Below are 57671 nucleotides of genomic sequence, written 5' to 3'. Positions count from 1 at the left end.
CATTTTGCGGATCCTTGAGCTGATCCAATTCATCCGCGAGCACCTGCACGGCCTGGTCCCCGTGACCGGCGGCCAACAGGCTGTTGAAGGCCAGTTGTGCGTATTCACGACGCTCGGAGCCTTTACTGTCCTTTTTCAGTTGCAGATAAATCTCGGCAGCGCGATCCGGTTTCTCACCGGCCAGATACCACTGCGCGGCGGACTTGAGCGACTCGATGCGCTGCGCCGGATCGCGCCCGGCAATTTCTTCGTAGACGCTGGCGGCGAACGCCGGTGCCTGAAGGGTCAGCGCCAGCTTGGCCAGGTTCTGCAATTGCGGCAGCGGCAGCATGCTGTGATCGAAGCCTTGCAGGCGTTCGATCAACGCCTTCTGCGCGACCGGATCGTCAGCCTTCGCCGCTTCCAGCGCGTCCAGTTCCAGCCGGTAATACGCCTGCAACCCAAGCTCCGGCTTCGGCCAACTCTCAAGGTGCTGACGCGCCTTGGTGTAGTCGCCGAGACGAATCAACAGGTCGACCAATTGCAGTCGCAAGTGATCGTCGTCCGGGTGCGCCGACAACAGCAGTTCGGCGTAATTGGCCGACACCGCATCCGGTTCACGACCATCGGGCTGGAACACTTCTTCGCGCTGGAACGTCAGCCAAAGGATGCCGCCGACCGCCACGGCCACCACCGCCAATGTCCACGGATTGAGCAGGCGGCTGCTTTTAGTGGCTGAAGACTTAGTTGCAGAAGAGCTGACCATGACTCACCTGCTTCATTGGTAATTGAAAAGTCCACAGGCCGGCGGATGCCTTGCCTGCAAAACGTTGTCCGTCCACTTCAACCCGGCATGTGCCCGAGGCGCGCACGGAGAAGGTCAGGTCGACCTGCCCGGCAAACGAAAAGTCCACCTGGCGCTCATCCACGTAACGCCAGTCCACCAGCGGCAGATTGGCGTCCTCCAGTGCCGGTCTTTCATCCCGATCGGGACGCAATACGAGCAATGCATGGTCGCTGCTCAAGGCCACGTAACGGCCTTGCGGCAAGTCGCGAACACCGGCAACGCCTTGCGAGCGCATCAGGTCCGGCCAGCCCATTTGCGGGTCGAGCCGCACAGTACGCAGTGCGTCGAGCCCACGAATTTGCCAGGCGCCGTCAGCGGTGCGCGCCATGCTCACTTGATACAAACCGTGCAAACGATCGAGGTAATCGCTCATCCACAGCGACATCGGCTGCTGCGTTTTCATGTAGCCGTAGATCTCGCCCATGGCCTTGATCGAGGCCTGCTTGGTGCTCGAGTAGAAGTGGTAATACAGGTGCAAGCCGCGCATACGTCGCGGGCTGTCGGTGAGTTCGAAGGTGTCGATCACATCGCGGAAGCCGTAGTACGGGCCTTTCCACAGGTTGGTGTAGAGGTTCTCGTTGATGATCGGCGCGTAGTACTGCAAACCGCCTTCGGTGGGACGCAGCAACGGGTTCAAACCGGTCAGCGACGGGTTGGCCTTGGTCATCATGGTCTCGGCGCCATTGACGTTTTTCAGGCCGGCGTCGTAAGCCAGTTTGATCGTGGCGGCCGACGGCAACGCATCGCCCGGCCAGAACACCATCTTCACCGGTTTTTCCGGGGTGGTGAGGTGCTGGTTGATGTAGTCGCGCGAGCCAAAAATTTCGCGACGGAAATCAATTTTGTCGTAGCCCGGAATGGCCATTTTCAAGCCGTATTCCGGATGGAAATTTTCACGCTGCTTGGCCAGTTCAGGCTGCAGAAAAAACGGATGGCTGAAGGTGTGCGTGGCGACTTCGACTTTCGGGTCGGCGAACAACTCACGGGCAATCGGCTCCAGCTCGCGGGCGAGAAACGGGAACATCCCGCGTGGCGAAATTTCACCTTCGATCACCGACACCGAGGTCAGAAACGGATTGGGACGAATGAAATCGTCGAGCACCTGCTTGCCGGCGTACGGCGTGCCACGTACTTCGGCGCGCGACGGGAAACCATCGCCGTCGATGTGCACGGTGGCGATACGTCGACCGTTTTCAGTGGTGGTGTCCGGGCGCGGTTGCACCGGCAGGCGCAGGCTGGCTTGAAGGAACGCGAACGGGTCGAGAATCCAGCGGCTGCGCTCGTTGTTCGCTTCGAGAATGTACGGCGCAAGCGCCAGTCCGCCCCAGTCGGCGACGGCGACCGGCGCAAAGGTCTGGCCGTCGGCGGCGGTCAGCAGCAACGCGGCTTTCGGGCCTTTGGGCAGCAGGGAAATCGCGGTCAGGTCACGGGATCGGGGCTGCACCGGTGCTTCGAACGCTCCGATCAGCGCCTTGTCCTGATAGGTGATGCTCAACGCTTGGGTGGCGATGGGCGCTTCGCGTGTCAGGCCCAGACGCTTGAGCAGCAACGGGTCCAGAATCGGCAGCCCGGAAAAGAACACCACCGGGACTTGCTCGTCCAGGCGCTTGCCGATCCAGGTGTTGAACGCCGGGGCGTCCTGCGGCGGGCCGCTGGTCATCCAAGTGATGACGCCGGCGTACAAACCGCTGAAGCGGTACTGCGGCAGGGTGTTGTCCACCGGCAGGTAATCCACCCGGTAGCCGAGGTATTCGAGCAAGCCGCCGAGCAGGGTGTGGCCGGCGTTGCGGATCAGGTCGCCTTCGCGCGGATCGAACAGCAGCGCGACCCGGCGCGGCTGGACTTCGATGTTGCTGATGCCCATCGAGTCCAGTTCAGGTGTACCAATGTACGGAATGAACCCTTCTTCGCGCAGACGTTTGGCCAGCTTGCGCGCTTCATCGCGACGTTCCGGCGGCAAATAGTCGATGGCCACCAGCGGGATGCCTTTGGCGCGCAACGGCTGGATCTGGGTTTCCAGCCACGCACGGTCGGCCTCAGGCACCGGGCGATAGCGCTTGGCGGTCGCATCCCAACCGGCATGGATCGACTCGACCGCCACCGCGGCGGCCACACCGTCAAGTTCGGGCAGGACTTCAAAGCCACGGTTGAAAAACAGCTTCAGCGTCGGCTGACGCTGGTGCAATTCGCGCAGAAAACTGGCGAGTGCAAGGCGCTGTGTTTCTCGGTCCGCTTCGGGCTGCAACTGGAAACTGTCGAGGGTGTCGAGGAACAACCCGGCATAGCCTTCGGCCTGCAACATCTTGGCGCGGCCGAACAAATGTTCACGCCACGCCGGCGCTGCCAGGTTCATCACCTGACTGTCCCAGGCGCCGTTGCGCACCGGGCTGACTGCGCCGCCAAGGTGGGCTTTGTCGATGTCAGCCTTGTTGCCGGCGAACTCGCCAATCGACAGGTAAGCGAATGGTTGGCTGCCCAAATCACGCAGGGTTTTCACGTCGCCCTGCCTCATGTGCCCGGGCTCGACCACCGACCAGTCGAACTGTGCGAGCTCCGGGATCGGCGGCTGATCGGCGTACCAGAACGTCACACTAGAGGGCTGTGGCAACGCGGCGGCCTGGGCAGCCGGGCCACTCACGATAAGCGCGATGGCAGCCAACAGCCGTTTGGCGGCCGAGCGGACACGCGTCCTGCGAAAAACGATTTCCATAACGCACTCTTGAGTGTGACTGAGTCGATGCTGATTGAACGTCGTGCCGGGGGACCGGCCGCGTTACAGACTGCGGATTAGCTGCGCCAAACCCTTGCCGATGGTGGTCGGCTCAGGGAGTTTGAAACGCTCGAGCAGGCGAGCGTTGTTGGCACGCGAGTGGCGAATGTCGCCTTGTCGTGGTGCGTGATGAATCACCTTCAACGGGGTGCCGACGACAGTCCCCAATTCGGCGATCAGGTCGTTGAGGCTGGTGGAACGGCTGAGCCCAACGTTGACCGCACCGGGGCTCGGTTCGTTCACTTCCAGGGCCTGGACGAGAATGCTCACCAGGTCTTGGACGTAAACGAAATCGCGGGTCTGCCCACCGTCGCCAAAGATCGCCACCGACTGCTCGGCCATGGCCAGCTTGGTGAAAATGCTGATCACGCCGGAGTACGGCGAAGACGGATCCTGGCGCGGCCCGAAGATATTGAAGAAGCGGAAGATCATCGGTTCCAGGCCGTGTTCGCGGCGATAGAAATCCAGGTAGTACTCACCGGCCAGTTTGTCGGCCGCGTACGGCGTGAGCGGGGATTTCGGCGTGTCTTCGTGAATCGCCGTGCCTTCACCGTTATTGCCGTAAATGGCCGCGCTGGACGCATACACCACGCGCTTGATCCCGGCCTTCGACATGCTCTCGCAGACGTTCAGGGTGCTGACAAAGTTGCTTTGATGAGTGCTGACCGGATCATCCACCGAGGCTTGCACCGAGGCGACCGCCGCCAGGTGAACGACAGCGCTGCAATCGCGCATGGCCTGCTCAACGACAACACCATCCGCCGCATCACCGATGACCAGGTTCAGATTGGCATTGTCCATCGGCAGATTAGCCACTTTGCCGGTCGACAAATTATCCAGCACGCGAACCTTGTAGCCCTTGCCAAGCAACGCTTCAACAAGGTGCGACCCAATAAAACCCGCCCCGCCGGTAACCAGTATTCGCTCGACAAACATGACTTTCTCCCTGAACAGTTGAGCGGATACGAGTGGTTGAATTCCGCCGCTTTTATGGCGCAAGGCCACCAAAACGCGGCCGATAATGGGAGTTCAGAGGGGGACTGTCAATAGTTTGTCTAAACTAACGCCGAACTGGAAAACAGTCATTTATTTGACGGCATTTATTAGATTCAAAGTGTCATGTTATTGCCACGATTGCCCGACAGACTCGTCTAAACCGGGCTTCTACGTCCGGTTACAAACCCTTCTCCCGTCGACGCTGAACTTGCGTCAGTACTTCAATACTTATCGACACAAGCCACTGGACGATGACCGCAGAATCGAGGCGGATCGCGGCGATATCCAGACCGGGCTTTCTGGGCAGATCCAATCGGTTTTCGGCCGAATTGATTCACTGATCTATCCTTTCGCTTCAGCACTTCGCGGAAACTAATCATGAATCGCTGGATTACCGTCGGTCTGTTTTCAATCATCGCTACTTTTGCGCAGGCTGCCTCCGAGGTCGAACCACGTGTCGAGCAGGTTCCTTTTGATAAAGGCAGCGACAGCGCCAGGTTCGACCAATCCATCAAAGGCCCACTCACCGCGCAATACCGCGTCAGCGCAAAAGCAGGCCAGATACTGACCGTCGACCTCAAACCCTCCAACGCATCGGCGTACTTCAACATCGCCACCAAAGGCCAGGACACCGCGCTGTTCAACGGTTCGATCATGGGTAACCACTTCATGGGCCCGTTGCCTGTTGATGGGGTGTACACGGTCCAGGTGTACCTGATGCGCAATGCGGCGCGGCGCAACGAAGTGGCTAATTACAACCTCTCATTGAACCTCAGCCCGGTGACGGACAGCGCCCAGCCGTTTGATCAGACACTCGAGCTGCAAGGCATACGCTTTCAGGTGAAGGGCGAATGGGTCGACGGGAATCCCGTGGTGCGTATCTCGCCGCAAGGGCTGGAAATCGACAACTCGGCGATCACTCGACCACTGACAGGCAACATTGCCCGCGCAGAAGTCGCCGACCTGGATCGCGATGGTTCGCCGGAGATTTACGTGTTCGCCAGAGCACCGGGGCGCGGGATGCCGGGGGAGTTGGTGGCGTATGCGGCTAACCATAAGAAGTCGCTGAGCGAGATTTACCTTCCGCCGGTTAGTGAGAACGCAAAAGTGGCCGAGGGGTATCAGGGGGAAGATGAGTTTGCAGTGGTGGAGAATGCGCTGGTGCGGCGGTTTCCGGTTTATGACAGTGCGGAGGCTGGGGCGGGGAGGACGGGGAAGATGCGGCAGGTTGAGTATCGGTTGGTGGCTGGGGAGGCTGGGTGGGTTTTGAAGGGGGGTGAGGGGACTGAGTTTTGAGAATCCACGCACGCATAGCATTCAAAATGTTTGCACGCATCTTTTCACATGGATAGTTGAGTAATCCCCTCAGTCCGGTTGAAGCTCTATTTCCGAAGCCCGAGTGCCTAGCCAGAGGGTTATGTAATCAATCACTTGTTGGGCACCCTCTTCCGTTTCAACAAGGTCAATTGGACACCTGTTATCAAGATAAGGATTAGGTTGTCCCATCCACTTGAACGCTCGCCCCTTATCTCCTTTTACTGGAATCGCCAACGCCAGGATTTTGTGCAGCAAATCTGGTCGGGCATACCAGGACTCTGGCTTTACCGTCGGTTTCGCCCAAGGATCACGCGGGGTAATTGGCTAGATGCAAGCTCGTCCTTGGTGATGTGTGTCCGGACCCAGTGAGCCAAATTGGCAAGCTCGGTGTTCGGTACACGCTCATGATCCGTTGTTGGAATAACCAGTCCAACTTTCACACGAGAATGTTCGCGAATCATTTTTAAAGCTGGAGCTATGTCCGTGTCATTAGTCACGAAAACCACTTGATCGATAGAGCCTGAAAGGGAGTCGTGATAGGCCTCCAGCGAAATATTTACGTCGCTTTGCTTCTCCTCTATTTTCCAGACAAGCATTTCATGACATTCGCGCGGAGCTCGATTCGGATAATTATCGTCCACCGTTTTTACGATGGTTTTACTCACAGAAAAGTAGCCCTCGATAATTTGAACATCATCGGTATACAGCTTCCTTAATGCAGTGTGATAGCGCGCCTGAGATGAAACAGAGTCGCTACCACGTGCCACGCGCTCCACGATTTTTGCTGTGAAATATTTTATTGATGGAGCAGATGAAAGACTCGATATAAGTGTATCCCCCAGTTCGCACCTCAAAAGAATCGATGGAAGTATGCAGCGCTCAAAAAGAGCCACAATGTCGAGCCACTTATAAGGAGTATTTCGCAGACAACCGTAATACAAGTTATAGCCGTCAATATAGATACGCGTTCGCAGAGGTCCGATCTGCAGATTTTGTTGCATTTCCATGCTCCAGATACGAAAAAACCGACTTTCGTCGGCTTTTTCCCCCATTCTCCAGATGGTCACGCCACGCCGGAGATATGGGTTAGTTGTTGACGCAGACTTTAAGCAGTTAAACCACAATCGTCAATGCCCATTTGATGATCATTGAGAGTTGTCGATCTGCCGAGGCAATGAACAAACATTGAGGTATCCGCTTCCTAGCAGTCAACCGACACACCCTGTAGGAATATAGGTTGGTGAATGTAGTTTGATTCCTCTGACACTTCCAAACCGTATTCCAAGAAACATTCGCTCCCCTGAAAAAATATGTAGTCCAAGTCCTAGGAAACTTCCCGCAACTCGTATCGACCTCCATGAACTGACGGAAGCGGTTCTGCGTCGATAGCCTTCAGATGTCGCTACAAAACAGCGATCGGCTTTGACAGGCTGAAAACCAGTAACTTTCACTCTTCCTGATAAAACGGCATGCTTACGCGTGTGCATTTTTTTCATGGCGGTTGTGCGTGGGGCATCTTCGGATGCACCGGTTTTTGGTTTGCCGGTCTGTCAACCCGCGTACGGCTGCCACCCATCCCTGTTTGACAGCAGGGGCGTGGCGGCTCCTTGAGTAAACCAGAGATAGACCATGAAAAAACACAGCCCCAATCCGCCGGACCCGGCAACAGAAACTGCCGACTTGTCGGCGCTCTCAGACGCCACCGAACGCACCGTCAGTTCTCGCCTGCGCAACCCACAACGCCCCGACCCCATCAGCCACATCTTCACCCTCCTCCCCGACATCGACACTCCCACCCTGCTCGCTCACGCCTGCGAAACCCTCGCCTCGCTCAACGTCATGGCCACCGACCTCGCCTGTGAACTCGAAGGTTCGCGTCGCAACGTGGCACTGGCCATTCAGCAGTTAAGCGTACTGGCGGAGCTGTTGGTCAACCGCGCGCTGGACAACCTGGATCCGCCTGAGGGACTGCCTGAGGTTACGTCTACAAACACTGCTGCTTAGTTGCGTTCTTTTACAAAATGGAGGGTTTTTCATGGATAGATACATGCCTATCACCGGCATCGACTGCACCATCGCGTCGTTGCTGATCGACACCGAAGCACCGCTGGACGTACTGCACGAAACCGCGGCTTACCGCATTCACACCGCGACTCAATGACTGGAGAGCATCGCGTTTGGCGAGGGTATTCACAGTGAGCTGGCGCGGGTACTGGTGACGTCGCTACGCGATGGCTGTGATTTGCTCGATGTCGTAGGCCGGCGATTGCGGGCGCAGGTTTCGACGATGTAACGAAGTGGCCATAGCCCATCAATCAAAAAAGCACCTGACGAGAACATCGCAGGTGCTTTTTTGATTTCAACTCCGTCCGGTCAGGGAGCTATCCCCCGATTCCCAGAACATTTGCGAAACGTTGTAGATGAATACGCTCGGGGTCCACAGCGGTTCGAAGGTGTAGAGGGCGCTGGTCAGGGCGCCCAGCAGCATGCTGGACAGGACCAGGTGTTTGTCACCGTGAACGCGGATCAGCAATAGCAGCACCAGCAGGACGATACCCAGGATCAACCAGTAGTGGCGGCTGGTGATGGTCGGCATTTGCAGGGCTTTGTGTTCGACGAGCATGTTCAGGTGATACCACAGGACGATCCCCAGCACCCAGCCAAAAATGGTGAAGGCTTTGTTCAGGTTGCCGCTTGCGAGTTTGGTGAGCGTACCGACGCTGCAACCGTCATTGAGGACCGAGGCGAGACCAAACAACAGCCCGCCGCCTACCAGTGACAGATAGCCGACTTCAGGAATGAATAGCGGCTGACTGACACCAAACACTGCATAGAGCGGCGCCAGTAACAGGCCGAACAAACCGCATGTGATCAAAGACACAAACAACGTCGGTCGACGCCTGAGCAACAACCCCGTGGCATTGACCAGGCACATGCCCATGCGCTGGGACACCCAGCCGATCAGGAAGGCCAGCAGCAGCGATATAAGCAGTGAGAGCACAAGCCTCCTTGTTGCCGGGTTGCGAGTGGGAACAAAGGCATGAAGGACAGATTAGTCGCTGCTCAATCACTTTGGATGAGCCTGCGAACCCCTTCTACACTCAGCTCGATCCCACCTCATGACACCGACCCAAAAAGAGCCCCCATGACCACCCTCGAAAACCGTTTGAAGCAAGGCAAGGATGCTCGCAAAAACTGCTCGCGCAGTGCTCAAGCGTCCATGGGAAAAGTGACCCGTGACCCCATCCCGCTGATCAAGCGGTCCAGCGAAGGCCGGGTGAAGTCGCTGGTCGAGTTGCGGTATGGGCGCATGCTCGTGTCGCCGTTCACCTTCTATCGTGGCAACGCTTTGCTGCAAGCTCACGACCTGGCGACCACGTCCAACATGGGGCTGGTGTCGACGATCTGCGGCGATTGCCACCTGATGAACTTCGGCGGTTTCGCCACACCTGAGCGCAATTTGTTGTTCAGCGTCAATGATTTCGACGAGGTCCACCCCGGCCCTTGGGAGTGGGACGTGAAGCGCCTGGTGGCGAGTTTCATGGTGGCGGCCCGTGATTTGCGCCATGGTGAGACGGTGGAAGAAAACGTCTGTCTCCAGGTTGTGCGCGCCTATCAGGACACCATGCTCGAGTGTGCCCAACAAAGCTCTCTGGAAAACTGGTACGAGTCCATCAATTACGATGATTTGCTCAAGCAGGCGAGCAAAAGCACGCTGGAGCATGTGGAGCGCGCCATCGCAAAAGCCGAGCGGCGGACGCATGCCGAGCTGCTGCCAAAGATCAGCGAGCGTGACGCGAAAGGTCATTTGGTGATTCGCGATGACCTGCCGGAAATTTTCCACCTGCATAAAGACACCACGCTGCTGGATGCCGACGATGACTGGCTGCGCCTCTCGGACTGGCGCCCGTTGTACAAAACGTTCATGAGCGATTACCGAGCCACACTTCAAGCTGACCGGCGTGAGTTGCTGTCACGGTTTCACGTTCACGACATGGCCTTCAAAGTGGTGGGCGTGGGCAGTGTCGGCACCCGTTGCCTGGTGGCGTTGCTGACGGATGAACAGGAGTTCCCGTTGTTCCTGCAATTCAAGGAAGCGCGGCGTTCGGTGCTCGCTGATTACGTGAAGGTCAAATCACGTGTCCGCCATGAGGGGCAGCGCGTGGTCAATGGTCAGCGCTTGATGCAGTCGGCCAGTGACCTGTTCCTCGGCTGGGCCACCGGCCCCAGCGGTCGACACTTTTATGTGCGCCAGTTGCGCGACATGAAGATTTCAGCCGAACTGGAAAACTTCGATGCCGAAGCCTTTGCGGCCTACGGACGTTTGTGTGGTCGCGCCCTCGCCCGCGCGCATGCCAAATCATCCGGGCACGCCTCGCAGATCAGCGGCTACATCGGCAAGAGCGATGCGCTGGCGGAAGCCCTGGTCAAGTATGCAAAAAAATACACCGACCAGAATGACCGCGACTATGAACGATTCCAGCAAGCCTGCCGCAAAGGCCAGTTGCGCGCGCGTTCAGAGGCGGACTTTGCGGCGGATCACTTGCCGTAGACACACTGGCGCGCGGGCGTTCATCTACATGAACTTTTCTTCACCCCATCGCGCCTCAACAATCGGTACATTGCCCTCGCTCATTCAAGAAACTACGGTTTGCCCGCCCTCCCGCGGGCTTTTTTTTGCCTGAAAGAAAGGGTCGCCATTAGGCTAATGCCGATCAGTTAAGCAATTTCTGCCGCAACGTCATTTTTGTAGGATTGCGATCAGGCTTAACTGATCGGCACTGCCAATGGGTTGGGTTTTCTATTACTCGATTACTACGCGCCGTTCACATTTCGTTCAGCTCTCATTTCCTATGATCGGCCTCTCAGCTCTCTGTCCGGTCATCGACGTCCATGTCCCGCCCCGCCGCTTCACTGTTTCTGCTTGCCGCTTTGTTGTTCTTCTTCGCGCTGGGCAATTACCAACTGCAAGGTTCCACCGAGGCTCGGGTCGCCGGGATCGCGATGGAAATGCACCTGGATAACGACTGGGTGACACCCCGCTTGTTTGGCGAGCCGTTTCTTGAAAAACCGCCATTAAGTTTGTGGCTCGATGCCGCAGCAATTCGCGTGTTCGGCGGCACACCGTGGGCCGTACGACTGGCGTCGGCTTTTGCCGGGTTGTTCTGCGTGATGATGCTTTACGCGATGCTGCGCCGGTTTGGCCGCCCGAAAGAAATCGCGTGGACGGCGGGTATCCTGCTCGCCACCATGGCCAGTTACTGGAGCAACGTGCGTGGCGTCGGCGAAGACGCCTTGCTGGCATTGGGTGTGACCATGGCATTGCTCGCGTTCTTTCAAGGGCATCGACAGTCGACGCTCGGCAACGCGATGCTGTTTTGCGCAGGGATTGCCATCGCGACCTTGAGCAAAGGCGTGTTGGGCCTGGCGATGCCGGGTGTGGTGATCTTCGCGTACCTGTTGGCCGACACGTTGATCGACAAGCGCCTGAACCTGTCGGCTTGGCTGCGCCCCGCACTGTTGACGCTGTTGGGACTGGCGCCGTTGCTGATCTGGCTCGCCCTGCTTTACCGGCAAAGTGGTGCGCAGGCCGTGACGGATGTGCTGTTGACCAACAGTGTCGGACGCTTCAGCGGCTCGTTCGTCGAGGCCGGCCATTACGAACCGTTCTACTACTACCTGGCCAAGCTGCCGCAAGCGTTTTTGCCATGGAACATTCTGGTGTACCTGGGGCTGTGGCATTTCCGTAAAAGCCTGATGGCCAATCGTTACTTGTTGTTTTTCACGCTGTGGCTGCTGGCACAGTTCGCCATGCTGACGCTGGCCTCAAGCAAACGCACCGTGTACCTGATGTCGATGACACCGGCGGCAGCGGTGATTGCGGCGGAATACGCGAGCGTGCTCTACGCAAAACTGAAGACGCGTGAAACCGCCGCCTCCCTGTTGGGCTGCATCGCACGGTATCGACGGGGTGGGGTGATCGGCGTGTTCGCCGTGGTGATTGGCGGCTACCTTGGCGCCGCACAATGGGCGATGCCGCTGGCGGATCGCACGTTGTCCTTTGTGCCGCTGATCGCACAGATTCAGACGATGCAGGCCAATGGACAACTCGTCGCCTTGTTCCAGGCCAATGAGCGGGTGGGCGGCGCCAGTGTGTTCTACAGCCAGCGCCTGCTCAAAGGCCTGGACACTGACGCGCAACTGCATGAGTTTCTGGCGGCATCAGCGTCCAACGTCGCGGTCATGTCCGGTGATACCGAACCGGCCGCGCCGTTGAAAGTGCTCAAGACAATGACGGTGGGGCGACAGGCTTACTACTTTGTGAGCCTGTAGCCACATAAACATTGGAGCGCTCGGCCTTTTGCAGCACCGGCACATCCAGCCTGGCCCGACCGTAAAACGCCAGGGCTGTCAGCAAGCACGCCAGCCAGACAAAGATCCCGGCCCAGAAGGTGTGGGACATGTAGTGCCAGCCTTGCAGAACCCGCGTAGTGCCGTAAACGAAACCCAGCACCAACGAAAACCACAACACCGCTTTGGAAAAACGCCATTGGTAGCGGCGCGCAACGAAATACAGCGCAAGCATGGTGAAACCGCCCGACGCATGCCCACCCGGCCAGCAGCGACCGTCACCGGCTTCCCGGAACAGCTGGAAGTTGTTGTACCACTCCATGTGGGCAATCTTGCCGCCGTAGAGGGTCGTTTCAATCGGGCAGTACACGCTGGTGTGTGCCTTGAGGAAATGGATCACGCCGGTGCACACGGCAAATGCCACCACCACAAAGATAAAGTCACGGCGATGGTCGGCGGTAAACCGCAGCACCGGGGCGGCTTTGATCCGCTCCAGGAATTGACCGATACGCGGACGTTTTTGCGGGTTGACCAGTGGCCAGACAAACGAAAGCAACATGCCGATCAAGGCGATTTCACCGGTCCAGTTCGGAATGATCCGCGCCCACTTGTGCGTGAGCTTCTCGAAGAAGTGAACCTTGTCGAGCGGGAAGGTCTGGGTGGCCGGGTCAAAAAGAAGGTTGCTGAACCAGATGTCGATTTTTGTCATGTCGAACATCAGGAAAACCACGGCCGCGCAGGCGAGCGCAATACCAAAGTTCACCCAGTAAAAGCGGTGGCGGGAAAAATTCAGCATTGTGTGTCCTGATCCAGAGAAAAAGTCATTCGGTGGTTACCGTGTGCCAATCGGAGGCTTCAATGAAACCCAACATGTGTGTCGTTTGCGGTGTTGAAGCGGAGATAAACAATGAGGCGCCGTAACCCAGGGTCGACGTCGGCAACTTGAGGTCTTTTTCAAGTTGCGCCATGCATTCACTGTGGGTCACCAGCACAAAATTGCGGCCCGCCACTTTGTGCGCCAGGGCATCACGCAACATAGTGCCCTTGCAACTGATTAGCCAGTCTTCACCGACGCCTGCCTTGCTGAACATGAAATTGGCGGTCTGCGCAGTGCGCAGGATCGGACTGTTGTAAACGTCCGCCTTGCTCATTCCGAGGCGCTGGAACTGCTCGCCGACACTGACCGCAACGCTACGGGAACGCTCGGTGATGCCATCATCGCCTGCCAGGCAAGGGGCCGGGGAGTGATCACAGCGTTCGACATGGCGCACCAGCACGATCATGTCACCCTTGGCCCAACCGTCCATCAGTGCCTTGGCACCCGCAACATTGTCATGGGCCAGGTCCGGCACGGCGGCAGGCTGCAACAGCCAGATCGTCAACGGAATCACCAACAGCGCCGACGCCAGCACCACCGCCGCATTGCGATAGCGGGCATAGCGGCTCAAATCGATCGAGCGTTTTATCCCGAGTAGATTCAGTCTCAATTCCACACCAAGCCGCCTCGCCGGCACGTACCGCGCTCATTAAATCCGCTGAGACTAGAGAGGCAAGCGTCGGCAGCGGGTGAAACGTATGTGAAAAAAAGCTTAAAAGCTGCGCAAAGTCTTGTTACAGGTTGCGCCCTGAAAAATCCTTTCAGCTCTCGCGGATGCGGCCGATACAGACCTGCTACCTACCTTGCTGGCTCCCAAAAACAACAATCTTCCAGCCAACCGACGATCAAGAAGCACAACGTTCCTGGAGGAATTGATGAATAGCTGGTTCGGCAATATCAGCGTGAACATGAAACTGGGCCTGGGATTCGGCCTGGTCCTGGCATTGACCTGCGTCCTGGCCCTGACCGGCTGGACAAGCCTGGGCAGCCTGATTGACCGCAGTAACTGGATGAGCGACATCACCCAGCTCAATGCCGGCCTGACCAAGCTGCGCGTCGTTCGCCTGCAATACATGCTGACCAACGGCGACGAAACCGCCGCGCAGAACGTCCAGACCACCCTCGACGCCTTCTCGGCTCAGCAACAAGCGTTGCTGTCGAAATTCAAGAGCCCGGAAAACCTCAAGTTGCTCAAAGAGCAAGGCACCGTCATTGCGGCGTACCAGACCTCGCTGAACAAAATGCGCAGCGCCTACCGCACCGGCAACAGTGCCCGCGACACCATGGGCGCCAATGCTGAAACCGCCAGCACACTGATCGAAGCCATCAGCAGTCGCGTGCAGCAAATGCCGCTGAGCGATCAACGCTTCGAGCAATTCCAGGCCATCACCGCCGCCAAGGAAGCGTTCATCCTGGCCCGCTACGAAGTGCGCGGTTACACCGCCACCACCAATGCCGAGACCGAGCAAAAAGCCGTCGGCCAACTGGACGCCGCGATCGCCAGCCTCAAACCACTGAATGCGCAGTTTGCCGAGACTCAGCAAGACGCCTTGCGTCAGCTGGAAACCGCGCTGGTTGCCTACCGCAGCGCCTTGCAGTCGTATAAAGCGGCCAACGCCGATGCGGTGCAGGCGCGCAAGGAAATGACCGACCAGGGGGCCGCCATCGTGACCCTGAGCGATCAGCTGTATCAGATCCAGCTCGACCGCCGCGACGCCGAAAGCACCCAGGCACGTACCCTGCAATTGATCAGCACCTTGCTCGCGTTGCTGGTCGGCGTGATTGCCGCCGTGATCATCACCCGTCAAATCACCGGCCCGATCCGCGACACCCTGGCCGTGGTTGAACGCATCGCCAGCGGCGACCTGTCTCAGGACGTCAAAGTCACGCGCCGTGATGAACTTGGCGTGTTGCAGCAAGGCATCGCGCGCATGGGCGTGACCCTGCGCGACCTGATCAGCGGCATTCGCGACGGCGTCACACAAATTGCCAGCGCTGCCGAAGAACTGTCGGCCGTGACCGAACAAACCAGCGCCGGGGTGAACAGCCAGAAGATCGAGACCGATCAGGTCGCCACCGCCATGCACGAGATGACCGCCACGGTGCAGGAAGTCGCGCGCAATGCCGAAGAAGCGTCGCAAGCCGCCGCCGCGGCAGACGGTGAAGCCCGCGAAGGCGACAAAGTGGTCAACGAAGCCATCGCCCAGATCGAGCGTCTGGCCAGCGAAGTGGTGCGTTCCACCGAAGCCATGAGTGTGTTGCAACAGGAAAGCGACAAGATTGGCAGCGTGATGGACGTGATCAAGGCCGTCGCCGAACAGACCAACCTGCTGGCGCTCAACGCCGCGATTGAAGCCGCGCGCGCCGGTGAAGCCGGTCGTGGTTTTGCGGTAGTGGCCGATGAAGTGCGGGGCCTGGCCCAGCGCACGCAGAAGTCCACCGAAGAAATCGAAGGCCTGGTGGCCGCCCTGCAAAATGGCACGCAACAAGTGTCGGCGGTCATGAACAACAGCCGCGCCCTCACCGACAGCAGCGTCGCGCTGACCCGCAAGGCCGGTGTATCGCTGGAAAACATCACCCGCACGGTGTCCAACATCCAGTCGATGAACCAACAAATCGCCGCCGCTGCCGAACAGCAAAGCGCCGTGGCCGAAGAGATCAGCCGCAGCATCATCAACGTGCGCGACGTGTCCGAACAGACCGCCGCCGCCAGCGATGAAACCGCTGCGTCGAGCGTTGAACTGGCGCGGTTGGGTGGTCAATTGCAGCAGATGGTCAGCCACTTCCGCGTTTAAGTCGCCGTCTTGATCATTCCCATGCTCCGCGTGGGAATGCCGCAACGGACGCTCCGCGTCTGCTTCTAAATGTGACGCAGAGCGTCACGGGCTGCATGCCCACGCAGAGCGTGGGCATGATCAAATGTCGCCACTCACCGAGTCCCGCGCTGACGCAATGCCGACGGCATGAAATACGCGTCTTCCGGCACTGGTTGGGCGAAGTCCACGGTGGCCGGTTCTTCGTTGTCCAGGTTCTGCACGTAGTAACGGCGCGCCTGCAAGTCATGGAAAACGTCCAGCGCACTCCAGGTGGTGGGCAGGTCGTAGAAATTTTTCAGGTAGGCCATCGACACCCGCCACAACTCCCCTCGCCCGTCATATTGATCCACCAGAGCGGCGCCCCAACTGTCCTCGTCGAGAAACAGCACACGCTTGGAATAGATATGCCGCGAGCCCGGCTTGAGCGTGCCTTCGACCACCCAGACCCGATGCAGCTCATAACGGGTGAATTGCGGGTTGAGGTGGCCCGGTGTGAGCAACTGCGCGTACTTCACATCAGGGCTGCCGACTTTGTAGTTGTTGTACGGAATGTAGACCTCTTGCTTGCCCTTGAGCTTCCAGTCGTAGCGGTCCGGCGAGCCGTTGAACAGGTCAGTATCGTCCGCCGTGCGCAGGCCGTCGGATGAGGCGATCGGCGTGTCATACGCCAGATTAGGCGCACGGCGCACACGACGTTGGCCCGCGTCGTAGACCCAGGCCTGACGCGGGTCCTTGAGTTGGTCCAGGGTCTCGTGGATCAACGCCGCACCACCGGCCAGCCGGGCCGGGCTCTTCACGAACGCCAGGTAGTAAAACAGGATGTTTTTCAAGTCGGCAAACTGTCCGCCCGGCCGGTAATAGTTGAAGAGCCCTTCCTGCTGCGAGGTCACCAGCGCGAAGCTGCCGTTGCGCTGCACCGGCGCTTCGGAAGCACGCCGCACCACATAGATACCGCGATAACGGGTGATGTGGTTCCACAGCACTTCGATCCCGTCCTTGGGCACCGGGAACGGCACACCGCCATAGGCATCGGCAAACCCGCTGCCGCCTTCGAGCAGCTTGGCCGAGGTCGCATTCTTGAAGGTATTGTCGTATAGCCACTGCGGCGCCGAACCCGACCGGCGAGAGGGATAAACCGGCATCTGGAAGGTGTCGGGGTAGCTGTTGAACAGGGCGACCTGACCCGGGCTGAGGTGGGCCTTGTACTGATCAAGGTTGGCTTTGGTGATGGTGAACAGCGGCTTGTCCGCCGCGTACGGGTCCGGGTGGTGTTGACCGGGTTTGTAGCCGGCCGGCGCCTGAGTGATACCGCCGGCCCACGCCGGAATGGTCCCGGCGGCGTTGCCGGCACGCTCGGCGCCCAGCGGGGTCAGGGTGGTTTTCAGTTGTTCGGCTTGCTGGGGCGAGATGGCGGCCAGCGTGCTGCCGGCGGCCAGGCTCAGGATTAGCGCCAGTGTGGTTTGGGTCAGTCGTGAAGTGTGAAACATCATCGTTCTCCGAAAAAATCCAGCAGGTCTGCAAAACACAGCAGATCCCTGTGGAGCGAGCTTGCTCGCGATAGCGGCCTGCCAGACGACATCTGTATTGGCTGTGCCGCCCTCATCGCGAGCAAGCTCGCTCCCACAGGGGTTTTGTGTATGGCGCTTACAAGAAGTACTTGAGGTTGAAGCCGACGTTGTCGCGGTCACGCAGGCCGTTGTCCTGCCCGCCGCCGTAGAACTCGGTGTATTGCAGCTCGGCCTCCAGCTTGTTCTGGTAGTTGGCCTTGATCCCCAGGGTGTAGGCCTTGCGGCCCTCGATGGTGTTGCCCGCCTGATAACTGTTGCCCTGGAAGTCGTCCTTGTAGACGACGTAAGGCGAGACGTTGACCCCGGCATACACGTCGTTCCAGGTGCCGTTGATCATCGCGGTGTAGCTGTAGGAGTCGCGGTTGACCTGGTCGGCACGATCACCGCCGGACACATAGGAAAAGTTGCCGGTGCCCGCGTAGTAACGCGTGCTGCCGTCATAGGCGGTGTAATGCAGGCTGCTGCCGCGCAGGTGCTCGGACGCCAGTTCGAACACCCCGAACATCGAGTCGAACGACAAGCTCGGGCCAAAGTTGTAAATGGTGCCCAGGGAGGTGTTGAACGCTTCCACTCGCTCGGCGTTATTGATCTGGCTGGCGAGCGTGACCTGCTGACCGCCAATGTTGATGGTCTGACCGGCTGCTGCGGCGGCAGCGCCGTTGGCCAGGTCGCCGATCAGGTCGTTGGTGGCCGCAACGCCGATGGGCAGGTTCGGCCGATAGGCCACTTCACCGAACACCGATGCCTGGCCCAGGGTGGTGTTGAAACTGAAGCCGTACATGCGGATGTCTTCGGCGTAACGGCGATGCGCCTGGATATTGCCCAGCACATCCACGGTCGCCAGGCCGTTGGCCAGTTGCCCCGCCTGACTGCCGGCGACACCGGTCAACAGGTTGGTCAGGGCATTCATGTCGATGCCTTTGTACCCACCCAGATCGGCGGAAATGGTCGGTTCCTTGGCGTGGTAATTGACCATGTACACGCCGAACTCGGTGCTGTTGAGTTGTTCGGCGATGTAGCGAAACGCGAACCCGAACTGGCCGTCATTGCGCGCGTTGTAATCCTTGCCGACCGAGGCCACTTTGACGGTATTGCCGAAGGTCGGCGTGACCCCGTTGGCGTAGAGGCCGGTGGTGCTCAGGGTCTGATTGAGCAACGGGTTGTTGCCCAGCGCGCTGTACAAACCGATCACGTTGCCGAAACCGGGCACCGGAGTGTCCAGCGCGGTATCGGTAAAGTTGTTGTAGCCGGTGTTGCCGCCATCGGCGAACAGGTCCGTCTGCGAGTAGAACGTACCGACCGGGTCGATGCGGGTTTCCTTCCAGTTGGTCTGGTAAAAACTTTCCATGGTCAGGGTGTCGGTCAGGCCGATGTTGAAGCTCAGCGCTTCCACCGGCACCAGCACTTCCTTGACTTCAGCGCCGGGCAAACGGTACTTGGCGGCGTCCACCGGGTTGGTGGTGTTAATCCCGCCACGGTAGAAAATCCCCTCGCCCCAGTTGAACACCTGACGGCCGATACGGGCCGTGACCGGCATCTGCGCGACGTCCCAGTTTCCATAGAGGTAAGCGTCGAGCATCTCCACCCGGCTGCCGGCGATATCGCGGGTCTGGCCAGTGAAGTGGTCGTCCTGCGGGTAACTCTGACTCGGTTGTGAGGGGTTGTTGTTGCGGTAGTAATCGTTGCGCTTGTCCATCAGTTGGGTGTCATAGAACGCGGTGCCGCGCATGAACATCCCGTAGTTCTGATAGTTGGCCTCAAGCTCCGAGGTGATCTTGTACACCTCGGAAACCAGCCCGGTGTCGAAGTTGCGATTGCCGTCGTTGGTGTTGACGTCGTCGTTGTTCTTGTCCCGGCCCTGGACCCGCCACAAGCGGCCATAGGACAACGTGCTGTCGAACGAGCCGGTGACCTGATTGTCCAGCACACTGAATTCCTCGGCCTGCACGCCGTCGACTGCGCACAGTTGCAGCAGCCCTGCCAGGCCGACGCCGGGGAGCGCCGCGCCAGACAGGCGAAATCGGGTTCTCATGATCTGTTCCTCTTCCCTGGTTTTATTGTTTTTATGCTGCCTGTGTGAGTAGGCGACGTTGCCGCGATGGCTATGGCGCCAATCCCGCATCGACATATATCCGGCTGTGCGCACCGAAATGCCCCAGCAGTTTGAACAGCTGTTGGTTCAGAGCCGGATGGTCGAAGTCTTCGCGCTGCACCTGGTTACCGGCGCTGAAATCGCGGGTGATCGGGGCGGTCTCCAGCCACTGCCCGATGGCTTCATCAAACGCTGCGGATTCGTCGGCGGACTCGGCGCTCACCACTTCGCGCAGGTAGTCGACCGAGTACGGTGGGTAACCGGCGTCCTGTGCAGAGTCCGTGTAAGCGTCGAGCATCGGATGTGCCTGGCTGGCGCGCAGCAGGCGCCGAAGCCAGGTCGACTGATACTTTTCCACTTCCGTGTGCCGGGTGGCGACCCGTTCAATGGCGGCATGCTTGTCGGCATCGAAGCCGGCCAGCGCCTTGCTTTCCAGCAACAGCAGACTCGCGAGCTCGACGCCGGGCAGTGCTTTGGCGTGATAAGGCTGGGTCAGGTCCTGAACGTGGTGCAGGCCCCAGCCGAGAAAACGATAACCCCAGTAAGGATGGCCGCTGGCAAACGCCAGTCGCGCCAACCCCATGTATTGGTAGACGCGCCAGTCCGGCCAGCTGCGCTGAAGAAATCCGGCCGCGGCATACACCACCGCACTTTCATGGAAGAACCCCATATGAAACGGCGCCTGGGAACTGTACGGAAACCGCGCATCGCCGAAAGGCTGCGGGCCGAAGCCGTACAAGGCGCCCACCTCGCCTGGGTTGTCGTTGAACAGGTTGATGTCGTGGCCGTAATCAGGCTCCTCGGCGGCGCTGGCCAACACGGCCAGGGGCGATACTTTTTCACCGTCCGCCACGCGGATGAAACGCTGGCGATTCCACGGCGACAGGGTCTGTTCAACCATGACCTGCTCGGCCTTCAGGTGTTCTCGCTCGGGCAGGTCCTTGCCGGGCATCGGCTGGATAACCATCGCCAGATGAATCCGCGGATTGATCCGCAGCGCGGTGAGGAAGTCATGGCGCAGATTGTCCCCAGGCATGGCGGGCAATTTCAGGTTGTCGGGGCGCGGCGGGTAGTGGGCGAAGTGCTCACGGGCGAAGCGTTCCTGTTCGTCCAGCAGCGCAGAAACGGCCGGGTATTGTTGCGCGAGAAACTGCTCCAACGGCTCAACCTCGACCTGCGGGGCATCGCGCAAGGCCGGCAGATCCTGCAACGCCAGGTAGCTGCCGACCGTATGGTTGGACCAGCCCCACGCCATCGGTGCCGTTCCACAAAGCAGCAACAGGAGGAATGTCAGCTTCATTGCTTTTGGTTCTTATTGGATGAGCAGTGGGGTTGAGCCTAACAACCGACCCTGCCCCTGACACTGTCCAATCTCACCAGAAAAGTTCTCCGATAGCGCCACGCCCCGGTGCAGAAAACACCGAAGATCATTGTGGGAGCGAGCTTGCTCGCGATGCGGGTGTGACAGTCAACATCGATGGTGACTGACGCGCCGCTATCGCGAGCAAGCTCGCTCCCACAGGGATTTGAGGTGGTCGGCTAAGCGGGGTAACCCGTGATTTTGCGGATGCTCTGGTACAACGGCTTGAGCTGGCGGTACATGCGCAGGTAAACCTCTTTGTACAGTCGCTCATAAATCTGCTGCGCCTCGGGTTGCGGCATGAACACTGCCCCCACCCGAGTCATGGCCGCGATCGCCGTGGGAAAATCCGCGTGCAAACCCAACCCCACCGCGCAGCAAATTGCCGCGCCCAGACCGGACGCCTCATAGACATGCGGACGCTCGGCCGGAAGGCCAAAAATGTTCGCCGTGAGCTGCATCGCCGCATCACTCTGGGAACCACCACCGGCAACGCGCAAACGCTTGACCGAGATGTTCGAACGTTTCTCGATCTTCTCCATGCCCTGGCGCAAGGCATACGCCAGCCCCTCGAGGATCGCCCGGTAAATGTGCGCGCGGGTATGCACGTCGCCAAAGCCGATCATCGCACCCTTGGCTTCCACCCCCGGCTCACGGATACCCGGCGACCAGTAGGGTTGCAGCATCAACCCCATCGACCCCGGCGGCACGGCGTCGACCAGCGCATCGAAGAGTTGCTCGGGTTCGATGCCCTGCGCTTTGGCCTGCTGCATTTCCCGCAGGCCGAACTCGTTCTTGAACCAGCTGACCATCCAGTAGCCGCGATAAATCATCACCTCGCAGTTGTATTGATCCGGCAATGCGGACGGGTAAGGCGGAATCAACGGGACGATTTCCAGGTAGCGCGACCGGGTGCTGGTGATCGTCGCCGTGGTGCCATAGGACAGGCACACCGTGTCTGCATCGACGACGCCAGAACCGACGACTTCGCAGGCCTTGTCGGCACCCGCCGCGATCAGCGCAATCCCCTCTGGAATGCCCGTGTGACGGCTGGCTTCAGCGGTGATGAAACCCAGGGTTTCACCGGGTTTGTGCAGGCTCGGCAACTGCTCGGGCCGCACCGCCAGCGCCTGCCATTTCCAGTCGCTGGGCGCGGCCCATTTCAGACGTTTGAAATCGAACGGCAAGTAGCCAACGCAACAGCCCACGGAATCGACAAAACGCCCGCACAGGCGATGAGTCAGAAACCCCGAGAGCAGCAAAAACTTGTCGGTCGCCGCCCAGACTTCAGGCTGGTGGCGGGCGATCCAGTTGGCCTCGGCCTGGGCGCGAAAATAATCCACGGTGGCTTGCGCGCCGACCAGTTTGAACAGCCAGCCCCACGGCCCCTTGATCCCGCCTTCGACTTCGCTCTGGCGTTGATCGAGCCAGAGGATCGCCGGGCGCAACGGCTTGCCTTGGGCGTCGACGTTGATCACCGTGCCGCGCTGGGTGGTCAGGGACACGCCAGCAATCTGTGAGCGATCGATACCGGTTTGCTGCCACACCTGCTGACAGGCCTCGCCCAGTTTCGCCCAGTAATACTCCGGGTCCTGCTCGGCCCAACCGGGTTGAGACGAATAATAGGCCTGCAACTCGACCTTGCCTTTGCCCAGCAAATTACCCTGCAGGTCGAAGAGCAACGCGCGCACGCTCTGGGTGCCATTGTCGATGGCCAACAGGTAACGCTTGTTCGGGTGGTTATCCATGGAGCTCTCTTCAATGGGCATGGGTCGCGCACATTCCTGAATTCTTATTTTCCGTAGCCCGTAGCCCGTAGCCCGTAGCCCGTAGCCCTGTAGCAGCTGTCGAGCGCAGCGAGGCTGCGTTCGAGAACAACGTTCTCGCAATCCCTGCCCCCGAAGTTTTTCTGAAACACCAGGGTGGTGGTTTTGCGACGGCTTTGCCACCGAACGCAGCCTCGTTGCGCTCGCCAGCTGCTACAGGGTTAGGGGTGCTCAACGCGACTGCTGGGTAAACCGTGGTGGCGTTGCCATAACGCCTGATAGCGCTGTAACTCCTGCTGCCAACGCTCATCATCCCAACCGAGTCGTGGCTGGCAGAGTTGGCGGATGGCCGCAAAGTATTCCTCGCCACCGCGGTGCAGCAACAGGCCCAGACGGGTTCGACGCAGCAGCAAGTCATCCAGGTGCAGCACCATTTCCGTCTCACAGGCAAACGCCAGTTCCGCCCACAAGGTGTCCGTGGCGCCCACGCTGTCATGACCCAATTCCGCGATCAGTGTCGCCAGCCTCGGCAGGTCACGGCCATGTCGCCCGGCCAGGCGCCGCCACTGGTTGCCACAGAGCCCTGGAATCGCCAGCGGCGGCACCACGGCAAACACCGGCGCGGCGTCATCATTGAAGGGACGGTCGAGCATGCTCGCGCAGGCCTTGAGCACTTCGATGGCCTGCGGGCGAAAGGTGGTCAGCTTGCCGCCGGCCAGGGTCACGCAACCCGGCTCCTGCCACAGTACATGCTCGCGGGTTTCATTCGAGGGTTTGCCTTGAGGTTCACCTGCAGGGCTGCCCACCACCGGGCGCACCCCGGACCAGGTCGACAGCACATCCGCGGCGACTACTTCGGCTTGGGGAAATTGTTGAGTGCAGGCCGCCAGCAGATAGTCGAGTTCTTCGGCACTGATACTCGCACTCTGGTCCAGATCGCCCTGATGATCGAGGTCCGTGGTGCCGACGACCGTCGCGCCCTCCCAAGGAAAAACGAACACCGGGCGACGGTCGCGCTCGTGCAGAAAAGTGAAGGCTTGCGCCACCGGCAGGCGCCAGCCCGGCAGCAATAAATGGCTGCCACGCAACGGGCGCAACTGACGCGGGGCATCAGGCAGGCGCAAGCGCTCGGCCCAGGCACCGGTGGCCACGGCCAGCACACCACAACGCAATTGCAGTGACGCGCCACCTTCGCAGTCTTCCACCTGGACCCCGCAAACGCGTCCTTCCTTACGCAGCAATTGCTGCACGCGCACGCCGTTAAGCACCACGGCGCCATCGGCCCGGGCCTCGCCCAATACGCGCATCACCAAACGGGCGTCATCGGTCAGCGCATCGACAAAACAGGTGCCGCCCAGCAGGTCATGTTCCTTTACCCCCGGCGCCAGATAACGCAGTTGTTGCGCGTCATGGAAGCGATGGCTACGCCGTCCCGCCAGCGCGTCATAGATCGACAACAACCCTCCCAGCACTCGCGGTCCGGGAAAGCCGCCACGGTAATGCGGCATCATGAAACTCATCGGCTCCACCAGCCCCGGCGCTTCGTCGAGCAGGCGCTGGCGTTCGCGGACCGAATCGCGGGTCAGGCGCCACTGACCCTTGGCGATGTACCGCAAACCGCCATGGACCATTTTCGAGGATCGGCTGGAGGTGCCCCAGGCAAAATCGCGTTGCTCCAGCAGCAGGCACCGCCAGCCACGACGCGCGGCTTCGCGCAGGATACCGGCGCCGCTGATGCCGCCGCCGATGACGATCAGGTCCCAGGTTTCCTCCGCCAGCGTGGGCAGCATTTGCTGGCGCCACGCGGCGTTCCAGTTCGGGCTCATGGCCGTCACTCCGGCAACAACGTGCCGGGGTTCAGGCGCCCGGCCGGATCAAAATGCCGGCTCAGCGCCTGCAGGGTGTCCATCGCCAGCACGCCCTTCTCGCGCAGCAGGTACGGCGCGTGGTCCTTGCCCACGCCGTGCTGATGACTGATGGTGCCATGGTTGTCGACGATGGTCTGACTGGCCGCGTGCTTGAGCGCCTGCCAGCGGGCCAGGGTCGCGGGATAGTCCGCCGCCGGGCGAAACACATAGGTGGTGTAGATGCTCGAGCCTTCACCGTAGACGTGGGACAGGTGAGTGAACACGTGCACCCGTTCACCTTCAGCCGCCAAGGCGTCGCGCAGGCTGGCTTCAATCAGGGTCAGGAGGTTGTCGACGTTGCTCCAGTCGGTGGCCGTTTCGAGTGTGTCGACCACATAACCGGCGTTCCACAAGTTCTCGCGCAGGTAGGGAAAACGAAAACGGTTCTGCGCCCACTTCTTGCCGAGCAAGGTGCCGGTAAACACCCCGCCGAATGCCTTGAGGTGCTGGCGGGCCTGGCTCAGGGACAGCGCATTTTGCCGGCGATTACCGGTCACGCCGAACGTCAGCAGGCATTTGCCTTCACCGGCACCGCGCAGCGACAGGTATTTTTCCAGCCAGGCGATCTGCTGCGGATGACCGGCCAACGCCAGTTGGGTTTCGGTTTCCACCGCGTTGGACAAGCGCAGCATCGACAGCGGAACCCGCGCCTGGGCCAACTGGCGGATGGCTTGCAGCGCCTTGGTCCAGCTGGGCAGAAACACACCGTAGAAACGTTCATCGGCGGGCAATGCGCTGACCCGAACCTTGACCTCGGAAATAATCCCGAATCGGCCCTCGCAACCCAACACTACTTCGCGCAGATCGGGCCCGGCGGCCGAGGCCGGGAACGTGGGGATTTCCAACGGCCCGGCAAAGGTTTCCAGAGTCCCCCCGGCGAACAGTTGCTCGATACGCCCGTAGCGCAACGATTGTTGGCCACTGGAGCGACTGGCGACCCAACCACCGAGGGTCGACAGCTCCCACGACTGCGGAAAATGCCCCAGCGTATACCCCCGGGCGCGCAACTGACTTTCCACCTGCGGCCCACTGGCGCCAGGGCCGAAGGTGGCCAGCAGGCTCTGTTCGTCGAGGTCCAGCAGGCGATTCATCCGGGCCAGGGACACCGTGACCACGGGCCGCGTGGAATTCGGTGGATTGATGTGCCCGGCCACCGAAGTGCCGCCACCATAAGGAATCAGGCACACGTCCTGTTCATGAGCGAGCGCGAGCAATTGGCGGATCTGTTCGGCCGTCTCGGGAAAGGCCACGGCGTCGGGATAATTCCCCAGCGCGCCTTCACGCAACGCCAGCCAGTCCGGCAGGCTCTGCCCCCGGGCATGCAGCAAACGATCGTGCGATTGCACGCTGTATAAGGCGTGTTCCTGCAACCGCGAGGCCGGCACGCGGGCCAATGCCGCCTCCAGCGTGGCATCGGGCAGCGCTCGACCGTCTCCCAGCCGCTCGGCGAGAAAACTCGCGCCTTGTGCCGGCAGTTCGACCACCGTGGTTGCATCTCCCCAGCCGTTCCAGCGTCGCATGCGTGTGTCCTTTTGCGGTTCTTATTGGTGATATTTCAGGCCCCCATACTAGTCAGCTGCCCGAAAGTGTCACGGTCGCATCCGGCCAGTTCGAGTAGCCAATTGAGTCAAACGTCGCGCAAGTGTCAGCCATTTACTTTAGCCGTGGTTTCAAATTACCTTTCAGCGCATTCATCCGCGCACGCGGGCCTTGATCAAAGGAATACGATCATGCAATCCCTGGGCTTCACTTCCGTTCCGCCGCTGCTCAAATACCTGCGTCATGCCGAACAGCTGGGCATGGCCATCGAGCCTGCGTTGGCGGCGGCCGGGTTGCAGGCGCAGCAGTTGAGTGACAACAGCCTGCGGTTGCCGGGTGAGGCCCATGAACGCTTGCTCGATTATTTCTGCGAACACTCGGGCGATCCGCTGTTCGGTCTCAACGCCGCGCATTTTGTGTTGCCCAACTCCTGGAGCGTGCTGGGTTACATCACCATGAACTGCGCGACCCTGGGTGATGCCATGAGCCGCATCATGCCGTTCGAGAAACTGGTGGGCGACATGGGCGTCAGCCGCGCCGAGGTGCTGGACAGCGACGTGCACCTGATCTGGACCTGCCGCTATCAACGCCCGCGCATTCGCCGGCACCTGGTCGAAAACGTGCTCGGTTCCTGGTTGCAATACGCGCGCTGGATCGCGGATACACAGATGTCACCGGCCGCCGTCTGGCTGGAACATGCACTCCCGGCCGAGGCGACGCTGGCGCAATACGAGCAGTTCTTCGATTGCCCGGTGCTGTTCGACCAACCTTATTCGGCGCTGATAGTGCCGTTGCCGTATTTGCAGTTGCCGTTGCGCCAGGCCGATGCGCAATTGCTGCGCACCCTGGAAGAACATGCGCAGGGGTTGATGGCCACACTGGAGGACGCGTCGCTGGAGCAGCGGGTCAAAAGCATCCTGCGTCAGTTGCTCAAGGAAGGCCTGCCACGCAAGGAGCAAGTGGCCGAGCATCTCGCCGTGTCGGTGCGCACGCTACAACGCCAGTTGCATCAGGCCGGCACCTCGTACCAGCAAATCCTCGATGACCTGCGCCAGGAACTGGCCGAGCATTACCTGCTCAACAGCACGCTGCCGATTCAGGACATCGCTCAGTACCTGGGTTTCACCGAACCGCGCTCGTTTCACCGTACGTTCAAGAGCCGGCGCGGGATGCCGCCCGGCGAGTTTCGGCAGACTTACCGGGTGTGACTGCTCGCGAAAGCGTCAGTCGCAACAGCGCAGTAAACGTCTTTCATTGCACCTGTTTAAAGACACTCGGCGTTACGCGACAACACCCACAGATCCTTGCGCCGCTGCCTACGACTGCGCCAGAATCCGCCGGCTTGTGCGCTTGGGGGCTGCTCGGTAACGTGGATCGCGTCACTGATTCCCAGTGATCGGGTTTAGCAGCCCGGATAGTTGCCCGGCCGTACAAGTCTCATCCAGTCAGGCATTTGCCTGCGCTTGATGGTGGCTGTGCGCATGGCACCTTCGGGTGCGCCGGGTTTGGGTGACTACCGGTCTGCTAACTTGCGCACAGCTGCCACCCTTTCGTTTAGCAGCGAGATGGACGCAGCCTTATTAGAGGTTAGTCCCCCATGTTCAAAGTTACGCCAAACCCACCGGACACCGATCCGGCATCCCCCTACGAAACACCGGAATCAAAGAAACTCCACGAAGCCGCCGAGCGCGCACTCAATCACTATTTGGGCCCTCCGGCCTCCCACGTCATGACAAAGCCCTACCAACCCAATCGCCTCTACATGGCCAACCCGGCGTCCGGCACCGAACCCTTGCTGACCGATGCCTGTGAAACCCTGGGCTCAGCCACCGTCATGCTCAACGACTTCGCCGCGTTGCTCGAAGGCTCGCACCGCAAAACCGCGCAAGGTATCGCCCAAGTGGTGATGGTGGCGGAAATGGCGGTCAATCAAGTGCTGGATAAATGAGTGCCCACTGACTGATCACTGCTTCCACGAACGAAAAAAGCCCGCTGCCAAACCAAAAGGGTTCGGCAGCGGGCTTCTTTGTTCCGCTTACAACGTTTGCGCTCAGAGGCTGATCGCGTTGGTGAACACCAACCGGTTACCGAACGGGTCGGCAATGGTCATGTCCTGGCTGCCCCACGGCATGGCCTGAATCTGCGGGTGCGAAAACGTGTATTCCTTGGCAATCAACTGTTGCTGGAACACCTCAAGCTCATCCGTCTCGATCCGCAAGGCCGAACCCGGCGTCGCATCGCCGTGGTGTTCGGACAGGTGCAACACGCATTCGCCGCGAGACACCTGCAAGTACAACGGGAAGTTCGCTTCGAAACGATGCTGCCAGTCGATCTTGAAGCCGAGGAAGTCGACGTAGAACTCTATCGCTTTCCGTTCATCGAAAATCCGCAGGATCGGGGTGGTTTTGCCGAAGCTCATAGGAGTGTTCTCGCCAGTGGGAAGGGCCCGTGTTCAGCGGGCCATGTGTCTGGTTCAAATGATCGGATCAACGCAGCGTCTTGAGCGCGAGATCACTGTAGTAGAAGCTGTTCTTGCCAGTGCGCGCAAAGAAGAAGTAACCATAATCCGACAAGTAATAGTAGGTATTGAGCCGTTTGTACTCATCGTCTTTTTTACTGCAGGTCAACTCTTTGGCTGAACCGCTCAAGGTGACATTGAGTTCGCTGGCCGGCAGCTCGCGAATGACGGTGCAATCGTTACTGTCTTGACGCTCCTCGACTTTGCCGAACAGTGTGTTGGTGCTGCGGACCGTCGCGTTGTAGTTCAACCGCTCGTTGATCGGCATATGCTGCCAGTCGCCGGTGAAACTCAAGTTGATGACACTGGAACTGTCTTTCATCGAAGGGCCCTTCGAGACGCCGAATCGACTCAATTTCGCCAGATCGAACAGTCCGTGAAAGGACACTGCATCGCTCTCGTAATGGGTCCCTGACAAACGCAGGGTCATCTGCTGCGAAGCGCTATCGATACCGATAAAACGCTCTTCACGCATGTCCGTGGTCTTGGCCTTGTAAGTCGACTGCCCTGCCACTTCCACATAGCTGAGCGGTTTAACGGCAACCGGCATGTTCAGGTTTTTGATGGCCGATGCGACAGCAGGGGAAAGCGGCGCCAGGGTCACTGGCGCGGTTTTCTTCGCACGGGCAACGAACTTCGGAAGTTGCGCTGCCGACTCCGGTTTATCGCAGGCCAATTTGAACAGCTGGTTATAGTCGTCGTTGCTGCCGCTAATCGCCGTGGCCGTCAGTGCAACGGCATCCTGGCCATCTGTGACGGTGTTGTTGGCGTCCAGATCGTATCCCGCCACCACGCGATACGTCTGCTTGCCACAATCGACCGCATACCGCTCGCGTTTCTGGGCATAGGGCGCGTCGTAGGGCGCATCAAAACCAATCAAAGGATTATCGTAGGCCGCCCAGAATCTCAGTTCGGCACCGTCCTTCTTGAGGCTGTTGCGATCAATCAATACCCATTGATCCTCGCCGCTGCCTTTGACGACACGCCAATCCGAGGCTGGAGTACTGGCACACGCCTTGATGAAATCCGGGTTGCTTTTCAGCACCCCGAGCACGTTGGCCGGAACCGCTCTGCCCGTCGAATACTGGTGAGCATTTAGACCTGGATACATCCGGCCGCCACCGCCCAGATAGAGCAAGGTGGCCCGATCAGATGTACAGGAAGCTTCCATTTGAAATACCAGCCCTGCCGCCGCCTGGGCATTGCCGGAATGGCTGATCTGGAAACTCAGGACATCGCCTTCACGCATGATCGAATCACTGACCAGAGGCTTCGACAGAACGCCGTTGAACAACGTCTCGGCTTCCGCCGCCCGGCGTGCCTGTGGGCTGACACAACCCGCCAATAACGTAACGGCAACGAACAAACAAATGCGGTACATGAAACTCCCTGGGCGACGCACGCCAAAATCCACTGAATGTCAGCGCTTCGGCTTGGGAGTGGCTTTCTTTAATCGCAATGTGCCATCAGTACGACGGTCCGCAAAAAATGCTTACTGAAACCCGCCCCGCAAATCCCCTTCCCGCGCCAGAAACCGCCCTTCCCTTTTACCGTTCGCCTGCCCGTCGCTGTAACTCAACACGCCGTTGACCCACACGCCGTCAATCCCTTCTGCCGCTCGTTGCGGATCGTTGAAGTCCGCCACGTCGCGAATGGTCAGCGGATTGAACAACACCAGATCCGCCCAATGCCCTTCACGGATTTCTCCGCGCGCCTTCAAGCCAAACCGCGCCGCCGACAGCCCGGTCATTTTGTGTACCGCGGTGTGCAGCGGAAACAACCCGACATCGCGACTGAAATGTCCCAGAACCCGTGGGAATGCGCCCCACAAGCGTGGATGCGGGAACGGGTCTTCCGGCAATCCGTCAGAGCCGACCATCGATAGCGGATGCGCGAGGATTCTTCGTACGTCTGATTCATCCATTCCGTAGTACACCGCGCCCGCCGGTTGCAATTGGCGGGCGGCGTCGAGCAATGACAGGTGCCACTCGGCGGCGATGTCCATCAGGTCGCGACCGCCCATTTCAGGGTGCGGGGTGGACCAGGTGATGGTGATGCGATGGGCATCGGTGACTTGTTTGAGGTCCAGTGTCGAAGAACTCGCCGCATAGGGATAACAGTCGCAGCCCACCGGATGGGTTTTCGCCGCGTGTTCGAGGGAGGCCAGCAATTGCGGACTGCGCCCCCAGTTTCCGGCGCCCGCGCATTTGAGGTGGGAAATGATCACAGGGGATTTCGCATGTCGGCCGATCTGGAACGCCTCGTCCATGGCCTCTAGCACCGGTTCGAACTCACTGCGCAAATGGGTGGTGTACACCGCACCGAATGCCGTCAGCTCTTCGGTCAGTTGCATCACTTCTTCGGTGGAGGCCGAAAAGGCGCTGGCGTACGCCAGGCCTGTGGATAAGCCCAATGCTCCGGCCTCCAGGCTTTCGCGCAGTTGCTCGCGCATCGCACTGATTTCGTCTGGCGTGGCGGTACGAAACAGGTCGTCGAGGTGATTGTTGCGCAGCGCCGTGTGACCGACCAGTGCGGCGACGTTCAGCGTGGTGTTCGCCGCTTCGACCGCCGCGCGGTAGTCGCTGAAGGTCGGATAAACAAATGCTGCGGCCGTGCCGAGCAGGTTCATCGGGTCCGGCGGATTGCCCTTCAAACTCACCGGCGAAGCGCTGATTCCGCAGTTGCCGACGATCACCGTGGTCACGCCCTGGCTGAGTTTGGGCAGCATCTCTGGCTGGCGGATCACCACCGTGTCGTCATGGGTGTGGACGTCGATGAAACCCGGCGCCAGCACGCGACCGGCAGCGTCGATTTCTTCGCTGGCAGTGGCGTCGTGCAAGTCGCCGATGCGCTCGATGCGGCCGTTCAGGATTGCCACGTCGGCGGGATAACCGGGGGCATTGCTGCCGTCGATGATCAGGGCGTTGCGAATCAGCGTGTCGTACTGCATGTCAGTCTCCCAGCGGCAAGTGATCGTCGCCGCCGCGGTAATCGTCGAGGGCGAGTTTGATCCGCCGCAGACGTTCTTGATTGTCTTCAGGATTGGCCAGCGCCAGCTCGGTGGCAAGCACGTCGATGGCCAGCAGCATGCCGTAGCGCGCCGCCGTGGGTTTGTAAATAAACGAGGTTTCGACGCCTTGCAGCGGCAACAGCACGTCGGCCAATTGCGCCAGCGGCGAGTCGGCCCGGGTGATGGCGACAATGCGGGCGCCGTAACTGCGGGCCAGTTCGACGGCTTCAATGAGTTCGGGCGTAATGCCGGTCAACGAACAGGCAATCACGGCCCGGCCGGCATCGAGGCTGGCGGCGGTGACGCGCATCATCACCGGGTCGTGGCACACCGCAATCGGGTAGCCGAATCGCACCAGCCGCACCTGCAGTTCATCGCTGCACAAAGTGGAGCAGCCGCCCATGCCGAACGCGTGAATCATTCGCGCCTTGCCCAGCAGCTTCACCGCATCGGCGAAGCGCGACTCGTCGAACGCCGACAGATGCTGGCGCAAGGTCGACTCGATATCACCGACGATCTGCCCGTAAAACGCCGACTGATCGGGGGTGCCCGCCGGGTCGAGAAAGCGGCTGCCGACACCGCTGGCCTGGGCCAGTTGCAGGCGCAAGTCACGCAAGTCGCGGCAGCCCACCGTGCGGGCGAACCGCGACAGCGTGGCGGTACTGACTTCCGCCCTCAGCGCCAGCTCATCGAGGCTGGCAGCGGAGGCAAACCCTACGTCGTCGAGCATCAGGCGAGCGATACGCCCTTCACCGGCGCTGAAGGAATCCTGGCGGGCGCGGATCTGATAAAGGATGTCCATGGCAGGCGACTCCGGTTAAATCAGGTAGGAAAGGCCCACGGTCAGGCCGAAAGCGACCACGGAAATAATGGTCTCCAGCACCGTCCAGGTCTTGAAGGTCTGGGCCACGGTCATGTTGAAGTATTCCTTGATCAACCAGAAGCCGCCGTCGTTGACGTGGGAAAAAATCACCGAGCCGGCACCGGTTGCCAGCACCAGCAATTCCGGGTGCGGATAACCCAGGCCGATGGCCACCGGCGCAACAATCCCCGAAGCCGTGGTCATCGCCACTGTCGCGGAGCCGGTGGCAATGCGCATCAACGCGGCGAACAGCCAGCCCATGATCAACGGCGACAAGTGAAACTCGTGGGCCAGGCTGACGATCTGGTCGGTGACGCCGGCGTCCACCAGAATCCGGTTCAGGCCGCCGCCGGCGCCGACCAGCAAGGTGATGCTCGCCGTGGGTGCCAGGCATTCATTGGTGAATTTTAGAATCGATTCACGGCTGAAGCCTTGGGCAATACCCAGGGTCCAGAAGCTCAGCAAGGTCGCCAGCAACAGGGCGATCACCGAGTTGCCGATGAACAGCAAGAACTGGTTGAAGCCGCTGCCCGGCGTGGAAATCAGGTTGGCCCAGCCACCGATCAGCATCAACACCACCGGCAGCAAAATAGTCGCCATGGTGATGCCGAAGCCCGGCAGGCTGTCGCGCGGTTCGCGGTCGAGGAACTGGCGCTCCAGCGGGTTTTCCGCCGGCAATTGAATGCGCGGCACGATGAATTTCGCATACAGCGGCCCGGCAATTATTGCCGTCGGAATGCCGATCAAAATCGCGTACATCAAGGTCTGCCCGACCGACGCCCCATACACCTGCACCGCCAGCATCGCCGCGGGGTGCGGCGGCACCAGGGCGTGAACCACGGAGAGACCGGCGACCATCGGCAAGCCGACCATCAGGATCGACACCCCGACACGCCGCGCCACGGTAAAGGCAATCGGCACCAGCAACACAAAACCGACTTCGAAAAACAGCGGCAACCCAACCAGGAACGCGATGCAGACCATCGCCCAGTGCGCGTTCTTCTCGCCGAAACGGTCGATCAAGGTCCGCGCCACCTGCTCGGCACCGCCGGACTCGGCCATCATCTTGCCGAGCATCGTGCCCAGCGCCACCACCAGCGCGATATGCCCCAGGGTTTTGCCGACGCCCGCCTCGTAAGCGCCGACCACGCCGGACGCCGGCATCCCGGCCAGCAAGGCCAGGCCGATGGACACCAGGGTGATGACGATGAAGGGATTGAGTCGGTAACGGGCGATCAGCACGATCAGCGCAATGATGGCGATGGCGGCATACACCAGCAGCCAATAGCCGAAGGACAGGGTCATGCGGTACTCCTCGAAAGGGTCACGTCGAATGGATTGTGAAACTCTTAAAACATTTCGAGAGGTGATTTTCAAACGAGGTGAAAGTTATTTTCGTACAGGGGTAAGGGTTGTCGCTGAGAGATATGCGAGGTCGGTGAATATGAAAGTCAGGTAGGTGAATTTTCATGCTGATCGTTCCCACGCGCCGCGTGGGAATGATCTCGAGGAAGTCTCAGTCGTGATTCACCCGGGCGCGTTTCAGCAGTTTCTTGCAACGCTCCGACAGGTGCAGCACGCGCAGGTGCTTGCCGGCCTTGGTGTAGCGTTCGCGCAACGTATCCAGCGCAGAGATGGCCGAGTAATCGACGAAGCTCAAATGCCGGCAATCCAGCGTGACGTGGGCAGGATCATTGGCCGGGTCGAATTGATTGAGGAAGGGGGTGGTCGAGGCAAAGAACAGCGTGCCATGCACCCGGTAGAGTTTGCTGCCGTCGTTTTCCAGATGACTGTCGGCGTACAGCTGCCGGGCCTGCTGCCAGGCAAAGTTGAGCGCGGCGATGATGATCCCGCACAACACGGCGGTGGCCAGATCGGTGAACACCGTAATCACCGTCACCGCGATGATCACCAGGACGTCGTTCAACGGCACTTTGTTCACCACCCGCAACGAGGCCCAGGCGAACGTTTGCTGTGACACCACAAACATCACCCCGACCAGCGCCGCCAGCGGAATGCGCTCGATCAGCGGCGACAGAAACAGAATGAACAGCAGGATCAGCACCCCGGCAACCACCCCGGACAGTCGACCGCGACCGCCGGAACTGAGATTGATCACGGTCTGGCCGATCATCGCGCAACCGCCCATGCCACCGAACACGCCAGAGACCATGTTGGCCGCGCCCAGCGCCACGCACTCACGATCCGGGAAGCCGCGGCTCTCGGTAATTTCGTCGGTCAGGTTCAAGGTCAGCAGGGTTTCCAGCAGGCCGACCAGCGCCATCAAAATCGCGTAGGGCGCGATGATGCGCAGGGTGTCCAGACTCCAGGGAATGTCTGGCAACGCAAAGCTCGGCAAGCCCCCGGCAATGTGCGCCATGTCGCCCAGCGTACGGGTCGGCAAGCCCAGCAGATACACCGCCAGCCCCACACCGAGAATCGCCACCAGTGCCGGCGGCACCGCACGCGTGAGGCGCGGCAGCAGGTAAACGATGGCCATGGTCACGGCCACCAGCCCCGTCATCATGTACAGCGGCGTACCACTGAGCCAGGTGTCACCGCTTTTGAAATGCTCCAACTGCGCCAGGGCGATGATGATCGCCAGGCCGTTGACGAAACCGAGCATCACCGGGTGCGGGACCATGCGCACCAGTTTGCCCAGTTTCAGCAACCCGAACGCCAGCATGATCAACCCGCCGAGCAACACGGTGGCCAGCAAATACTGCACACCGTGCTGCACCACCAGCGCGACGATCACTACCGCCATCGAACCTGCAGCCCCGGACACCATGCCCGGCCGACCGCCGAACAGCGCGGTCAGGGTGCAAATGATGAACGCCCCGTAAAGACCCATCAGCGGATTGAGGTGAGCCACCAGCGCGAAGGCGATGCATTCGGGCAGCAGGGCGAAAGAGGTCGTGAGCCCGGCCAGGACATCGGCGCGTAGACGTTTTGGTTTCATGAGGGAATCGCACGCAGGGAGTGACGAGAAGAAAGTGCGCGGATGGTACGGAATTGCGGGCAGCCCGGCCAGTTGTTGGGCCTTCGCAAATGCCATCGCGGGCAAGCCATGCTCCTACAGGGGATTTGCGTCGTTCACAAATACCCTGTGGGAGCATGGCTTGCCCGCGATGGCCGCGACACGATTTAGAGCGAACTCAAACCATCTCGTCCCGAATCCACTCAATCACCGACACCCGCTTCGGCGCCCAGCCCAGCAACTCACGCGCCTTTTTCCCGCGCACTCGACTGTTCGAACCCAAGCCATAGTTGGCCATTTCATACCCCCACTCGGCCTCGGCGTCTTTCAGCGGCCAGTCTTGCGGCGCGCCCAGCTCCAGCGCGTGGGCAATCGCGGTGGTCATGTCGATGAACGACGCCTCACCGCTTTCAACGAAGTAGAACGTGCCCGGCACATTTTTGGTCAGTGCCAGCAGGTACAGGGACACCACGTCTTCGATGTGCACGTTGGACCAGATGTTCTGACCCGGGCCGACATGCCGGACCACGCCACTTTTACGCGCCTGCTTGAGCAAGCGCGGCAATTGCACGCTGTCACGATTGACGCCCAGGCTATGGCCATAAATCAGCGTGTTGCAGATCACCGCCGAGTTCACGCCATCGTTCGCGGCGGCGAGGATCAGGTTGTCGATGGCCACGCGGGCGGCCTTGTCGACGGTCGGTTCCGGCAGTTTGTCTTCGACGTAGATGACGTCGCTGGCGTGACCGCCCGAGGCATCGCCGACGATGCTCGAACCGCTGGTGTGCAGGAATACTTTGTTGGAACCGCGCAAGGCGTCGAGCAACGCTTGCACCGCGCCGCGATGGTCGCTGCTGGCGGCGTTGATCACGGCGTCGGCCGCACGGGCCTGTTCGGCGAGCAGTGCGCTGTCGTCCAGCGTGCCGATTACCGGGGTGATGCCCAGCGCGCTCAACTCATTGGCTTGGGCTTCGCTACGCACCAGGCCGGTGACCTTGTGGCCCGCGCGGATCAGACCGGTGGCGATGGAGCCGCCGATGAAACCTGCAGCGCCGGTGACGAATACGTTCATGGAGAAACTCCCTGCGTGAATAAGTGATGCGACGAGTATCGAGGAGTGATCTCTGACGAAAAATCCCCTCTGACCCAATTCACTCTTGCGCAGGAATCACGAATCAGCCTTTGAAATCCGAGTTCGCATACAACGCCAACTTGCCCTGAATAAAGTCGAGGAAGCACTGAATGCGCAGGGCCAGTTGCGAGTTGCGGTAGTACACCGCGTTGATTGGCTGGCGATAGCCGCTGTTGAAGTCCGCCAGCAGCACCTGCAAACGGCCGGCGCGAATATCTTCGATGGTCATGTAGTGCGACAGGCAGGCAATGCCCTGGCCTTCCAGCGCCAGGTGGCGGATCGTCTCGCCGCTGGAGGCACTGATCGACGCCTCGATTGGCCAGCGATCTCCATGCACGTAACGCAACGGCCATTGGTTGAGACCTTCGTTCTGGGTAAACCCCAACAACGCATGCTTACTCAAGTCCGCCACTGCCTGCGGCGCGCCGTGTTGCTCGAGGTAGGCCGGGCTGGCGACGATGTGCAGTGGACTGCACCCCAGCGAGCGAGCGTGCAAGGTCGAGTCGGCCAACGTGCCGATGCGGATCGCGATGTCGGTGCTTTGCTCGAGCAGGTCGATGATCAGATCGTTGCTGTTGAGTTCGAGCTGGATGTCCGGGTAGAGACGGCGGAATTCGTCGATGTACGGCACGATGGCGTGCAGCATGAACGGTGACGCCGCGTTAATCCTCAGCCGCCCGGACGGGGTTTGCTGGCGTGAGTTGAGGCGTTCTTCGAGCTCGTCCATCTGATCGAGAATCCGCTTGGCGTGCTCGAAGAAGTACTTGCCCTCTTCGGTCAGGTCCATGCGTCGTGTGGTGCGGTTGATCAGCGTGGTATCGAGTTTGGCCTCCAGCCGCGACAGCGTGCGACTGACCGCCGAAGGCGTTTGCCCGACCTGTTCGGCGGCAGCGGAAATCGACCCGCATTCAATCACGCAGACGAAAATCTGCAATTCATCGGATCTGGCTTTCACAAAGGCCCCTCATTCAAAACTGGCTTGATAGTAGCTGGATGCGGGGCAAAAGGAACCTCAAGCCTTGAGGCCAAACACCTCGGTCAAATGCTGTTCATAGCGTGCGACATCAGCTTCGATGTTCGGGCGTTTCATCACGTCGACGCACAGGAAGGTCGGCAGGCCGGTCATGCCGAGGAACTCGTTGGCCTTATGAAACGGGAAGTACACCGCGTCCACGCCCTTGGCTTCAAAGAAGTCGGTCGGGTCGTCAAAGGCTTGCTGCGGTGCATTCCAGGTCAACGACAGCATGTATTGCTTGCCCTGCACCAAACCGCCGCTGCCGTACTTCTGCGACGCATCGGAACGGGTGCGGCCATCACTGGCGTAGAGACTGCCATGGCCTTCGGTGAAGACTTCATCGATGTACTTTTTCACGGTCCACGGCGCGCCCATCCACCAGCCTGGCATTTGATAAATGATCACGTCGGCCCAGAGAAATTTGGCGACTTCTTCGGCGACGTCGTAGCCCTCGTCGATGAAGGTGGCTTTCACGTCCACGCCGCCACGATCCAGCACGCTCAGCGCCGTTTCATGCAGGGTGGTGTTGTAGCGGCCATCAGAGTGGGCGAATTTTTTTCCGCCATTGAGCAACAGGACTTTTTTCATGAGAAATCTCGGAAGGTCAGAAATTGGATGGCGGCAGGTTAGCGGCGAGGCTCGCGCGGAATAAGCCCCGAATGCACAAAACCCTTTTGACCAATACGCACGAATCAGTAGGCGATTGTTGCCATAGACTTGCGCCGATTCTTAACTTGAGGGAATTTCTGATGAGTGAAATGCAAGGCTTCATCCTGCACGCCAAGACCCGCCCGGAAAAATCCGATGCCTTTGAAGCGTTTTTCCGCGGCTATGTGGAAGCCAGTCGCGCCGAGCCCGGCTGCATCGAATATCACATGCTGCGCGACAAACAGGACCCGACGCTGTTTATCTTCTACGAGATCTGGCAATCCCAGGCTCACCTGGACGTGCACTCGAACCTGCCGCACATGAAGCAGTTCCTTGAGCACCGCGATGAATTCCTGGAACGGGATTTCGAGATCCGTGACATCGACATGCTCAGCCCGTCGTCCGCTACCCGCTGATCAGCAAATGGCCGCCTAGCACGCCGAGGCCGATGAAGAACACTCGCTTGAACAGCACCGCGCTGATCCGCTGACGCAACCATTGGCCGAGTAACAAGCCGAGCACCGCGGGGATCAGCGCCAGCAATGACGCGCTCAATTCGCCACCGCCCAGCGCGTCGCGCCACCACAAGCCAGCCGCCAGCGCCAAGGTCGACACGGTGAACGACAAGCCCAGCGCCTGCACGAGTTCGTCCTTGCTCAAACCGAGCGCTTGCAGATAAGGCACCGCCGGAATCACGAAGACGCCGGTGGCCGAGGTGATGATGCCTGTCAGCACGCCGCACAGCGGACCGACCCAACGCTCAGCGTGACCGCCGACACGCAAGGCCGGCAGGAACAACCCGCTCAATGCGTAGAACAACAACGCCGCACCCAACGCCCGCACGACCCAATGCCCTCCCGCCATGCCAATCCACAATGTGCCGGCGCCCGTGCCAAGGAAGATCGCCAGCAGCATCGGCCATAACCGCTTGATCAAGCCGCGCAGGTGCCCACCGAATGCCAGTTGCCAGACATTGGTGAGCGTTGCGGGGATGATCAATAGCGCGGCTGCCTGCGACGGGGCCATAGCCAGACCGAGCAGGCCCATGGCGATGGTTGGCAAGCCCAGACCGATGATGCCTTTGATCATGCCGGCCAGGAGGAAGGTGGCGATGACCAGTAAGGACAAGGCCAATCCGAGGTTTTGATAGAACGCGGCGAGTGTATTCATGGGGTTATCCTGAGCCTGGATTTGCCGCGTGAAAATCTGCCATATACTGAGGATGCCTCTTGTTTAGCAAAAGGCTGAAAGTTTCGTCGTGTTGCAAAGCGCTATCGCGAGCAGGCTCACTCCAGGTGACCGCGTTGTTCGCACCGACGCGGTCCACTGTGGGAGCGAGTTTGCTCGCGATGGCGGCTTTCCAGACAACACACATCCAGAGATTGCCAATGCACTACGACCTGACCGACCTGCGCCTCTACCTGAACATCCTCGACAGCGGCAACATCACCGCCGGCGCCGCGCGCAGTCATTTGTCCCTGGCGGCGGCGAGCGCGAGAATCCGCGCCATGGAGGCTTCGCTCGGCATCGAATTTCTGGAACGCGGGCGTCGCGGCGTCACGCCGACTCCGGCCGGCAAAGCCTTGGCAAAACACGCCCGATCCCTGCTGCAACAAGCCGAGCGCATGCAACAGGACCTGGCCGAATACGCAAAAGGCGTCAAAGGTCAGGTGCGCCTGCTGTGCAACACCACGGCAATCACCGAGCACCTGCCGGAGTTGCTCGCCGACTTCCTGCGTGAGCATCCGAATCTCGACATCGACCTTCAGGAATTGCCCAGCGCACGCATCACCCACGCCTTGCGCCAAGGTGCGGCAGACCTGGGCATCGTGTCTGACGCTGTAGACACCGATGACCTGCAGACCCGCGCCTTTCGTGACGATCCCCTGGTGTTGATCCTGCCCCGCGATCATCCGCTGGCCGACACCGAATCCCTGAGTTTCAGCGACACCTTGCACCACGATTATGTCGGCCTGAACGCCAGCAGCGCCCTGGCCGTGTACCTCGAAGAACAGGCGCTGCACATCGGTTCACGCCTGAAAATCCGCATCCGCGCCGACGGTTTTGATGGCGTCATGCGCATGGTCGCCCGGGGCGCGGGGTTGGCGATCGTGCCGCAGGCGGCTGTCCAGCGCTGGACCGGCGAACCATCGTTCCAGAGCATCGCGCTGCAAGAACCCTGGGCCCAACGCAAACTCCTGCTCTGTGCCCGGGACTTTGCCGCGCTGCCCGGTTATGCCAGAGCCCTGCTGCAAGCCTTGACTCTCCCCTGAGGGGCAGACTTTACCCTTGAGGTTTGATCTTCAAGGACAGAGTCGATGGGCAAGCGAATTCTGGTGATTCTCGGTCATCCTTCCAGCAACAGCTTCTGCGCAGCACTCGCCGAGCGCTATGCACAGTCGGCGTTGCGCGCCGGGCATCAAGTCCGCCAATTGTTTCTCGGCAGGATGGACTTCGATCCGGTGCTGCGTGAAGGCTATCAACAGGTTCAACCTCTGGAAGCCGACTTGCGTCAGGCACAGGCCGACATCCTGTGGGCCGAGCATCTGACGCTGGTGTATCCGATCTGGTGGGGCGGGATTCCGGCCTTGCTCAAGGGCTTTTTTGATCGCGTGTTCCTGCCCGGTTTCGCTTTTAAATACCGTGAGGGCAAAGCCTTTCCCGATAAATTGTTGCGCGGTCGCAGCGCGCATTTATTGGTGACCATGGACACGCCACCCTGGTATTACCGCTGGGTGTATCACATGCCCGGACTGCATCAGGTCCGCGAAACCACTCTCGCCTTCTGCGGCATCAAACCCAGGCGCACACTCACGTTCGGCCCGATTCTCGGCGCCAGCGCTGATCAGCGTGAAGCCTGGTTGCTGCAAGCCCAGGCTATCGCCAGCCGCTGAGTCTGCCGATAATGCGCGGGGCTGTACCACGGTAAAAAGGACTTTTCATGTACATCGGCCAAGCCGCGCAACGCTCCGGCACCACGATCAAAAGCATCCGTCATTACGAGTCGATCGGCCTGCTGCCTGCGGCCCAGCGCTTGGGGAAATACCGCGTCTATGACCAGCAAAGTGTCGACCTGCTGATTTTCATCAAGTGCGCCCAGCAACTGGGTTTCAGGCTCAAGGAGTTGCAGGCGATCTTCGCCGGCCATCAGGGTCAGGCAATGCCGTGGGCACTGGCGCATCAGGCCATCGATGCCAAGAAGCGCGAGATCAGCGAGCGAATGACCGTACTGTCGCGCCAGCACGCCCAATTGATTGAGTTCGAAGCCAGCCTGGAACAATCCCGGGCCGATTGCCCTTTGGAAAGTCTTTGAGGCGTTGCGCGTTTCTGGACACCTGGATGTCGAGTTCAGACAACTGACCGGTACATCGGGGCTATAGGGTGCCACTTCAGTTCTTGAAGCCACTGCCCGGAGTCATCATGACCGCACCGATTACCGTCCTTCGCGATACTCATCCACTGCCGGTGCTTGACGCCTGCAAATGGGAAAAACTCGAAGGTGACCCGCACACCGTCAACCTCAACGCCTACACCAGCGAAGACGGCAGCAAGATCATGGGCACCTGGATCTGCACGCCGGGCAAGTGGTACGTCGAATACGTGAAGTGGGAATACTGCGATTTCCGTGAGGGGTATTGCATCATCACCCCGGAAGGCAAAGAGCCAATCCATCTGCGCGCCGGTGATATTTTCGTCATTGAGCCAGGAATGAAAGGCACGTGGGAAGTGGTTGAAACCGTGCGCAAGTATTTCGTGTTTGCCTGATGCAAAAAAACCGGGGGATCACCCGACGTGATCTCCCGGTAAATATCTTTATGTAAATGCAATCACTGTGGGAGCGAGCTTGCTCGCTCCCACAGGTTTTCGACTTCAAGCCCCTCTGATCGCAGCCGCTCTTTTACTGCGGTTTGCGATAGCTGTTGATGATCGCCGAGAAGTCTTTCCCACCTTCCCCGCGCTGGCTCATCGCCTGATACAACTGCTGGGCCACTGCGCCGAGCACCACCGGTTGATGCGCCTGACGGGCCGCTTCCGTGGCCAGCCCCAAATCCTTGAGCATCAGTTCTGCACCAAAGCCGCCGGTGTAACCGCGCGAGGCCGGCGCTGTTTCGACGATGCCTGGCCACGGGTTGTACATCTCCGAACTCCAGCAACGTCCGGTGGAACTGTTGATGATCCCGGCGAGCACGGTCGTGTCGATCCCCAGGGCATCGCCCAGCGCCATGGCTTCGCTGACGCCGACCATGGAGATCGCCAGCAGCAGGTTGTTGCAGATCTTGGCGATTTGCCCAGTGCCGACTTCGCCGCAATGGACGATGTTGCGGCCCATCTGCGCCAGTACCGGTTGCAGGGTAGCGAACAGTTCCGGAGTGGCGCCGACCATGAAGGTCAGCGTCCCGGCCGCGGCGCCACCGGTGCCGCCGGACACCGGTGCATCGGCCATGGCCACGCCTTGCTTGGCAGCGGCGGCGGCCACATCGCGTGCGGTCTGTGGATCAATGGTGCTGCAATCCACGGCCGGTACACCTTGGCCGATCCCGGCGAGAACGCCGTCCTCGCCCAGCCAGACGCTGCGCACATGCACAGCGGCCGGGAGCATGGTGATCACCAGTTCTGCACCTTGCGCCGCCTCACGGGCGGAAGGGCTGATGCTACCGCCCAGTTGCTCCAGCTCCGCCAGCACGGTTTTGTTCAGGTCGACCAGGCGCAGCGCGTGGCCGGCCTTGATCAGGTTGCGCGCCATCGGGGCGCCCATGTTGCCGAGACCGATAAAAGCGATTTTCATGTCCGGCTCCTTAACGCAAGTTGATGGTGGTGTTCACACCGTCGTTGACGCTGTCGTCATCGAACCAGCGACTGGTGACGGTCTTGGTCTGAGTGTAGAACTGCACCACTTGCTTGCCATACGGGCCGAGGTCGCCCAGCTTGGAACCGCGCGAACCGGTGAAGCTGAAGAACGGCACCGGTACCGGAATCGGGATGTTGATACCGACCTGGCCGACGTCGATTTCGTTCTGGAATTTACGTGCTGCCGCACCGCTCTGAGTGAACAGGCCTGTGCCGTTACCGAACGGGTTGGCATTGACCAGGGCAATGGCCTCGTCGAGCGTATTCACTTCCAGTACCACCAGCACCGGGCCGAAGATTTCCTGGGTGTAGATCTGCATGTCGGTGGTCACGCCGGAGAACAGGGTCGGGCCGACAAAGTTGCCCTTCTCGTAACCTGGAACCGTGATCTCGCGGCCGTCCAGTTCCAGTTTGGCGCCTTCCTTGATGCCGCTTTCGATCAGATCGAGAATGCGCTGTTTGGCTTTTTTCGAGATCACCGGGCCGACGTCAGTGCCTGGCTCGCTGCCGGCATTCACCGTCAGTTTCTGCGCCAGCGCTTTCAGGTCCGGCAACCACTGTTTGGCCGCGCCCACCAACACCACCACGGAGGTGGCCATGCAGCGTTGACCCGCCGCACCAAAACCGGCGCCGACCAGGGCATTCAGCGCTTGCTCGCGATTGGCATCCGGCAGCACCACGGCGTGGTTCTTCGCGCCCATCATCGATTGCACGCGCTTGCCGTGCTTGCCAGCCAGGTCGTAGACGTGCGTACCGACGGCGGTCGAACCGACGAAGGAAACCGCCTTGATGTCTTTGTGCGTACACAGCGCATCCACCACATCCTTGCCGCCATGCACGACGTTAAGCACGCCCGCCGGAACGCCAGCTTCGATGGCCAGTTCCACCAGGAGCATGGTCGACATCGGGTCCTGTTCGGACGGTTTGAGCACGAAGGTGTTCCCGCAGGCGATGGCCATCGGGAACATCCACAGTGGAATCATCGCCGGAAAGTTGAACGGGGTGATGCCGGCGCACACGCCGATTGGCTGACGCAGGGTGTAGGTGTCGACACCGCTCGCGACGTTCTCGGCGAATTCACCCATTTGCAGGCTGCCAATGGAGCACGCGTGCTCGACCACTTCCAGTCCACGGAAAATGTCGCCTTCAGCGTCGGCGATGGTTTTACCTTGCTCGGCGCTGAGGACCACGGCGATGCGTTTAGAGTGTTCACGAATCAGCGCCTGGAGCTTGAGCATGATGCGCATCCGCGCGCCGATCGGCGTCAGCTTCCAGGTCTGGAAGGCGCGATGGGCAGCACTGATCGCGGCGTCGACTTCTTCGGAGGTCGCAAACGGCACCTTGGCCAGCACTTGCTGGGTCGCCGGGTTGACGATGTCGTGCCATTCGGTGGACTTGGACTCGACCCATTGGCCGTCGATCAACAGCTTTACCGTTTGGACTGTGGTTTGGTCGGGCGTGAGCGATGCGTTCATGTGGGTCTCCGGATGTTTGCTTTTTATAGTTAGAGCTATCTTGGGAGCCAAGGCGAGACAGTCGCCTTGCGATGAGGCGTGTGCCGCGAATTGGTTGTGACGCTGTTTTTGGAGTATAGATGTGCAAACTTCTAATAAGAACGCACATAAAAGCCGGTCCATCATGCAAAAAAACATCACGTCGTTAGGCTCGCTGAACTGGGATGACCTCAAGTTTTTCCTCGAAGTCGCCCGCACCCGCAAGGCCAGCACCGCGGCCAAGCGCCTGGCGGTGGACTACACCACCGTGTCGCGGCGCATCAGTTCGCTGGAAGCGGCATTGGGGACTTTGTTGTTCGAGAAATCCCGGACCAGCGGCTTTGTCCTGACCGCTGAGGGTCAGCGATTGCTCGGTTATGCCGAGTCGATTGAAAGCACATTGCACATGGCCTGCGAGCAGGTGTCGGGGTCCGGGGTGGCATTGTCCGGCCACGTGCGCATGGGCTGCACCGAAGGCTTCGGCAGCTTTTTCATCACACCGCAACTGAGCCACTTCGTCGACGCCTACCCGGCCATCTCCGTCGACATCCTGCCGCTGCCGCACTTCATCAGCCTGTCCAAGCGCGAAGCCGACATCGTCATCGCCCTTGAGCGCCCGGAACACGGGCCGTACGTGTGCTGCAAACTCTGCGATTACCGCTTGCAGCTGTACGCGACCCAGGACTATCTGGACAAACACCCACCGATCCGCCGCCCGGCTGACCTGAGCAAGCATTCATTCATCAGTTATGTCGACGATCTGGCGTTCAGCTCAGAGCTGTTGTACCTGGCGAACGTATTGCCCGGCGCCAGTGCCAATTTGCGCAGCACCAGCGTGATCGCCCAGTTCGTGGCGGCGCAGCAAGGGCGGTCGCTGGCGATTCTGCCGTGCTTCCTGGCGGCTCAGGATCCACGGTTGCTGCCGGTGTTGCCGCAAGAGATCAACATTACGCGGCAGTTCTGGATGTACTGCCGCGAGGACTTGAGGAAGCTCAAGCGGATTACCCTGTTGTGGGATTACATCCGCTCGGTCACAGAGCAGAATCAGGCTCTGTTGATGGGTGAAACGCGCGAGATGCTGTTCGCCGATTAATCGGCGCTCACGACGATCGACACCCGGCGGTTCTCGGTACGACCCGTTGCCGTGGTGTTGGACGCCACCGGCTCGCTGCTGCCTAAACCGCGCAACTGGATGTTCTGTTCTTGCATGCCGACGGTGGTCAGCACTTTGCTGACACTTTTCGCACGGCGCAGGGACAGTTGTTGGTTGTAAGCCTCTTTGCCGGAGGCATCGGTGTGGCCATCGACCCGCACACGCTCGATGCCTACACCGAGCAATGATTGGCCGATGCGTTCGACGATTTCGGTACTGGCCGGATTCAGGCTGTCGTCGTCACTGCCAAACAGGACTTTGCCGGACAGGCCAAAGGCCCAGCCTTCATCGGTCAGTTCGAAACCTTGCTGTTTAAGCACGGTGATCTGCGCCGGGGTCAGGCCCTTTTGCGGTGCTGTCTGGCACCCGGTCAATGCCAGCAAGGCCATGAACAGGGTGATCGCGAAAAATCGCAGGGAACGCGGGGTCATAGAAAACAAAACAATCAGCTCCTGGTTTGAGCATGGGTGACAGGATGTTCCGATCCTGCCGTGCGCTGCGCGCCACGAGAGACGCGCTTGGCTTGGTACATGGCAGCGTCGGCGGCGTGGAGCAAAGTGCCTGGTGTGACGCCATGATCGGGGTACACCGCGATGCCGATACTGAGAGAGGTCAACACAGGGTTACCGCCCGGCAACGGGATCGGCGCTTCCATGCTGGCGAGGATCTTGTCGGCAATCCGCTCGGCGTCCTCGGTTTTGTGCAGCGGTGACAGCAGCACGGCAAACTCGTCACCGCCCAGACGCGCCACCAGGTCCTCTTCGCGAAGTTGTGCCCGAACGCGGGTCGCGACCGCCACGAGCACCGCATCACCGGCCGCGTGACCGAAGTTGTCGTTGATTTCCTTGAAGCGGTCGCTGTCGAGAAACAGCACAGCCACGCGTTCGTTGAGCTTGTTGGCATTGCGCAATGCGCGAATCAACCGGCCTTCGAAAAAGGCCCGGTTCGGCAAACCGGTGAGGCTGTCATGGCTGGCCTGGTGCGCCAGGGTTTCGTTCTCGCTTTGCAGGTGGGTCTGCCAGGATTCGAGTTCATCGAGCAAGGCATTGAAGTCGTTGCCCAGATTGTCCAGTTCAGCGATGTCGGCGGGCGGCACGCGACGGTCGAATGCACGCTCGCTGCGAGCGGCGTGAGCCACAGCGGCGAGGCTTCGCAGCGGGCCGGTGATCCCGCGAAGTTGGCGCCGCGCCAGATACAGTGCGACCCAGGCACTGATTGCCGTACACAGGATAATGCCGACCAGACCACTGAGCAGAAAGCGCATCAGACTGCCGCCGTGTCCGGTGAGGTGGATGCTGCCGATCTCCCGGCCCTGATGAACAATCGGCAGGTCGATGGGTTTTTCCAGAAAGGTCTTGGCGATCTGCAATTCGAGATCGGAGAACAATCCGCTTTCCGAACGCTGCCAGCGCGCCAGTAACTGCCCTTTGGCGTCCAGCACCTGAGCGTCGGCGACTTCCTCGGTGGACGCGATCATCGCCAGCGCTTCGGTGGCGGCGGCTTTGTCGTTGAACACCACCGCTGCTTCAACGGTGTAATTGATCGAGCGAGCAATCAGGTGCAGGTTGTGGTCGGCGTAGACCCGCAACGCGAGAACGCCCAGCAGGGTCAGCGACACACTGGCCATGGCCACGGCAACCAGCGCGACGATCAGATGCCCACGACCGATGACTGAGCGCAAGGTCGGGCGAGTACCGGGCTTGAACAGGCTCATGTGGCCGCCGGCTTGCGGCGGGACAACTGCAACACACTGGGGTGAATGCGCACGCCACTGCGGGCGACGGAATCGAGGTTGACCTCGAAGGACACCTGCTCATCGCCGACCCGCAGGCAGAACAGGCTGCCGACGGTGCATTGATCGTCGCTTTCACTGATGCTCAGCACCGGGCGTCCCGTCAACGAGGCGAACAGCCGACTGCGTTCATCACCGGTCAGTTTGCCGATGTACACCGCATCGCACTCACCGACAATCGACGGGTTGTCGGCCAGCAGGCGCCGCACGGTGACAGGCCGGCCAGTGGCCTGAGTGCTGCCTTTGAGCAGATCGTCGGTGTATTCAGTGGGGCCGACCACGCACAAACGCAGTTGCGCAGGCTCAACGGGCCAGCGGGCATAACTGAGAATGCCGAGCACCACTTGAGTGACCGATTGGGCACGCTGGTCAGCCATGCTCGACGGCGTTTGCGACTGCGCAAAAACGCTGCCGGACAGCCAGCAGAGCAGGCCAGCGAGCAACACTTGCTTGCCGCCAATGACGCGTCCTGTCGTCCAGGCAGCCACCTTCATGCAGTGATTCTCTTCGATCGTAGCGAAATAATATCGCACGATAGCATAGCGATGAAACACCCGCGAGGCCGCGTACTGCGGCGCTTTGAACGGTTTTTTGGCGCCGGAAACTCGCGCCTCAATCGCTCGGTGTAACCCCTTCTTCCAGCTCCAACATCAACCCGCTCAAGCGCTTGACCTTGCGCCGAACAGCCTCTTCAAATACACCGGTGCGAGGTTCGATCAAGGTGAACCAATGCTTGGCCCGGGTGATCCCGGTGTAGATCAGTTCCTTGGTGAGCACAGGGTTCAGGGCGTCCGGCAGAATCAGGGCCGTATGGGCAAATTCCGAGCCTTGGGATTTGTGCACGGTCATGGCGTAGACAGTTTCGACATCATTGAGCCGGCTCGGCAGCACAAACCGCACGCCGCCCTGACCATCATTACGCGGAAACGCCACGCGCAGCACCTGCTTGCCTGCTTCGGGCCCATCACGCTCCGGCAGCTTAAGCGCAATGCCGATGTCACCGTTCATCAACCCCAGGCCATAGTCGTTGCGGGTCATCAACACCGGCCGCCCTTCGTACCACTGCTGATCGCTGTCGATCAATCGGGCCTTGAGCAACGCGGCGGTCACTCGCTGGTTCAACCCTTCCACGCCCCAGGGGCCCTTGCGCACGGCGCACAACAACTGGAAAGCGTCGAAGGCTTGCAACACCTGACGCGCCCATTCGGTCCAGCGAGGATCGTCGAGCGGGCTGTCGAGCGCTGGCCGCTGATTGCGCAGAAGACTTAAATAGTGACGATAACCTTGCGGTCCTTCGCCATGGCCTTCAAGCAACAGACGCTCCAAAGCCCGGTCCTGTTCCCCCTTGAGCGGCAGGGAAAACACGTCGTCATGACTTCGTGCGGCCAACAGTTGGCGGGCGTGTTCGGGTTGTTGCTGATTGACCCAACGCGCCAGTTGACCAATGCCGCTGCCCTCGCCGAACCGCCGCGAGTGGCGCAGCATCACCACTTGTTGGGCCAGCGGACGAGTGCCTTGGGTGTCGGCCTGCAAACCACTGTTCTCCAGGTTTTCACCACTGACCGCTTCCAGCCACTGGCGAGTCTGCGGGTTGTACCAACCCGCCTCGGCATCCCGGCACAGGTCGCCCAATACAGCGCCGGCCTCTACCGAGGCCAGTTGATCCTTGTCCCCCAACAACACCAATCGAGCGTGAGCCGGCATTGCATCCAGCAGATTGGCCATCATTTCCAGGTCGATCATCGACGCTTCGTCGACCACCAACACATCCAGCGGCAAGCGGTTACCAGCGTGATGACGGAAATGTCGCGTACCGGGTCGACTGCCCAGCAAGCGGTGAACGGTGGTGACGTCCGACGGGATCTGGCCGCGAACTGATTCGGCGACTTGCAGGGTCCGGACTTGTTGGCTGATCGACTCCGTGAGCCGGGCCGCCGCTTTGCCGGTGGGTGCGGCCAGTCGGATACGCAGCGGTTTGCCAGCTTCCACTGCGGGCGCCTGGAGCAATGCCAGCAAGCGCACGACGGTGGTGGTTTTGCCGGTGCCCGGGCCGCCGGTGACGATGCTGAAGGCACTGCGGGTCGCCAAGGCACAGGCGAGTTTTTGCCAGTCGATCACCTCACCGGTTTTGGCGGAACCGAACAAACCGGTCAGGCGTTGGAATAAATCATCCGGCGTCGATTCGTGTTCTGCCAACCGCAGGCGCAGGGCATCGTCGATGCGTCGCTCGTACGCCCAGTAGCGGCGCAGGTACAGGCGCTTTCCGGATAAAACCAAGGGCCGCGATTGCGACGCTTCACGCCCGTCTGCGGCCAGCGCCACCAGACTGCTCGAGGCCAGCACCTTGCACCAATGGGCACCGTCCAGTGCTTCAAGCAATTGCGACGGCAATAACATCGCGCCGCTGTGCACATCACCTTCAGGGGGCAGCGACAGGGCGAAATCCGGTTCTTTCAGGGTCTCGAACAGGTCCAGACACACATGGCCGTGGCCCAGCTGGTGACTGGTCAACGCGGCCGCGAGCAGCACCAACGGATCATCGCCGGGCGCGAGTTCGTGGAGGAAGGCGACGAAGGCCTTGTCCAGAGCGCGCAACCAGCCTCGCTCAACCCAGCGCGTCAGTAACAGCAGCAGGTCATCGGCACGGCTCAATGGCTCGAGATCCGCCAGGCTTTCCGCTGCCAAAGGTGTGGGCAACAAATCGGCGAAGGTGCGGCTCATAGCAGTACTCCCTGTTCCCATGCGGGTTCGGCCTTGGGTTCTGGCTTGCCCTGAAACATTCGGTCCAGTCGCTCGATGAGTGCTTTGGGTGGACGAGCGAAATACACACCTTGGGAGGCGGCACGCGTACCCCGCAAGAACAGGTACAGCGCCCCACCGACATGCCGGTCGTAATCGTAGTCGACCAGCCGCGCCTTGAGCTGTCGGTGCAAGGCCAACAGGTACAGCACATATTGCAGGTCGTAGCGGTTATCGAGAATCGACTGTTCCATGGCCTGTTCGGTGTAAGCCGCGTCGTCAACGCCTAGCCAGTTGGATTTGTAATCGGCGACGTAATAACGCCCCTCATGCTCGAAGGTGAGGTCGATAAAACCCTTGAACATGCCATTGAGCAAGACCGGTTCGGCCGCCACTCGGGCAACGCCGTTGTGGGTGTGCTGACGCACCAGCTCATCCAGTTTCAGCACGTCGACTTTATGGCTGGCGAACCAGAACTCCATCTCGACCCGGTACTGAGTCAGTTGCTCGAAAATCACTGGGGCCTGCCCACCGCCAATGTGCAGCGGGGATTTGAGCAAATGTTGCAGCCAATCGCTCAGAGTGATGATCCAGCCTTCCCAACCACGGCGGTTGCAGCGCCGGGCGATCGCGTCTTCGATCGCTTGTGGAGTGGCGGCAAAACCTTCGTCGCCGGCCCACTCCAGCAAACCATGAAGAAAGGTGCCGGGATTGGGACCTCGGGGGAATCGATGGATATCACCGCCACCGGCCGCCACTTCTCGTGGTGCTTGCGGGTCGAGGCGTTCGTCGTCGAAGAGCTTTTGCGCTTGCGGGCTCTCCGGGGCTTCGTCACTGCCCACGCTCATACTGTCGCCAATGCGCAAGGCGCTGTACGAAGCGATCCACCAGTTTTCACTGGCCTTGCGTTTCGGGATGCGCAGCGCAAGCAAACTCGCCTGGTTTTGCGGTGGATGGTAAAGCTCGGCGGTGGCTGGCGGCATTTCAGCGTAAGTCAGCGCCGGGCAGTCCTGCTGCAAGTCCTCCAGCCAGCGCTTCAGGCCTGCCGAGTCGGCCAATAGCAAACCACCGCCCAACAGGTAACCCAACGCCGACAAGTGCAGCACCGAACTGTTGTTATTGCCGCGCTTGAGATCCGTCACGCCGAGCCAGCACGCATGTTGCGCACGAGTCAGGGCGACATACAGCAAGCGCAGATCCTCGGCCAGACGCTCATCGTCGGCCAGGGCAATCAACTCGGCAGTCGGCTTCAAACTCACCTGAGCCTTACCGTTTTCGTCGTGGTAATGCAGCGGCAAACGACTGCCATCCACTGGTTTCGCCGAACAGATGAAGGGCAGGAACACCAAGGGATATTCAAGGCCCTTGGACTTGTGAATGGTCACGACTTTGACCAGTTGTTCATCGCTTTCCAGGCGCAGAATCTGTTCTTCGCCCGCCTGGCCTGACAACGCCAGATGCTCGGACAAGTGACGGATCAGTGCCTGCTCGCCATCGAGTTCGGCCGCTGCCTGCTGCAGCAATTCGGACAGGTGCAGCAGGTTAGTCAGAACTCGCTCGCCGTCGCTGCGTGCGATTAATGCCTGCGGGAGCTGGAAGTCATGCAGCAAACGTCGCAGCATCGGCAGCACGCCCTGCTTGCGCCAGAGCTCGCGATACCCACGGAATTGCATGACCCGTGCTTCCCAGGCAAGTTCGTCCTGATTCAATCGCTCCAGTTCACCCAGCGACAGATTAAGCGTGATGCAGGCCAACGCCGCCCGCAGTGGACGCTCGACATCGGGCTCGGCACAGGCTTTGAGCCAGGTCAGCACGTCGTGAGCTTCCTGTGCGGCGAACACCGAATCCTTGTCCGACAGATAGACGCTGCGCACACCTCGGGCCGAGAGTTCGCCGCGCACCGCTTGAGCTTCTTTACCATCGCGGACAAGGATCGCGATATCGGCTGGCAGCAGGCCTCTGAAAGCCTTTCCGTCCTCGACGAAACCCGCCTGACGTTGTTGCCCTCCATTAAGCAATGCTGTGATTTCACTGGCGCAGGCGGCGGCCAATTGTTGCCGGTACACCGCGCCGGACAGGGGTTGTTCTGCGGACAAATGCCAGATATTCAGGGACGGAACCACTTGGCCCGCTACGCGCAGAACCTCTTTACGTCCTTGGGACTCCACGGGCAGAAACGGCACCGGGTTGTCGCCATTTTTTTCCCGAAACAGAAACGCGCCGCGCCCCGACTCACGAGACTCGGCGCGTTCGAACACATGGTTAACCGCATTGACCATGCCGTGGCTGGAGCGGAAGTTGGTGCCCAGCGTATGCAGTCGGCCGGTCGTGGCCTGACGGGCACGCAGGTAGGTGTATATGTCGGCACCTCGGAACGCGTAGATCGCCTGCTTCGGGTCGCCGATCAGGAACAGGCCGCACTCGGGATTGTTGTCTTCGATGCGATAGATGCTTTCGAAGATCCGGTATTGCACCGGGTCGGTGTCCTGGAATTCGTCGATCAACGCGACCGGGAACTGCTCCCGAATCAGGGTCGCCAGACGCTCGCCGCCTTCGGACTGTAAAGCGGCATCCAGGCGCAGCAGCATGTCGTCGAAGCCCATCTCCGCGCGGCGACGCTTTTCTTCTTCGAACCGCGCGCCCACCCAGTGGGCTGCGTGTTGCAGAACGGCCGCGTCGGGGGTTGGCAGACCGTCGAGGCTGGCCTTGAGGCCGGGCATTGCGTCCAATCCAGGATGACGGGGTACTTCGCCTTTCCAGGCTTCGGCCATGCCGTCCGGCGTCAGACGAGTGAAGCCGGTGCCAATGTCCAGTTGTTCAAGCGCTTCATCTTCGGCCCAGGCTTTGATTTTTTCGAACCAGGGCTCGAAGTAGCGTGCCTGCATTTTTCGACCGTCGACGCTCTTGCTCGCAACCCCCTGGTGACAAATCACCAGCAGCTCGTCCGCCCATTGGCGCCAAGGCATCTTGAGTTCGAGCAACGCGCTTCGTCGTTCCTGCAAACATTCGCTGATCAGTTCGGCCGGCTCTTTTCCTTCGACACTGTCGCGTTCACTGGCAAACAAACCGCGCACGCGCGGCAACAACGCCGCCGGACCGCCCCAATTGCTGCGGACCCAATTGAGTGCATCGCCTTGCATCGGGTAACAAAACAGCCGCCAGTAATCGCGCAGGACTTCGCCCAGCAAATCGCTGTGATCGGTTTCCAGGGTCTGGGTAAACAGGCTGCCGCTATCGAAGGCGTGTTCGCGCAGCATGCGCTGACACCAACTGTGGATAGTCGAGACGGCCGCCTCATCCATCCATTGCGCGGCGATGTCCAGGCGGTTAGCGCAGCCCGACCATTGTTCGGGCAGGTACTGATCACGCAGTTCGGCAATGAGGCCATCCGGTGCCGGGGTCTCATCACGGAAGAATCGCGCGGCCTCCGCCAAGCGTGTACGGATACGTTCACGCAGCTCTTTGGTGGCGGCATCGGTGAAGGTCACAACGAGGATTTGCGGCGGCAACAGTTCACGCCCGAAACCACTCGCGTCACTGCCGTGCCCCAGGACAAGGCGCAGATAAAGTGCGGAAATAGTGAAGGTCTTGCCGGTCCCGGCGCTGGCTTCGATCAGTTGGCTGCCGCGCAGGGGGAAGGCCAGCGCCAGTGGTATTTTTGTGGTCATGAACGAGCCCCCTCGCTGGTCAGTGATCGCCACGGGGCTTCAAGCATCGGTTTGTACAAGGCGTTGCACCAGTCGGGGAACGTTTCGTCGGCGAGCAGCGCGTCGTAGTCAGCAAATTGTCGGGTGAGTGCGGGGCTTTCGCGGCGCTCTCCGTCAGTGGTCTGGCCATCGCCTTCATAGGCTTTGCGGGCAGCGGCTTCGGCCTTCAGCGGATCGGTCTGACCAAGCCAGGCGAAGGCCGTTTTGACTGCAACCGGCAGGGGTTGACGCATGCCCGCCTGCCAGGCCTCCAGAAGGTGTCCGAGCGTTTTCAGTGCGACACCCTTCTCCAGCGGCTCCAGCAGCAGGCTATCGTCGCTGGCCACCAGTGCGGTGGTCATCGGTATGCCGCTGGCGCAGGCCACCAGATGATTGACCCAGGGCCGCGTCAATCGGTGCCATTTGCGGTTTTTGATTGAGCCAATGCTGTTGGGGATGGTGGTGACCGACAGCAAGCCACCGTCTGCACGCTGGTGCAAACCACTGAGCCAACCTTCGAGGCGCAGGCCTTCCAACTCGAGGTTCACAGGCAAAGCGCTGGTCAGCGGCGTCGGCCATAGCGCCAGGAGCTGTTGATAACGCTGCAGCAGATCCGGAAGCGGTTCGATCAATTCACGCTGGAGGCATTCGCCGAATCCGGCCATGGGCAGCAGCCCACTGTTTTGCAGGCGTTTGGCCTGGTCATCCAGTGCCTGATCGGCGTGATCAATGCGTCCCATAGCCGCTGCAAGCAAACTGTCACTGAGGTTGTAGCGTTGCAGCGCATCGAGGACAAAGGGTTCTTCATCGGCCAAGGGCACTTCAGCCGCTTCGAAGAACACCTTGAGCCGCTGGCTGAAAAAATGTCGCACGGGATTGCGCAGGAAGTCCTGCAGTTGACCGAGACTTAGTGGCTCCTCTTGTACGTAAGCTTCAAGTACTTCGCCTTCTGCCACCTGATGGGTGATTTGATGAAGTACCTGCCACTCATTGGCGTAGCTGAACAGTGCGTCACCCTCATGGAAGTAACGTGCGCTGAAGGGCTGTAATGGGTGCTCTTGAGTCATGGCCTCCAGCAGGTCCTTGTCCTCATCCTGCAATCGCCAGCCACTGGCGAGATGGTCTCGCAGTTGGCCAATCAGCACGGAGGCCGGACGTTCGCTGTTATCCCGGATGCTTCGGCCCACCCAGCTGATGTAGAGCTGATCTCGTGCCGACAACAGCGCTTCCAACAGAAGATAACGGTCATCTTCACGACGGGAGCGATCGCCTGGGCGGTAGTCACTGCCCATGAGATCGAAATCCAGTGGCGGTTGCGCACGAGGGTAGTCGCCATCGTTCATGCCCAGCAGACAGACGCGTTTAAACGGGATCGCCCGCATCGGCATCAAGGTGCAGAAATTGACGGCACCGGCCAGAAAGCGCTGGGACAGGCGCCCCTGATCCAGTCCGGCCAGCCATGCTTCCCGAACCACGGTCAGCGGCAAATCGTCCTGTAAACCTACGGACTCACAGGTGTCGAGCCAGGTTTCGCGCAACTCTTCGAGCTGGGCGAGCAAGTAGTCATCGTGCTCATTGCTGGCCAGGAAGAACAGCTGCACCAATGCTTGCAAGCGCACGCCCCACTCTTTGGGCGGTGCCGGTTGAGTCAATTCCTGGTGGGCGATTTCCAACGCATCCAGCAGGGCCACCAAAGGCCCGATCAGCGCGGCCTCCAGACCACCAATTTCGTCGTAAGGCTCGATGCCTTCGCACGCAAGGGCACTGCCCACGGCATAACCCAGCAGCATCCGGCGCAGGCCGAATCGCCAACTGTTTTGCTCCAGTGCTTCAGGCAACCCCAGACCTGCACGCTGCTCGGCATTCATGCCCCAGCGGATGCCCGCACCTTCGATCCACCGGTGCAGCGTTGGCAGGTCACGCTCCTCGACGCCGAAGCGGGCTCGTAATGCTGGAACGTCCAGCAGGTCGAGGATCTCGCTGACGGGGAAGCGGCTGTCGGGAAGTTTGAGCAGGTGTTCGACCGCGATCAGCAGGGGATCGCGACCACGCTGGCCCTGATCCGCGAGCGTGAAAGGAATGAAACGAGGGTCCTGACGTTCAAGCTGACCGAATACGGCGCGAATATGCGGTGCGTAACTGTCGATGTCCGGGACCATCACAATGATGTCGCGAGGCCTTAGATCGGGATCAGCGCTGAAGCGTGCCAGGAGCTGATCATGAAGGATCTCTACTTCACGCTGGGCACTGTGAGCGATGTGAAAACGGATCGACTCGTCCTGCTCAAGATCGACGGCGGGCCAGCACTCCCGTGTTTCGCTCAGTGGGCGTAATTCGAGAATGTCGTCCTGCAATTGATTGAGCATGTTCTTTGGCTGATTATCGCTGAACAGGTCGATGCGACCGTCACGAAATGCAGCGCTATAGCTGTTGGGATCGTCATAGCTGTCGAGAAGATTGATGTAGTCCCGACCCTGCTTTCCCCAGGCAGCCAGCAGCGGATGAGCATGCTGGTGGAGGGTTTGCGGGTCGAGCACAACGGGCATGCCACTCTTGCGAGACTGACGCTTGTATTGATGCCGGAGCAGGTCTTTATCGGCGACGATGTCGGCCCAATGGTAACGACACGGGTTATGCACACACAGCAAAACCTGACTGAAACGAGCCAGTCCGGCGAGTGCTTCGAGTGCTTGAGCAGGCAGCGAAGAAATCCCGAAAACGATCACCCGTGCAGGCAATCCGCTGGGGGCGACGTCGAGGCTGTTGATGCGTTCGATAAACCGCTGATGAACGCCGGCACGGCTTTGCGCCATGCCTTCCTCACCCACATCCAGCAACAGCGCTCGCCATAATTCGGCCTGCCAGCAGTTGGCCGGGGCCAGTGGCTTGGCTTCGCCTCTGCCGTTGCGCAATTGGTGACGACCTTCTGCCCAGTCTTCGAGCCAGTCGGCGCGGTAGACCTGGTATTGGTCGAACAAGTCGGCGAGTCGCTCAGCTAACTGGTAGCGCTTACGCAAATCGGTGTCATGGGTCAGGAAGCGCTGCAGTGGCTCAAAGTGCGGCTGGTTGATCAGTTGCGGGAGCAGACGCATCAAACGCCAGGTCAGGGGCGCTTTATCGAGCAACGATTTGACCGGGATTTCATCCCGTCCAAGGACCATGCGATAAAGCTGCCACATGAAGCTACCGGGTAACTGCACGTCGATGGCGGCGGCAATACCGCAGCCGCCCATGTCATCCTCTTCCGGATCTTCGGCAAGGGCCAGCTTGAGCCACTGCGCGATGCCATTGCTCTGCACCAAGGCGATTTCATTTTCCAGGGGAGCCAGCGGATAACGCCGCATTACGCTGATCACCAGGCTGCGCAGTTCATTCAGACTGTTGCTTTGAACCACCATAAAAGCAGCATTGAGGGACGTGGCGTCCGGCATAAAGGCTTCCTTGGGAAAATACAAACGCTAGGGCCGAACCTTAGCATTGTCGGGAGACTGTGACAGCCGGGAGCTGTCCGGTAATGCTGTACGAACTTTCCTGCGGGCAAAACAAAACCCCTACCTGCATACGCAGATAGGGGTTTCGGAATTTAATCTTGACGATGACCTACTCTCAC

At 60.0% G+C, this 57671-nt stretch carries 45 protein-coding genes and 2 pseudogenes (1 of these 47 running past the window's edge); 15 read left to right on the top strand and 32 right to left on the bottom strand.

Going from position 1 to position 57671, the window contains the following annotated elements:
- The 3 genes from SB725_RS23040 to SB725_RS23030 all read right to left on the bottom strand — a co-directional run.
- Nucleotides 1-745, bottom strand: the beginning of a protein-coding gene (locus SB725_RS23040) for a tetratricopeptide repeat protein (protein ID WP_059181653.1). The gene continues 2846 nt to the left of window position 1, outside the view; only the first 745 of its 3591 coding nucleotides appear in the window; it begins with the start codon at nt 743-745; its stop codon lies off the left edge, out of view.
- Nucleotides 723-3536 carry an endo alpha-1,4 polygalactosaminidase gene (locus tag SB725_RS23035; protein ID WP_410922619.1) on the bottom strand — a complete coding sequence of 938 codons (2814 nt, stop codon included), beginning with the start codon at nt 3534-3536 and terminating at the stop codon, nt 723-725. Before SB725_RS23035 ends, SB725_RS23040 begins: the two co-directional genes overlap by 23 nt.
- A gap of 63 nt (nt 3537-3599) precedes the next feature.
- A complete protein-coding gene (locus SB725_RS23030) occupies nt 3600-4532 on the bottom strand; it encodes an NAD-dependent epimerase/dehydratase family protein (RefSeq protein ID WP_027924421.1) in 933 nt (310 codons plus the stop codon).
- A gap of 438 nt (nt 4533-4970) precedes the next feature.
- Here SB725_RS23030 and SB725_RS23025 point away from each other — a divergent pair, with 438 nt between their 5' ends.
- A complete protein-coding gene (locus tag SB725_RS23025) occupies nt 4971-5888 on the top strand; it encodes a hypothetical protein (protein ID WP_027924420.1) in 918 nt (305 codons plus the stop codon).
- Nucleotides 5889-5957: 69 nt separating this feature from the next.
- Here the strand turns inward: SB725_RS23025 and SB725_RS23020 are convergent, their stop codons facing one another.
- Both SB725_RS23020 and SB725_RS23015 read right to left on the bottom strand, forming a co-directional pair.
- Entirely contained in the window at nt 5958-6098 is a 141-nt protein-coding gene (locus SB725_RS23020; protein ID WP_410922658.1) for an antitoxin Xre/MbcA/ParS toxin-binding domain-containing protein, read from the bottom strand.
- 95 nt (nt 6099-6193) lie between these two features.
- On the bottom strand, nt 6194-6910 hold the full coding sequence (locus tag SB725_RS23015) for an NYN domain-containing protein (RefSeq protein WP_410922618.1): 717 nt from the start codon (nt 6908-6910) through the stop codon (nt 6194-6196).
- Between the two features lie 628 nt (nt 6911-7538).
- Between SB725_RS23015 and SB725_RS23010 the strand changes: the two genes are divergently transcribed.
- On the top strand, nt 7539-7913 hold the full coding sequence (locus SB725_RS23010; protein ID WP_410922617.1) for a DUF6124 family protein: 375 nt from the start codon (nt 7539-7541) through the stop codon (nt 7911-7913).
- Nucleotides 7914-7944: 31 nt separating this feature from the next.
- Nucleotides 7945-8202 (top strand): annotated as a pseudogene (locus tag SB725_RS23005) (hypothetical protein).
- Between the two features lie 66 nt (nt 8203-8268).
- On the opposite strand, the gene SB725_RS23000 reads toward SB725_RS23005, so the two are convergent.
- The gene (locus tag SB725_RS23000; protein WP_410922616.1) at nt 8269-8910 is read right to left on the bottom strand and encodes a YeeE/YedE thiosulfate transporter family protein; all 642 of its coding nucleotides are present in this window, start codon (nt 8908-8910) and stop codon (nt 8269-8271) included.
- Between the two features lie 144 nt (nt 8911-9054).
- Between SB725_RS23000 and SB725_RS22995 the strand changes: the two genes are divergently transcribed.
- Nucleotides 9055-10461, top strand: a complete 1407-nt coding sequence (locus SB725_RS22995) for a DUF2252 domain-containing protein (protein ID WP_027924417.1) — start codon at nt 9055-9057, stop codon at nt 10459-10461.
- A 341-nt stretch (nt 10462-10802) separates the two neighbouring features.
- Nucleotides 10803-12242 carry an ArnT family glycosyltransferase gene (locus tag SB725_RS22990; protein ID WP_059181657.1) on the top strand — a complete coding sequence of 480 codons (1440 nt, stop codon included), beginning with the start codon at nt 10803-10805 and terminating at the stop codon, nt 12240-12242.
- On the opposite strand, the gene SB725_RS22985 is transcribed toward SB725_RS22990, so the two are convergent.
- Together SB725_RS22985 and SB725_RS22980 are read right to left on the bottom strand one after the other, a co-directional pair.
- Nucleotides 12193-13056 (bottom strand): phosphatase PAP2 family protein, encoded by an 864-nt coding sequence (locus SB725_RS22985; RefSeq protein ID WP_059181658.1) that lies wholly within the window; start codon nt 13054-13056, stop codon nt 12193-12195. The genes SB725_RS22990 and SB725_RS22985 overlap by 50 nt on opposite strands.
- 25 nt (nt 13057-13081) lie before the next feature.
- Nucleotides 13082-13753 (bottom strand): histidine phosphatase family protein, encoded by a 672-nt coding sequence (locus SB725_RS22980; RefSeq protein WP_410922615.1) that lies wholly within the window; start codon nt 13751-13753, stop codon nt 13082-13084.
- A gap of 259 nt (nt 13754-14012) precedes the next feature.
- Between SB725_RS22980 and SB725_RS22975 the strand changes: the two are divergent.
- Nucleotides 14013-15074: pseudogene (locus SB725_RS22975) on the top strand (methyl-accepting chemotaxis protein); the annotation flags it as partial.
- Nucleotides 15069-15932: a methyl-accepting chemotaxis protein gene (locus SB725_RS22970; protein WP_371258951.1), complete on the top strand. Its 864-nt coding sequence runs from the start codon at nt 15069-15071 to the stop codon at nt 15930-15932. The pseudogene SB725_RS22975 and the gene SB725_RS22970, both read left to right, overlap by 6 nt.
- A gap of 134 nt (nt 15933-16066) precedes the next feature.
- On the opposite strand, the gene SB725_RS22965 is transcribed toward SB725_RS22970, so the two are convergent.
- The 6 genes from SB725_RS22965 to SB725_RS22940 form a co-directional block, all read right to left on the bottom strand.
- Nucleotides 16067-17440 (bottom strand): DUF1329 domain-containing protein, encoded by a 1374-nt coding sequence (locus SB725_RS22965; RefSeq protein WP_027924412.1) that lies wholly within the window; start codon nt 17438-17440, stop codon nt 16067-16069.
- Between the two features lie 157 nt (nt 17441-17597).
- Entirely contained in the window at nt 17598-19553 is a 1956-nt protein-coding gene (locus SB725_RS22960; RefSeq protein WP_410922614.1) for a DUF1302 domain-containing protein, read from the bottom strand.
- A gap of 70 nt (nt 19554-19623) precedes the next feature.
- Nucleotides 19624-20913: a phospholipase gene (locus tag SB725_RS22955; protein WP_410922613.1), complete on the bottom strand. Its 1290-nt coding sequence runs from the start codon at nt 20911-20913 to the stop codon at nt 19624-19626.
- A 239-nt stretch (nt 20914-21152) separates the two neighbouring features.
- Nucleotides 21153-22721 carry an FGGY-family carbohydrate kinase gene (locus SB725_RS22950; protein ID WP_027924409.1) on the bottom strand — a complete coding sequence of 523 codons (1569 nt, stop codon included), beginning with the start codon at nt 22719-22721 and terminating at the stop codon, nt 21153-21155.
- A gap of 239 nt (nt 22722-22960) precedes the next feature.
- Nucleotides 22961-24565, bottom strand: a complete 1605-nt coding sequence (locus SB725_RS22945; protein WP_410922612.1) for a glycerol-3-phosphate dehydrogenase/oxidase — start codon at nt 24563-24565, stop codon at nt 22961-22963.
- Between the two features lie 5 nt (nt 24566-24570).
- Nucleotides 24571-26166 (bottom strand): FAD-binding oxidoreductase, encoded by a 1596-nt coding sequence (locus SB725_RS22940; RefSeq protein ID WP_410922611.1) that lies wholly within the window; start codon nt 26164-26166, stop codon nt 24571-24573.
- 210 nt (nt 26167-26376) lie between these two features.
- On the opposite strand from SB725_RS22940, the gene SB725_RS22935 reads away from it, so the two are divergent.
- Entirely contained in the window at nt 26377-27393 is a 1017-nt protein-coding gene (locus SB725_RS22935; protein WP_410922610.1) for an AraC family transcriptional regulator ligand-binding domain-containing protein, read from the top strand.
- A 389-nt stretch (nt 27394-27782) separates the two neighbouring features.
- Complete coding sequence (locus SB725_RS22930; RefSeq protein ID WP_194940851.1) at nt 27783-28133, top strand: DUF6124 family protein; 351 nt, start codon at nt 27783-27785, stop codon at nt 28131-28133.
- A gap of 102 nt (nt 28134-28235) precedes the next feature.
- On the opposite strand, the gene SB725_RS22925 is transcribed toward SB725_RS22930, so the two are convergent.
- From SB725_RS22925 to SB725_RS22885, 9 genes are all read right to left on the bottom strand, one after another.
- Nucleotides 28236-28604 (bottom strand): glyoxalase superfamily protein, encoded by a 369-nt coding sequence (locus SB725_RS22925; protein WP_027924404.1) that lies wholly within the window; start codon nt 28602-28604, stop codon nt 28236-28238.
- Between the two features lie 67 nt (nt 28605-28671).
- The gene (locus SB725_RS22920; RefSeq protein WP_410922609.1) at nt 28672-29952 is read right to left on the bottom strand and encodes a hypothetical protein; all 1281 of its coding nucleotides are present in this window, start codon (nt 29950-29952) and stop codon (nt 28672-28674) included.
- A gap of 243 nt (nt 29953-30195) precedes the next feature.
- Nucleotides 30196-31653: a D-aminoacylase gene (locus SB725_RS22915; protein WP_194940852.1), complete on the bottom strand. Its 1458-nt coding sequence runs from the start codon at nt 31651-31653 to the stop codon at nt 30196-30198.
- Between the two features lies 1 nt (nt 31654).
- Nucleotides 31655-32515, bottom strand: a complete 861-nt coding sequence (locus tag SB725_RS22910) for a MurR/RpiR family transcriptional regulator (RefSeq protein ID WP_027924401.1) — start codon at nt 32513-32515, stop codon at nt 31655-31657.
- A 15-nt stretch (nt 32516-32530) separates the two neighbouring features.
- Complete coding sequence (locus SB725_RS22905; protein WP_027925460.1) at nt 32531-33880, bottom strand: gluconate:H+ symporter; 1350 nt, start codon at nt 33878-33880, stop codon at nt 32531-32533.
- A 211-nt stretch (nt 33881-34091) separates the two neighbouring features.
- Nucleotides 34092-35537 (bottom strand): SulP family inorganic anion transporter, encoded by a 1446-nt coding sequence (locus tag SB725_RS22900; RefSeq protein ID WP_027924399.1) that lies wholly within the window; start codon nt 35535-35537, stop codon nt 34092-34094.
- 196 nt (nt 35538-35733) lie between these two features.
- Nucleotides 35734-36627: an NAD-dependent epimerase/dehydratase family protein gene (locus SB725_RS22895; RefSeq protein ID WP_027924398.1), complete on the bottom strand. Its 894-nt coding sequence runs from the start codon at nt 36625-36627 to the stop codon at nt 35734-35736.
- Between the two features lie 103 nt (nt 36628-36730).
- Nucleotides 36731-37642, bottom strand: a complete 912-nt coding sequence (locus tag SB725_RS22890; protein ID WP_027924397.1) for a LysR family transcriptional regulator — start codon at nt 37640-37642, stop codon at nt 36731-36733.
- Between the two features lie 57 nt (nt 37643-37699).
- Nucleotides 37700-38290 (bottom strand): NAD(P)H-dependent oxidoreductase, encoded by a 591-nt coding sequence (locus SB725_RS22885; RefSeq protein WP_027924396.1) that lies wholly within the window; start codon nt 38288-38290, stop codon nt 37700-37702.
- Between the two features lie 161 nt (nt 38291-38451).
- Here SB725_RS22885 and SB725_RS22880 point away from each other — a divergent pair, with 161 nt between their 5' ends.
- Nucleotides 38452-38766 carry a putative quinol monooxygenase gene (locus SB725_RS22880; protein ID WP_027924395.1) on the top strand — a complete coding sequence of 105 codons (315 nt, stop codon included), beginning with the start codon at nt 38452-38454 and terminating at the stop codon, nt 38764-38766.
- Here the strand turns inward: SB725_RS22880 and SB725_RS22875 are convergent.
- Nucleotides 38756-39520, bottom strand: a complete 765-nt coding sequence (locus SB725_RS22875) for a sulfite exporter TauE/SafE family protein (protein WP_027924394.1) — start codon at nt 39518-39520, stop codon at nt 38756-38758. The two genes, SB725_RS22880 and SB725_RS22875, sit on opposite strands and share 11 nt — an antisense overlap.
- A 218-nt stretch (nt 39521-39738) precedes the next feature.
- On the opposite strand from SB725_RS22875, the gene SB725_RS22870 reads away from it, so the two are divergent.
- The 4 genes from SB725_RS22870 to SB725_RS22855 all read left to right on the top strand — a co-directional run bounded on the left by SB725_RS22870 (nt 39739) and on the right by SB725_RS22855 (nt 42115).
- Nucleotides 39739-40623, top strand: a complete 885-nt coding sequence (locus SB725_RS22870) for a LysR substrate-binding domain-containing protein (protein WP_410922608.1) — start codon at nt 39739-39741, stop codon at nt 40621-40623.
- Between the two features lie 45 nt (nt 40624-40668).
- Nucleotides 40669-41244, top strand: a complete 576-nt coding sequence (locus SB725_RS22865; protein WP_410922607.1) for an NAD(P)H-dependent oxidoreductase — start codon at nt 40669-40671, stop codon at nt 41242-41244.
- 47 nt (nt 41245-41291) lie between these two features.
- Complete coding sequence (locus SB725_RS22860) at nt 41292-41663, top strand: MerR family transcriptional regulator (RefSeq protein ID WP_027924391.1); 372 nt, start codon at nt 41292-41294, stop codon at nt 41661-41663.
- Between the two features lie 107 nt (nt 41664-41770).
- Complete coding sequence (locus tag SB725_RS22855; RefSeq protein ID WP_007946320.1) at nt 41771-42115, top strand: cupin domain-containing protein; 345 nt, start codon at nt 41771-41773, stop codon at nt 42113-42115.
- A gap of 133 nt (nt 42116-42248) precedes the next feature.
- On the opposite strand, the gene mmsB is transcribed toward SB725_RS22855, so the two are convergent.
- Together mmsB and SB725_RS22845 are read right to left on the bottom strand one after the other, a co-directional pair.
- The gene (mmsB, locus tag SB725_RS22850) at nt 42249-43136 is read right to left on the bottom strand and encodes a 3-hydroxyisobutyrate dehydrogenase (protein WP_027924390.1); all 888 of its coding nucleotides are present in this window, start codon (nt 43134-43136) and stop codon (nt 42249-42251) included.
- Between the two features lie 10 nt (nt 43137-43146).
- Complete coding sequence (locus SB725_RS22845; RefSeq protein WP_027924389.1) at nt 43147-44673, bottom strand: CoA-acylating methylmalonate-semialdehyde dehydrogenase; 1527 nt, start codon at nt 44671-44673, stop codon at nt 43147-43149.
- Nucleotides 44674-44836: 163 nt separating this feature from the next.
- Between SB725_RS22845 and SB725_RS22840 the strand changes: the two genes are divergently transcribed.
- Complete coding sequence (locus tag SB725_RS22840; protein WP_027924388.1) at nt 44837-45784, top strand: LysR family transcriptional regulator; 948 nt, start codon at nt 44837-44839, stop codon at nt 45782-45784.
- Here SB725_RS22840 and SB725_RS22835 read toward each other — a convergent pair.
- The 6 genes from SB725_RS22835 to recC form a co-directional block, all read right to left on the bottom strand.
- Nucleotides 45781-46284 carry an OmpA family protein gene (locus SB725_RS22835; RefSeq protein WP_027924387.1) on the bottom strand — a complete coding sequence of 168 codons (504 nt, stop codon included), beginning with the start codon at nt 46282-46284 and terminating at the stop codon, nt 45781-45783. The genes SB725_RS22840 and SB725_RS22835 overlap by 4 nt on opposite strands.
- A 5-nt stretch (nt 46285-46289) precedes the next feature.
- The gene (locus SB725_RS22830) at nt 46290-47558 is read right to left on the bottom strand and encodes a diguanylate cyclase domain-containing protein (RefSeq protein ID WP_410922606.1); all 1269 of its coding nucleotides are present in this window, start codon (nt 47556-47558) and stop codon (nt 46290-46292) included.
- Nucleotides 47555-48130: a YfiR family protein gene (locus SB725_RS22825; protein ID WP_027924385.1), complete on the bottom strand. Its 576-nt coding sequence runs from the start codon at nt 48128-48130 to the stop codon at nt 47555-47557. The genes SB725_RS22830 and SB725_RS22825 overlap by 4 nt, the downstream gene beginning before the upstream one ends.
- A gap of 118 nt (nt 48131-48248) precedes the next feature.
- Nucleotides 48249-50357, bottom strand: coding sequence for an exodeoxyribonuclease V subunit alpha (recD, locus tag SB725_RS22820; protein WP_410922605.1), 2109 nt, complete (start codon nt 50355-50357; stop codon nt 48249-48251).
- The gene (gene recB, locus SB725_RS22815) at nt 50354-54043 is read right to left on the bottom strand and encodes an exodeoxyribonuclease V subunit beta (protein ID WP_410922604.1); all 3690 of its coding nucleotides are present in this window, start codon (nt 54041-54043) and stop codon (nt 50354-50356) included. Before recB ends, recD begins: the two co-directional genes overlap by 4 nt.
- Nucleotides 54040-57492 (bottom strand): exodeoxyribonuclease V subunit gamma, encoded by a 3453-nt coding sequence (gene recC, locus SB725_RS22810; RefSeq protein WP_027924382.1) that lies wholly within the window; start codon nt 57490-57492, stop codon nt 54040-54042. The genes recB and recC overlap by 4 nt, the downstream gene beginning before the upstream one ends.
- Nucleotides 57493-57671 lie beyond the last annotated feature (179 nt).

Source organism: Pseudomonas sp. SIMBA_041 (assembly GCF_046535095.1).
GTDB classification, from domain to species: Bacteria; Pseudomonadota; Gammaproteobacteria; order Pseudomonadales; family Pseudomonadaceae; genus Aquipseudomonas; species Aquipseudomonas mucoides.
The sequence above is the reverse complement of the archived record's forward strand: the minus strand, read 5'-3'. Positions and strand labels throughout refer to the sequence as shown.

Bases quoted from the DNA above. Each gene is read 5' to 3' on its own strand.
- SB725_RS23035 (WP_410922619.1), bottom strand. From the start codon at position 3,536: ATGGAAATCGTTTTTCGCAGGACGCGTGTCCGCTCGGCCGCCAAACGG.
- SB725_RS23030 (WP_027924421.1), bottom strand. From the start codon at position 4,532: ATGTTTGTCGAGCGAATACTGGTTACCGGCGGGGCGGGTTTTATTGGG.
- SB725_RS23025 (WP_027924420.1), top strand. From the start codon at position 4,971: ATGAATCGCTGGATTACCGTCGGTCTGTTTTCAATCATCGCTACTTTT.
- SB725_RS23020 (WP_410922658.1), bottom strand. From the start codon at position 6,098: ATGGGACAACCTAATCCTTATCTTGATAACAGGTGTCCAATTGACCTT.
- SB725_RS23015 (WP_410922618.1), bottom strand. From the start codon at position 6,910: ATGCAACAAAATCTGCAGATCGGACCTCTGCGAACGCGTATCTATATT.
- SB725_RS23010 (WP_410922617.1), top strand. From the start codon at position 7,539: ATGAAAAAACACAGCCCCAATCCGCCGGACCCGGCAACAGAAACTGCC.
- SB725_RS22995 (WP_027924417.1), top strand. From the start codon at position 9,055: ATGACCACCCTCGAAAACCGTTTGAAGCAAGGCAAGGATGCTCGCAAA.
- SB725_RS22990 (WP_059181657.1), top strand. From the start codon at position 10,803: ATGTCCCGCCCCGCCGCTTCACTGTTTCTGCTTGCCGCTTTGTTGTTC.
- SB725_RS22985 (WP_059181658.1), bottom strand. From the start codon at position 13,056: ATGCTGAATTTTTCCCGCCACCGCTTTTACTGGGTGAACTTTGGTATT.
- SB725_RS22970 (WP_371258951.1), top strand. From the start codon at position 15,069: ATGGGCGTGACCCTGCGCGACCTGATCAGCGGCATTCGCGACGGCGTC.
- SB725_RS22965 (WP_027924412.1), bottom strand. From the start codon at position 17,440: ATGTTTCACACTTCACGACTGACCCAAACCACACTGGCGCTAATCCTG.
- SB725_RS22960 (WP_410922614.1), bottom strand. From the start codon at position 19,553: ATGAGAACCCGATTTCGCCTGTCTGGCGCGGCGCTCCCCGGCGTCGGC.
- SB725_RS22955 (WP_410922613.1), bottom strand. From the start codon at position 20,913: ATGAAGCTGACATTCCTCCTGTTGCTGCTTTGTGGAACGGCACCGATG.
- SB725_RS22950 (WP_027924409.1), bottom strand. From the start codon at position 22,721: ATGGATAACCACCCGAACAAGCGTTACCTGTTGGCCATCGACAATGGC.
- SB725_RS22945 (WP_410922612.1), bottom strand. From the start codon at position 24,565: ATGAGCCCGAACTGGAACGCCGCGTGGCGCCAGCAAATGCTGCCCACG.
- SB725_RS22940 (WP_410922611.1), bottom strand. From the start codon at position 26,166: ATGCGACGCTGGAACGGCTGGGGAGATGCAACCACGGTGGTCGAACTG.
- SB725_RS22935 (WP_410922610.1), top strand. From the start codon at position 26,377: ATGCAATCCCTGGGCTTCACTTCCGTTCCGCCGCTGCTCAAATACCTG.
- SB725_RS22930 (WP_194940851.1), top strand. From the start codon at position 27,783: ATGTTCAAAGTTACGCCAAACCCACCGGACACCGATCCGGCATCCCCC.
- SB725_RS22925 (WP_027924404.1), bottom strand. From the start codon at position 28,604: ATGAGCTTCGGCAAAACCACCCCGATCCTGCGGATTTTCGATGAACGG.
- SB725_RS22920 (WP_410922609.1), bottom strand. From the start codon at position 29,952: ATGCGTGAAGGCGATGTCCTGAGTTTCCAGATCAGCCATTCCGGCAAT.
- SB725_RS22915 (WP_194940852.1), bottom strand. From the start codon at position 31,653: ATGCAGTACGACACGCTGATTCGCAACGCCCTGATCATCGACGGCAGC.
- SB725_RS22910 (WP_027924401.1), bottom strand. From the start codon at position 32,515: ATGGACATCCTTTATCAGATCCGCGCCCGCCAGGATTCCTTCAGCGCC.
- SB725_RS22905 (WP_027925460.1), bottom strand. From the start codon at position 33,880: ATGACCCTGTCCTTCGGCTATTGGCTGCTGGTGTATGCCGCCATCGCC.
- SB725_RS22900 (WP_027924399.1), bottom strand. From the start codon at position 35,537: ATGAAACCAAAACGTCTACGCGCCGATGTCCTGGCCGGGCTCACGACC.
- SB725_RS22895 (WP_027924398.1), bottom strand. From the start codon at position 36,627: ATGAACGTATTCGTCACCGGCGCTGCAGGTTTCATCGGCGGCTCCATC.
- SB725_RS22885 (WP_027924396.1), bottom strand. From the start codon at position 38,290: ATGAAAAAAGTCCTGTTGCTCAATGGCGGAAAAAAATTCGCCCACTCT.
- SB725_RS22880 (WP_027924395.1), top strand. From the start codon at position 38,452: ATGAGTGAAATGCAAGGCTTCATCCTGCACGCCAAGACCCGCCCGGAA.
- SB725_RS22875 (WP_027924394.1), bottom strand. From the start codon at position 39,520: ATGAATACACTCGCCGCGTTCTATCAAAACCTCGGATTGGCCTTGTCC.
- SB725_RS22870 (WP_410922608.1), top strand. From the start codon at position 39,739: ATGCACTACGACCTGACCGACCTGCGCCTCTACCTGAACATCCTCGAC.
- SB725_RS22865 (WP_410922607.1), top strand. From the start codon at position 40,669: ATGGGCAAGCGAATTCTGGTGATTCTCGGTCATCCTTCCAGCAACAGC.
- SB725_RS22860 (WP_027924391.1), top strand. From the start codon at position 41,292: ATGTACATCGGCCAAGCCGCGCAACGCTCCGGCACCACGATCAAAAGC.
- SB725_RS22855 (WP_007946320.1), top strand. From the start codon at position 41,771: ATGACCGCACCGATTACCGTCCTTCGCGATACTCATCCACTGCCGGTG.
- mmsB (WP_027924390.1), bottom strand. From the start codon at position 43,136: ATGAAAATCGCTTTTATCGGTCTCGGCAACATGGGCGCCCCGATGGCG.
- SB725_RS22845 (WP_027924389.1), bottom strand. From the start codon at position 44,673: ATGAACGCATCGCTCACGCCCGACCAAACCACAGTCCAAACGGTAAAG.
- SB725_RS22840 (WP_027924388.1), top strand. From the start codon at position 44,837: ATGCAAAAAAACATCACGTCGTTAGGCTCGCTGAACTGGGATGACCTC.
- SB725_RS22830 (WP_410922606.1), bottom strand. From the start codon at position 47,558: ATGAGCCTGTTCAAGCCCGGTACTCGCCCGACCTTGCGCTCAGTCATC.
- SB725_RS22825 (WP_027924385.1), bottom strand. From the start codon at position 48,130: ATGAAGGTGGCTGCCTGGACGACAGGACGCGTCATTGGCGGCAAGCAA.
- recD (WP_410922605.1), bottom strand. From the start codon at position 50,357: ATGAGCCGCACCTTCGCCGATTTGTTGCCCACACCTTTGGCAGCGGAA.
- recB (WP_410922604.1), bottom strand. From the start codon at position 54,043: ATGACCACAAAAATACCACTGGCGCTGGCCTTCCCCCTGCGCGGCAGC.
- recC (WP_027924382.1), bottom strand. From the start codon at position 57,492: ATGCCGGACGCCACGTCCCTCAATGCTGCTTTTATGGTGGTTCAAAGC.